Below are 56447 nucleotides of genomic sequence, written 5' to 3'. Positions count from 1 at the left end.
CTGAAGTAGGTAAATCCAAGATCTTCCATCGCTTGTGTGTCGTACAAGTTTCTGCCGTCAAAAATAATCTTAGACTTAAGCAGAGATTGAAGCTTATCAAACTCAGGCGTTCTGAAAACGGGCCATTCGGTCATAATAAACAGCGCATCAGCACCTTCAACTGCCGCATATTCGTCGTTACAGAATTCTATAGTGTCGCCAAAGAGTTCTTTCACGTTTTCCATGGCTTCCGGATCGTATACCTTTACTTTAGCACCCAGTGCAAGAAGCTCTTTAATGTTCTCTAAGGCTGGCGCTTCTCTAATGTCGTCGGTATATGGCTTAAATGCGAGACCCCAGATACCGAAAGTCTTGCCCTTTAGGCTTCCATTGTAAAAAGCTTTGGCTCGATGGATCAACTTGGTTTTCTGCTCCTGATTCACATCCATTACCGAGGTTAGAAGCTTAAAATCATATTTAACTTCCTGCGCCGACTTGGCAAGTGCCTGCACGTCCTTTGGAAAACAACTTCCACCGTATCCGATGCCGGCAAAAAGAAATCTTTTTCCGATCCTGGTGTCCGTACCAATCCCTTTTCTAACCATGTCAACATCTGCTCCCAGGAGCTCACACATGTTAGCAATCTCATTCATGAATGTGATTTTGGTGGCGAGGAAGGAGTTGGCTGCGTACTTGGTCAGCTCGGCCGATTTCTCATCCATAAAGATAACCGGGTTGCCCTGGCGTACGAATGGGGCATAAAGCTGATCCATTACCTTCTTGGCTTTTTCTGAGCTTGTGCCAATGACCACTCTGTCTGGCTTCATGAAATCATCTACTGCGACACCTTCTCTGAGGAATTCAGGATTTGAGACCACGTCAAAAGGCACTTTCGCATTTTTGGCTATTTGAGCATGTACCTTGTCGGCTGTGCCAACGGGCACTGTGCTCTTGTCAACAATCACTGTATACTCACTAAGAATTGGGCCCAAGTCGCTGGCCACTTTCAATATGTATTTAAGGTCAGCAGAGCCATCTTCGCCGGGAGGTGTGGGAAGGGCCAAAAAAATGATTTTGGCATCCTTGATACCTTCTTTAAGGTTGGTGGTGAAATCGAGTCTGCCTTGCTTAATGTTCCTTTCAAAGAGAACGTCCAAACCAGGCTCATAAATCGGCATGATCTGATTCTTAAGTTTTTCAACCTTCTTTTCGTCGATGTCAACGCACGTTACGTGGTTTCCCGTCTCGGCGAAGCAGGTACCTGTTACAAGTCCAACATAGCCAGTTCCAACTACAGCAATTTTCATATTGTTCGGATTTTCTTATTAGTCTTGTGCAAATCTATCAATCTGCAAAATAATTACACCAGTTCTTTCGGTAAATGAACGTTTTTTGGAGTTAATTAAACTCGGCGTTAAGACCAACTGTACGAGAATGCCGCTTGTCAGTTTAAACTAACGATGGATAATTACGTTTTTATTATATAGCCCGAATAAACAACATGGATACATTGACAAAAGAACGAAACGAGGAAGTCGAGTCGGAAAACCAAAGAATGATTGAGGAAATGGTGCGTGATTTTGCCGGCGTGGAAATCTCGCCAAACATCAAAAAATGGGATGAGTCCCAGCATTTTCCTAAAGAGCTATTTCATAAAATGGGTGAGCTTGGCCTTATGGGAGTGATGGTGCCGCACGAACTGGGAGGGTCAGGATTTGGCTATCTCGAATACATTACTGCTATCATAGAAATATCGAAAGTGGATCCTTCTATAGGGCTTTCGCTGGCTGCTCACAATTCCCTCTGCACAGGTCACCTGCTTCAATTTGGAAATGACGAGCAAAAAATGAAGTGGCTGCCAAAGCTAGCGTCGGGAGAATGGATTGGCGCCTGGGGGCTTACCGAACCTAACACCGGCTCGGACGCTGCCAATATGAAAACTACAGCAGTGAAAGATGGGAAGGAATGGGTGATCAATGGAGCCAAAAATTTTATCACCCATGGTATTTCTGGCGACATAGCTGTTTTGATAGCAAGAACTGGCAAAACGGGTGATTCTCATGGCATGTCGGCTTTCATAATTGAACGTGGTACGCCTGGCTTTGCCGGAGGAAGAAAGGAAGATAAGCTGGGCATGAGGGCGTCTGAAACAGCTGAAATGATCTTTGAGGACTGTAGAATTCCAGAAGAAAACCTCCTTGGAGAGGTTGGCGATGGCTTTATACAATCATTAAAAGTATTAGATGGAGGCCGGATATCAATAGCTGCGTTAAGCTGTGGCATTGCTGAAGGCGCTTTGCTGGCTGCTTTGGCCTACTCGCAGGAAAGACATCAATTCAACAAGCCTATTGCCTCATTTCAGGGAATTTCCTTTATGCTTGCTGAAATGGCAACCCAGTTGGAAGCAGCCAAACTGCTCACCTATCAGGCAGGTGCCATAAAAAATAGAAAGGGAAAAGTAACAAAGGAATCTGCCATAGCGAAGTACTATGCCTCCGAAGTAGCTGTTTCAGTGGCCAATAATGCGGTGCAGATTTTCGGTGGCTATGGGTTCACCAAGGACTATCCGGTGGAGAAATTTTACAGAGATGCCAAGCTCTGTACCATTGGCGAGGGAACCTCCGAAATCCAAAAGGTGGTTATCTCAAGAGAACTATTGAAATAAATTTGAGTTTTTGGAATTAAAAACTTTATCTTTGCAGCCCATAATTAATTAAGGAAATGATCGTAGTAAACATTAAGGAAAACGAGTCAATCGACAAGGCACTTAAGAGATTCAAGAAGAAATTCGAGAGAACAGGCGTTCTTAAGGAGCTTCGCAGCCGTACTTTCTTTGTTAAGCCTTCTGTTAAAAACAGAGAAGAAAAAATCAAAGCCGCCTACCGTCAGCAAATGATGGGTCAGGAAAATTTATAATAGCGGATATATTTCATAAGTTAGTGAATAAGGTGATTTCACTAACTTATGATTGATTCTTTTCTCAAATACCTCCAATTCGAAAAGAGGCTTAGCCCACACACTCTTACCTCATACAGGAGTGATCTAACTCAGGCTGAGTTATTTCTTTATACTGAATTTTCCTATGGTTTAAAGGATGCCAATTATCAGGCATTGAGAACCTGGCTTATCCACCTTGTTGAGCAAGGCCTGGAGAGCAAGTCAGTCAACAGGAAAATTGCATCCCTCAAATCATATTACAAGTTTCTTCTGCGCAGAGAGGAGATAGAAAAAAGCCCTGCCGACAAACTAAAGCCACTTAAAACTCCCAAAATGCTACCCTCCTTTGTGAGGGAAAGCGAAATGACCACACTTCTCGACCAGATTCCTTTTCCGGAGGGGTTTGTTGGTGTCAGAGATAAGCTCATTCTCGATTTTTTGTACGGCACAGGCATACGCCTTTCCGAATTAATTAATTTGAAGGATGAAGACATCAATTTCTATCAGGGTCACGTTAAGGTATTAGGCAAGCGAAACAAAGAAAGGGTGATCCCTATTCCAGTGCCGCTTGTTGAAGAAGTTAGAAAATATATTCTCCTTAAGAAGGAGCATTTGTCTGAAAATTTCTCTAACTTTTTGATAGTAACTGATGAGGGAGATAAAGCCTATCCTATGATGATTTACAGGACGGTAAAAGCGTATTTGAATATGGTTACTAGCTCGGAAAAGAAAAGCCCACACGTACTTAGACACACCTTCGCTACCCACTTGCTCAACAAGGGAGCTGATCTTAACGCTGTAAAAGATTTACTTGGTCATGCCAATTTAGCGGCTACTCAGGTGTACACACACAATACACTTGATAAGCTGAAGTCTGTTTATAAACAAGCCCATCCAAAGGCTTGATTGTTGTACCCTTAAATTTTAGTATTATGAAACTGCAGATGCATTCAATCCACTTCGACGCCGACATTAAATTGTTGGACTTCATTCAAAAGAAAACCGATAAGCTAAATACCTTTTATGACAGGATTATAGATGGTGAAGTATTTATGCGTCTCGAGAAGAATGATGTAGAAAACAAAGTAGTTGAAATAAAGCTGAATATTCCTGGCTCACAATTGTTTGCCAAAGAGCAGTCTAAATCTTTTGAAGCTGCAACCGATCTGGCAGTGGAAGCCTTGCGAAGGCAGCTGAAAAAATTTAAGGAAAAGCAAAAAGTAGCTTAAAAAGAAAGGCCCGTTTAGTAGCGGGCCTTTCTTTTTCAGGTATGAAAACATACATTTGCCTTATTTTTGAAAACCTTTGGGACGCCAGGTCAGGTAAAACTTGAAATGCTATGAGCCAAGACGAAAGAACCAGATACTCAGATGAAGAGCTTAAAGAATTTGAGGAAATAATCTCTCAAAAGCTCGATAAGGCACGAAGTGAGCTTAAATACATCAAGGAGTCGCTTAGCAGAAGCAACGATGAAGGCACGGATAATACTTCTGGAAACATAAAGGTGCTGGAAGACGGCGCCGACATGATGGAAAAGGAAAATCTGAGCCAGCTAGCCTCCAGGCAGCAAAAATTTATGGTGCAACTCGAAAATGCCATGGTGAGGATAAAAAATGGCACCTATGGCATTTGTGTAGATACCGGAAAGCTAATCTCTAAGGAGCGCTTAAAAGCTGTTCCTCATACTATGCATTCTATTGAAGCTAAATTGAAGCAGTCACGAAACTAAAGTAGTAGGGGTTTATAGCAGTTGGATTATCTTGTCAATCATATTGAAGCACTCATCTTTTGCTCACCCAAGCCAGTAAGGGATGAAGACTTGAAGAGTACGCTGGAGGAAATGTTCGGCACTGAAGTGCCTGGAGATGATATCTCCCTTGCGATTGAAAAGCTAAAAGAAAAATATAGTGCGGAAACCTTTGCCTTCGAGCCTGTAAAGTCTGGAGGAGGCTATCAGTTTCTTACCAAACCAGCGTATCAGGCCAGTATCGGTATTCTGTTAAAGCAGCAATCGAAAAGAAGACTTTCTACCTCCTCTTTGGAAACGCTCTCGATTATTGCTTATAAGCAACCCATGACCAAATCGGAGATCGAGCAAATTCGTGGTGTCAATTGCGACTACGCTGTACAAAAGCTGCTTGAAAAAGAGCTGGTCGAAATTAAGGGAAAGTCAGAAGGGGTAGGCAGACCTCTTTTGTACGGCACAAGCAGCAAATTCATGGACTACTTTGGCATTAACGACTTGAAAGAAATGCCGACACCCAAAGACTTTTTCAAAGAAGAAAATGAGATTGGGGAGACCAAATCGGAAGAATAACCCTTCTTTTTTATTACATTCCACTTATGAAGAAACCATTTAAAGGAGGAAAGAAATTCTCCGACGATAAGCCGTCTTTTGGTGCGGGCAAACGCAGCGAGCCAGGCAAGAGAAGCGATGACCCTAAAAGGTCAGGGCCTTCTGCGAGGCGCAAGGGGGCTGCTGATGGCTCAAGCCAGCCGTCGGAAGGCCGGGCTAGACGAGGTTCTTCAGAGGGCGCCAGCCGTCCTAAGAGGTCAGCAGGGAGCTTTGGTGAAAAGCCGACTGGTCGTGTGAAAAGAAGCTCACCTGACAATGCTTCGGAAGGAGCGTTCGAAAGAACTTCCCGCTTTGCCAGTAAGCCAAAAGGTAAAGGTGCACCAAAAGGCCCAAGAAAGGGTGGGGCAGCTGGAAAACCCTTCAAACAGAAATACGATGCGAAGCCCGTGTCTCCCAATGAGCCAGTGCGTTTGAATAAATACCTGGCTAATGCCGGCATCGCTTCACGCCGGGAGGCCGATAAGCTGATTGAAGAGGGAAAAGTGACCATCAATGGTAAGGTGGTAACCGAGCTTGGGCTTAAGGTAGGGCCAAAGGACGTTGTGAAGTTTGATGGAAGAGTGATGAAGGCTGAGAAGCTGGTTTATCTGCTGTTGAACAAGCCCAGGGATTTTATAACTACAGTTACCGATCCGCAGAACAGGAAGACTGTGATGAAACTAGTGGCCAATGCCTGTGAAGAGCGGATCTATCCCGTTGGCAGGCTCGACAGGAACACAAGTGGGCTGCTGCTTTTTACCAACGATGGTGAACTGGCTAAAAAACTAAGTCACCCATCTCACATGGTAAAGAAGATTTACTATGTTGAGCTAAATAAACCATTGAAGCCTGAGGATCTGGCTAAAATAAAGGCCGGACTGGAGTTACAGGACGGCCCCGTTCAGCCAGACGACATTCAGATTGTGTCGCCAGACTCGATAGGAATTGGCATCGAGATTCATGTCGGTAGAAACAGGATCGTTAGACGTATTTTTGAGTACCTGGGCTACGATGTAGTGAAGCTCGATAGGGTGATGTATGGAGGGCTTACCAAAAAAGACCTTACCAGGGGCACGTGGCGTATGCTTACTAAGTCGGAAATTAATATGCTGAAGAACTTTACCTAATTCAGCCTCACAGGCTTTAGAACCGCTGCTGCGTGGGAGCCATTCCGGTTCCTTGGTAACTTTTATGAATTGTTTTTCGGATTGCCGTAGACCTGGAGCGTCGCTGGTCAACTATTTAGTATGCATGCATACTATTTTTCATAAATCCTTTATATCTTCGAAATAATGAAAGCAAAGTCGGATGACTATCGCTACGTGAAGAAGTGGGATAGTGGGATGAGGAGGATAGAAAAAGAAAATGCCTTCGCTAGCGAAGGCATTTAAGTGATGTGGTGCTGAGTGGATTCGAACCACCGACTCACGGATTTTCAGTCCGATGCTCTACCAACTGAGCTACAGCACCCTCAGAAATGAGAATGCAAAAGTATGGATTAAATGATTTGATCCAAAAACAATTTGAAAAATAAAGGAAACTAGCGACAAACAACATGACCTACCTTCCGCAAATTGCGTTTTTAGCTATTCTGGCCGTTGCGGGCTTTATGCTTTTCGGTCGAATCCGGCAGATAAGAAAGAATATTTTACTGGGAAGGCCTCTTGATAGATCGGATCGTAAGAGTGAAAGATGGAAGACCATGCTGCTTGTGGCATTCGGACAGCAGAAGATGTTCAAGCGTTTTATTCCAGCCTTTTTTCATTTCTTCATTTATGCGGGCTTTCTCATCATTAATCTGGAGGTGCTGGAGTTTGTGCTCGACGGTATATTGGGAACGCACAGGTTATTTGCTCCTTTTATTGGCAGCTTTTATGGAGTGGCCATCAATTTTTTCGAATTTCTTGCGCTGGCCGTTTTAGTTGCCTGTGTTGTCTTCCTGTTAAGGAGAAACATTTTGAGGGTGCCGAGATTCGCAAAGCCTGAGATGAAAGGATGGCCTGCACTGGATGGTAACCTTATTTTGGTAATTGAAAGCGTCCTGATGCTGGCCATCCTGACTATGAATGCCACGGATCAGTTGTTGCAGACTCAATTGCCGGAGGCATATCATCAGACAGGCACTCTGTACATCAGCTCTGTGCTTATTCCGTTATTTGAAGGGCTTAGCACTGGCACATTGGTTGTTGTTGAGCGGATTGCCTGGTGGTTTCACATCATTGGCATTCTTGGCTTTGCTATTTATGTCACTTACTCAAAGCATCTACACATTTTCATGGCATTCCCGAACACGTGGTACTCCAACCTCAATGCGAAAGGGAAATTTGAGAACATGGAGACGGTGACCAATGAGGTGAAGATGATGCTGGGAATCCAATCGGACCAGGCCGCACCTCCGGCAGAGGTAGGAAGATTTGGTGCCAAAGACATAATGGACTTGAGCTGGAAGAACCTGATGGATGCCTATGCCTGCACAGAATGTGGTCGCTGCACCTCTGAGTGCCCGGCTAACATAACTGGCAAAAAACTTTCGCCCCGTAAAATTATGATGGATACGAGAGATCGGATGGAAGAGTACGGGAGCTTTCTTGCTAAAGGTGGCGAGCCTGGTGCAGATGGCAAGTCTCTTCTGGGTGACCATATCTCCAAAGAAGAGATTAACGCTTGCACCACATGCAATGCCTGCACGGAAGCCTGTCCGGTTAATATTGACCCTTTGAATATCATTGTGCAGATGCGACAGTATGTGGCCATGGAAGAATCGGGCTCGCCAGCCTCGTGGAACACCATGTTTTCGAATATCGAGAATAATTTTGCTCCCTGGAAGTTCCCACCCTCCGACCGGTTCAATTGGGCCAACGAACTGAAACAAGAACCTTCAAAAGACTAAACAATGGAGTATAAGATAGCAACGATGGCCGAAATGGCCGCCAAAGGAGAGTCGCCGGAAGTGTTGTTCTGGGTAGGCTGTGCCGGTTCTTTTGATGACCGTTACAAGAGAGTGACGACTGCCTTTGTTAAAATCCTAAACCACGCCGGGATAAAATTTGCAGTCTTGGGCCAGGAGGAGGCGTGCACCGGGGATCCTGCCAAGCGGGCCGGGAATGAGTTTTTGTTTCAAATGCAGGCCATGGCCAATATTCAAGTGCTCAATGGCTATGAAATAAAAAAGATAGTGACGGCTTGCCCTCACTGCTTCAACACCCTGAAGAATGAGTATCCCAGTCTTGGCGGCGACTACGACGTGATCCACCATTCTACCTACCTGCAACAACTTATCAATGAAGGCAGAGTGAAGGTGGCCGGAGGGGCCTTTAAGGGCAAAAAGATTACTTATCATGATAGCTGCTACCTCGGCAGGGCCAATCAGGTGTATGAAGCGCCAAGAGAGGTGATTTCCGCACTTGATGCTGATCTGGTGGAAATGAAGAGATGCAGAACTACTGGGCTTTGCTGCGGTGCCGGAGGAGCACAAATGTTTAAAGACGCTGAGAAAGGCAATAAGGAAATCAATATTGAACGCACCGAAGAGGCACTGTCAACCGGTGCGGAGGTGATAGCCGCCGCTTGTCCGTTCTGCATGACCATGTTGTCGGACGGGGTCAAGAACAAGGAAAAGGAGAGTCAGGTGAGGGTGCTTGACCTTGCAGAACTCATTTTGGCATCAAACTCTGACCTGTCAAATTCGTAGTTGATTGGAACTTTAGTTTTATTGTAATTATTAGTAATAGCGACGGCTCGATTAGTTCATGTAGCCCCGGGCTTTTATATTTACTAAAAATTATAAGGCATGTTTATTCCTTTTGATCAGATGGAGGACACCAGCAGGTTGTGGGTGTACCAATGCGATAGATTCCTTACCGACGAAGAGGTGGAGTGGCTTTCCGGTTCGCTTACTTCATTTCTTGATTCGTGGAAGGCCCATAACCAGCCGCTTACGAGTTCTTTTATTATAGAAAATAAGGTGTTTGTCATTATCGCAGTCGACGAAGCGTCTTATGGTGCTTCAGGTTGTAGTATTGATGCATCTGTTCACGAACTCCAAATACTTCAGGAAAAACTGAAAGTAGACTTTTTTACAAGAGACACAGTGATTTTTAAAAATGGGCAGTCTCTTGAGAGAGTTAAGCTGCAAGAAATAAAACCAAAAGTAGCAAGTGGTGTGCTAGGGGCCGATTCTCTGGCATTCAACACACTGATAAGTTCAAAGGAAGACCTGAAAGCAAATTGGCTGGTGGCGGCTGGAGACACCTGGTTGAAACGTTATTTTAAAACTGCGCATACCTTTCAATAGGGACATTCGTTAAATTGAGTGTTTGAAGGTTGTACCTCGTTTAATAGTAGTTGTTATGAGAAACACCTGTTTGGGACTAGTATTGGGATTGTTTTTTCTGGCTGGATGCAGTGTTTCCAAAAAAGCAGAAAAGTCATATGCCAATGCGGAATATGACGTTGCTATCGACCAGTATCAGACACTGGTGAAGAAAAATCCACGAGATCCTGACCTCAATTACCGGCTTGCGGAAGCTTACAAGAAGTCGAATAAAATTGGCCAGGGAGCGCCCTACTATCGTGCTGCTATTCAGAATGGTATTGATGACGAAATGGCCTGGTTTGAATATGCTCAAGCCCTCAAAGCAGTAGGGAAATATGACGACGCTAAAGATGCGCTGAATGACTACTTACTGAAAGCTTCAACGCCATCTATCAAGAAGCTCGCAGAAGATGATCTGGCGAGCCTTGAGAAGCTTGATCTTTTGAAAGACAGAGAGTCGTACTACAGGGTAAAAAACCTTGAAACGGTTAACACACCAGCTACGGAATATAGCCCTGTTTACAATAAGGGCGACCTGTATTTCACCTCAAACAGAGATGGTGGAAAAGTGTACAAGGCCACTGGTACGGGTTTTACAGATATTTACAGTGTGAAAACAAGAGGCGCCGTTGTCGACCTCACCTCGCTGAAAGCCCTGGATCCGGTTATTAATGACCCAGGAGTTAACGAAGGGTCTGTTGCCTTTTCTTCAGATGGCTTTACGATGATTTTTGCCAAAGGCAACACAGGAAAAAGCAGTGATGCCGAACAAATTAACTTGTTTTTTACCCGATATAGGAACGGGCGCTGGTCTACCCCAAGGCCCGTCAATGTCAATGAACCTTCGTCGTGGGACAGCAGCCCGGCTATGAGTCCTGATGGCACCACTTTGTACTGGGCGTCGGACAGACCAGGCGGACTGGGTGGCAGCGACATTTACTCGGCTACCCTAAACAACCGGGGCCGTTGGGTGGATATCAGAAACCTGGGGCCTGAAATCAACACAGCGGGCGACGAGGCGTTCCCTTACATGGCAGAGGATGGCTCGCTCTACTTCTCTTCCAACGGGCATCCGGGGCTCGGCAGCATGGATATTTTTGTGGCCAAGCGACAGGGCGGAGCGATGAGGGTAGACAACCTTGGGGCACCTGTCAACTCGGAAGGAGACGATTTTGGCTTGTTCCTTTTTAATCCTACGAGAGGCTTCTTTTCTTCCAACAGACCCGGTGGAAAGGGCGATGACGACATTTATACCTTTGTCAATGACGACCCTAATCTGAAAATCATCAATTTTCATCTGGCAGGGACTACTGTGACGCCCGATGCTACCGGAACTGACGAGATTTTAGGCAATACCAAAGTGAGACTTCTGGATGAAAAAGATGACAAGCTGATTAGCGAAACCTTCACCGGTGACGATGGCTCCTTCAATTTTCAGGTTTTTGGGGAAGAAAACTATTATCTGGTAGCCGAAAAGCCAGACTACTTCACCACCAGGATCGACTTTAGCACTGTAGGCAAAACGCCTGACAGAAGCACACTTACTGAGCTGATTACGAACATAACTTTTGAGACAAAAATCCGGCTCGACAAAATTATTATGCAAAAGCCGATTGTGTTGGAAAATATCTACTACGATCTGGACAAGGACGACATTAGGGCTGATGCTGCAGTGGAGCTTGACAAACTGGCACAGCTCATGAGAGACAACCCAGAGATTGAAATTGAACTTGCTTCTCACACAGATGATCGGGCTCCCGACGACTATAACCTTGACCTTTCAGATAGAAGGGCCAGATCAGCGGTTAGATACCTTGTTTCACAGGGAATAAACGCCTCCCGTATGGTGGCCCGAGGGTATGGAGAAACTCAGTTGATCATCAAAGAAGCACAAACTGAGGAGGAGCATCAGGTCAACCGTCGTACCGAATTTAAAGTGACAAAATACGACAAGTCTAAGTTCATCATCGAAGACGAAGATCAGCCCGGCTCGCTGGAAGACGATGAGTTTGATAAGTATTTTAAACGAGGAAACGGGGGAGAACAACAGTAATGGCGCTCGACACTGTAAAGGTCTTTTTGCTTCCCACGGAGCCGGTCTATTCTCATATCCAAAAACTCAAGCTTCAGCTTAAGGAGAAAATAGGCAACTTTTTCTATTGGGACTATGAGCCGCACATTTCCCTTATTTATCTGAAAGTTGAACAGGGTCACCTCGAGCCGCTTGTGCAGGCTGTTGAAAAAGTAGTGACAGGTGTTCTTCCTTTCGACATCTCATTGAATAAAATTATCGCACCCGGCAGGGGTTTGATTTTTGTGGATGTGGAGAAGTCACTCCCTCTAAGGGTATTAACCAATAGCCTTCACCAGGCCTTCAAAGATTACCTGACTGGAGAGAAACCTCAGCACGAAGATTTTGAAAAATACCTGAGGCACCACATCACCATTGGCAACTACATCAAGGGTGACAACTACGACAAGGCGATTAAGTTCCTTGCCAGTGCGTCTGTTCCCGATGCTTTCGAGTGCCGAAGGATTGTGATCTACAGGGAAGATCCCGAAACGAGGAAGAACATCCTTTTAAAGGAGTTTACTATCTAATCATAATCTACAGCCCAGTCGCTCGCATGTCTTCAATTAATTGACTAAAGAAGGCGAACAATTCTTGTGGGTCGCTTATTTTTGTCGGATGAACGAGCGCTACCTGCAAAGAGGTGTGTCGGCCGACAAGGAAGACGTGCACCAGGCAATTTCGAAACTTGACAAAGGTCTTTTCCCCAAAGCATTTTGCAAGATTGTGCCCGACATGCTGGGCAATGACGCTGAATGGTGCAATATTATGCATGCTGATGGTGCCGGCACCAAGTCATCGCTAGCCTACCTGTATTGGAAAGAAACGGGCGACTTAAGTGTTTGGAAGGGCATTGCCCAGGATGCAGTCATTATGAACACCGACGACCTGCTCTGCGTGGGGGCTACCGACAACATTCTTCTCTCCTCGACCATTGGGCGTAATAAGCATAAAGTGCCGGGAGAGGTCATCTCAGCAATTATTAACGGTACTGAGGAAGTCCTGCAGCTATTGAGAGACCACGGTGTGAATATAGCATTGACGGGCGGCGAGACTGCCGACGTCGGCGACCTGGTTAGAACGATTATAGTCGACAGCACAGTGATTGCCAGAATGAAGCGCTCGGACGTTATCACAACAGACAGAATAAAGCCGGGCAATGTGATTGTCGGACTGGCGTCCTATGGCCGGGCTACGTACGAAACCAGTTACAATGGAGGCATGGGTAGCAACGGACTAACTTCTGCACGTCATGATGTTTTTGAAAAGGCCTATGCGGGCAAATATCCTGAAAGTTATGATGCTGCGGTAGCAAGAGACCTGGTGTACTCAGGGAAATACAAGCTAACCGACAGGGTGGCCGGTGTTCCGTTAGATATGGGTAAGCTAGTGCTGTCTCCTACACGGACATACGCACCGGTAATGATGGAGATTTTTAAACACCACCGGGCAGCGATTGATGGAATCGTCCATTGCAGTGGCGGAGCACAAACCAAAGTACTCCACTTTATCACTGAGAACCATGTTGTAAAAAACAACATGTTTGACGTACCGCCTTTATTCAGGATCATTCAGGAAGAAAGTGGTACAGATTGGAAGGAGATGTACAAAGTCTTCAATATGGGTCATCGGATGGAAATATATACCGACGCTGATTCAGCTGAGAACATGATTCAAATTGCGAACAGTTTCGGAGTTGATGCGCAAATTATAGGTGAGGTGAAGGCCTCAGCTAGCCCGCTTGTCACGATTTCCAGTGCACATGGCACTTTTGAGTACAGCAAAGCTTAGCTTTTTATCTTCAGGGATAGAATCATAAAAACAACTAATCCCGTTCCCAGCCACCAACTACCAGAAAGGGCTACACTGGCGGTGAATACAATCAGGTAATATATTGGGAAGAAGACCATGCCCATTCCGAACTTTACAGCACCAAGAAACTTGGTGTCTTTGATTTTACTTTTCAAGAAACGGGAAAGGAGTGCTAGCACGGGCCAGTGTAAAGCACGGGCCAGTGGGTTAATTTTTCTTTTCTTTGGTTTGGGTGCAGGTCTTGAGTCGACGTCTATGTTTCTGAAAAATTCAGGCGACGTTAAATCTACCCCCGAAAGCCCAGCTTCTTCGAACCAAAAATTTTCATTGGCACTGCTGCCAATCTGGATGATCTCCTGCTCCATACCGTCACTCACCGCTTTGGTAAGCGACAGCAGTCCTTTTTGTTCGCTCTCTTCATAATCTTTCTTGAAATCGAGCACTTTGACCGGTTTGCCGAAACGCATCTGAAACGCCGTATTGAAATTCCAGTAGTGCTCGTAGTTCAGTCCCACCGGCACAATATAAATTTCCTTTTCAAAGTTAGACTCCTGTGCTGACTGGAATGCAATACGAGCCATTCCCTTCTTGAGCGGCCTAAGGTTGTGTGCGCAGATTTGGTCACCTTCCGGAAACAGTAGCAGACATCCATTATCCCTCAGTAGCTGACTACAGTTTTTAAACACTTCTTCATTTTTTCCAAGGGTATCCTTGCCGTCTCGCTGCCTATAGACAGGCCACATATGAAAACCAAAAAGAATTTTTTGTATCAGCCCTTTCTTGAACACGTCGGAGCGGGTGAGGAAATGAAGCGACCTGGGCTGAAAACAGGCGGGGAGAATGGCATCCAAAAATGAGTTCTGGTGATTAGGGGCAAGGATGACAGGGGCATTCCTTGGTAAATTTTCGAGACCGGAAACCTTGAAATGGCCGTAGAAAAACCATAGAGCGACCCTAACAATTGGCCGAAAAATGAAATAGATCATGTATAACGTTAAAGTTTAGTTGGAACGGGACCACAGGTAACTCACGGTCATCCCGGATACCATGTGCCAGATGCCCCACCAGGCGGCAATCAGCGCCATGCCTCCCAAGCCGTCAAAAAAAGTAAATATGAGCAAAAGTCCCAAGCCCGAGTTTTGAATTCCTGTTTCAATAGCAATCGTACGACGATCAGTGGATGTCAAACCGGAGAATCTGGCCAGGGCATAGCCTCCACCCAGGGCAAGCGCATTGTGGATCAATACTAGAATGACGACCAGGTAAATATGGTTGTAAAATATTTCGTAGTTGGCGGTAAGGGCTCCAACAACGAATAGCGCAAAGATGCCCAGGGAGACCTTGCGAAATACATTGCCATATTTCAGGCACCATTCCGGGGCTTTGTGCTTTGCTGTCATGCCTACGATAAGTGGCACGCCAAGTATGATGAATACGGCCGTAAAAACATCTAAAACGGAAAGATCCACTTTTGTAAGCAACCTGGCGGTAGGCTCATATTGGCTGGCCCAGAATGATAGATTGATAGGGGTGAAAAGAATAGCACCTACAGTTGAAAATGCGGTGAGGGTGACTGATAGTGCCACATTGCCTTTGGCCATGAAAGAGAAAAAATTCGAGACATTACCACCAGGGCAGGCCGCTACCATGATCATGCCCAGAGCAATACTTGGGGCCGGTTCCCACGCCAGTATGAGAAGAAAAGTCAGAAGAGGAAGGACGAGGAACTGTGAGATGATACCTACAACCGCCGCTTTCGGGTATTGGGCAATCTTTTTAAAATCTCCCACCGAAAGTTCAATGGCCACGCTGAACATGATGAAGGCCAGCAGCAAGTTTAGACCCCAGGCAGATCCCTGACTAAAATTAAGATGCACACTATCGATCGCTTCCATGTATTTTTAATGCAAGGCGAAAGATAGGAAGAAAAATGTTTGTTCGGCTGCTGAGTTAAATGCAGCTTCTTTTTCGACTGCCGGTTTATGCTAGTTTACACGCATAATAAAGGCTAGCACAAGGTAAGGTGGCCGGTTGTCGTATTGCTGACCTCCCCCGGTTGCGCCAGCAGATGCTCCTACACCGCTTGAGGAGACAGAGAAAGCGCCGGTAAACGAGGCCGAGCTTGTGGTGACCGAACTTGTGTTGCTTGGAGAGCCCCCCGGCCCCACCATGCTTTTATTTGTGTTTGGGATGATGGAACGGTATTCTGTGACAGAATAATTGTGATCATGAGTCAAGGTAGCCGCATGGGTATGACCAGGGTCGTTTACCCCATGCAAATGGTTCGGCAGCATGGCCTCGTTAATCATTATGTAGTCAGAGCCCCCACCCGGGCCCTTGGAAGGATAGTCAGAACCACCTGGGTTCAGACCAACAATAAACCTGCCTCTTAAATCTGGCGTGCCATTGCCACCATCGCAGAGATACCAGCCAGCCGGAAGTGCGTTTGGGTCGCCACTCCACATCACGATGCTTTTGACAGGGAAAGAAGCCAGAGAATTCCAAACGTCATTGGCTCCATTGTAAACACTCACGTTATTTCCAATAGAGTCGTAATACATCATTCCGTCTTCTTCCGCTAGCAGGTGCTTTCTGTGGTTGGTTCCGTCGTTCATTTCAGTAGCGTAGTTAGGCAATAGCACACCTTTGTTTTTTTCCTGGACATCAATGACAACGACGGCCTTTTCGTAAGGCGGGGTTGGCCCAGTGCCTATAAAAAGAAAGTCTGTTGGTACCTGTGCCTTTGAGGAGAAACTTATAAAAATGAAGGCAATGGCGGCTAGCCATCGATTAGGTTGAATTCTCTTTTTCATAGCTTCATGATAAACGCCAACACATAATATGGAGGTCTATTGTCGATGGCCTGACTTGAGCCGGTTTCTCCCACGGAAATTCCCGTCGCCGAACCGATAACGCTAACTGCCGTTCCCACCCTTGAGGTTGACTTAGGGTTGGCCACGGGGAGATAGTGAAACCCGGCAACAGGTGCAGTGCTTGCACCTGCGATAACGCCGGTGCTCTTTTCTGCGTCGCTCACTGAAAAATCATGGCTGTGAGCGTCTGGTGTAAAGCCCACACTGTGTGTGTGATCAGATGAAATACTGTGCGAATGTGACGGCATTTCAGCTACCGTGAGTGCGTGAAAGGCCCCGCCTGCTGGGACATCATCCAGGGTGGCATAGTCTCCGGTGCCAGAATAGCCAGCTATAAACTGCCCCCGAAGATCCGGCGTTGGGATGCCTCCGGATGCTGACACTCCTTCCAGGTTATAGACCCTGCCATCGCAAAGCACCCAACCATCCGGCAAGCTTGAGACATCTCCCCCCCACATGATAACGGTGCCGGAGGGCACAGGAGCGATATCTGTCCAAACGCCTCCTTGGGAATAAGCAAGGAATCCGGAGGATGTGTTATATATAAGCAGCCCATCGGTGGGGTCGATAATTGATGTAGTAGTTCGTGGTATGAGCACTCCCTTATTGATATTGGAAACCCTTTCTCCGACCTGAAAGGCCGCCGACGGCTCCGGGTTAGTTGTTCCTATGGCTGCGCCCTGTTGGGCGTGGGTGTAGTTTGCCAGGAGAAGGGCAAACACAAAAATCAGATTAATTTTAGCTGGAAACTTCATGGTTATAATTTCATGATGTAAACAAGAACATAAAAAGGTGGGCGATTGTCGAAGGCAGCACCCGACCCATTGTTTTGCAATGAAATGTTTGCACTAGCGGGACTCATCGATGCCGAAAAGGAACCGTTGCTTGTGGTGACGTCATAGTCAACGATAGTACCACCGTCTCTGTAAGCGACGGTAGAGAGATGATCGTCCGCCCGCCCGAAAGTTGGCCCAAAGCTACTGGAACTGTAGCTGATGCTGTGCGTATGACTTGTGTTTGCAGGCAGTGTGACGGCATGGTTGTGACCTGGGTCAGTAATGGTGTGGGCGTGGCTTGGCAAGTTATCTACCCCAAGGCCTACTGTTCCATATCCTCCAGGAGTGCCGTTGATAGTCGCATAGTCTCCTGACCCTGAGTAGCCAACCACGAATTTTTCTTTCAGGTTTGGCCTCTCATCTTGTCCGTCGCAAAGGGCCCAGCCCGCCATGTGCTTAACCCCCACGCCTCCGGGAAAGTAGGTAGAAATATCCCCATACCACATCGTAATCGTTCCCGCCGGTACTGGCTTCATTTCTTCCCAGCCACTCCTGCCATTGTAATAATAATACGAGTGTCGGGTAATATCATAAACAATTAATCCATTGGCAGGGCTTGGTATTGCTGCTCGCTGCCCGGAAGTAAGGCGGGGTAGTAAAATGCCTTTGTCTGCGCCGATATTCAAAAGCGCATTGTCAGAGCTCAAGGCGTTCCCTATAATAACTTCCTGCCCGTAGAGTGTTTGTGGAAAAAAATATGTAAATATTATAATACCTGATAAGAGGCCATTTTTTCTGGATAGCATGGGTTATTCCTGTTTGAGCAAGTGCTTAAAATAGGAATAATTTAGAAAATGGAAAAGCTGATAGTTTTATTATGATGAATAAGGATAAGTTTTTCCTATTTGTCGGTAGGAAAGAAAGTTTTTTGGGAATCTATTTTTGGTGAATTATGACTGACCTTCTGTAGCTCAAATGCATGGGGAGAAGTCATTTTTTGGCTGGGATTCAATCCACATAGCCAAATCTTTTCAACTTGAGCTTATTTTGGCGCCAGTCTTTTTCAACCCTCACATAGGTTTCAAGGTGAACTTGCTTGCCGAAGAAGGCTTCCATGTCCTTCCTCGCCTCTATGCCAACTTTTTTCAAGGCCAGCCCCCCATGCCCAATAATGATCGCCCTTTGCGTAGCTCGCTCAACAAAAATCTCCGCCATCACCCGGATAATCTTTTCTTCCTCTTTGAATGAAGCAATAATTACTTCACAGCTATAGGGCACTTCCTTTTTATAGTTCAGAAATATTTTCTCTCTGATGATTTCTGACGCAAAAAACCGCTCGGTTCGGTCTGTCATTTCATCGTCAGGGAAATAGGGTGGGTGAACAGGCAGCTTTTCTAATATCTGGTCAAACAGTGGCTCCAGATTGGTTTTGTCGAGGGCGGAGATGCAGAGAATAGGAATATCACCCGAAAACTCTTTGAAGTAGGTTACTTTGTCCTCTAGCTGGCTGCCTTTTGACTTGTCGATTTTGTTGATCACAAAAAGGGCCGGTACGCCGCTCTTCCTCAGGAGCTCCAGAATTTCGACGTTGTCCCCATCCATTTTGTCGCCCAGCTCGACAACGAAAAGAATCATATCTGCATCTTCCAGCGACTGGTACACAAAACGCATCATCGCCTCCTGCAATTCATACTGAGGCTTCATTACCCCTGGTGTGTCGGAGTACACAATCTGGAAATCTTTGCCTGTCAATATCCCAAAAATGCGGTGGCGGGTAGTTTGGGCCTTGGCTGTGATGATAGAGAGGCGCTCACCAATCAGGGCATTCATAAGCGTTGACTTACCCACGTTAGGCTTTCCGATGATTGACACAAATCCCGAGCGGAACTCTTTTTGCGGCTGGTCAGTAGATTTTTTTGACATTCTTTTGAATTATTCTGTAAAGGTACTTGTTTTTGCTTAAAAGCTGCCTTACATTTGTAGCCCTTTAACAAACATATCGCGGGGTGGAGCAGTTGGTAGCTCGTCGGGCTCATAACCCGAAGGCCACAGGTTCGAGTCCTGTCCCCGCTACAAAATAGCCCTGTAAGTCATTGATTTACAGGGCTTCTCATTTCTAGGGGGTACATTTGGGGGACAAATTGTAAAAAATGTTTGATTTTTTTAGTTCCCTTTTACAGATTTGAAACATCCGCTCAGCATTGAATCGCCTAGCAGTACAAAGGGATAAAAAACAACCAACATCAATTTATGAAAATATCAGTTTTTGTTCTTTTGATGCTTTTTGCCGGGGTGGCAGCCAAAGCACAGCAAACACAGATTGTAGAAATAGTTACTAGTAAGAAATTTAAAGTTTCTCATTTCTTCTCGAATGAGGCTTATTTTGTGGATGTTGCCCATTTAAAGGTTGGAAATGTCTCGAACCCTACTATCAAAGATTATAGCCTTACCGACTCAAAACATTACAGTCTTCTGAGCTTCAAATCTGTAAAGTCTGAAGTAGATGGAACCAACATAGGAGGAGCCGTTGGTTCGGCTAATTTGTTTGGGATGTCAATTAGCAGTACTGTCTCAAAGAATGAAGATGTTCTGCTCCTAGATGAAATACAGAGCGCTGAAATATCGGATGCCATTAATCAGCTTTTTGTAATATACCGTGCTCAAAAATTGAATGGTCTGAGAGATTTTAGTGTTAGAACGACCACCTCAGTAGGCTTGACCCTTTTTAATGATGGTACTTACCTAGGGTTTGAGTTTAATGATAGGGTTTTCATTATCCTTGAATCAGACTTAATAAGCCTATACAAGGTTATTGCAGAGGCGGTACAATGAGCAAATAGTTAAACACTTTTTTCCTGAATTGACAAGAGCAAAATTTGCCTTGTCAGCGGTTTCAACTCCTAAAGAATTAAGGGCTATCCCCCCTCCCTCACGTGCGTGCGTTGTGACTTCCAAAAAATCATTAGATGGCTACAAAGGCGCTTTTTATGGTGTCTAAAAATTTACTGTTCGTTCTCTCATATGGAGCGTGTAAGGACTAAAAGAACTCATCAATCAATCTTAAGATTCTTATACATAATGTCCCCAGTTTCCTTGTCCACAAAAACGTCACACGTGTATTTTGATCTTAGCATTGCACCAAAGCTGTTTTGAGAATCTACATACCCTGATACTTTATAACCTCCTCCTGCAATGGCTTCAATTTTTGTATCCTTTACACCTGAGAACTTAGCCGTGGAGGGGGCTTTTAACAGTTCCTTAACTTGTGTTTCGGCAACTACTTTGGCTTCATATTCAGTGACATACTGTTTTTTTTCTTTAGGCTTGTCAGGGTTATTGCCCAAGTAGTTAATGAAAATCGCTAAGATGATAATCCCAATAATTACCAGCCAAGCCTTGGCTTTGCTATCCATCAGAATTTTTGGTTGATGTTAATAGAAGGTAGATAGGATTGAGGTAAAAAGAAAGCTAATTGAATGTCAAGTTTTCTCAGGTTGGGTTACTCTTTTTTATAATGTCCAAAAAGTCAAGCCTGTAGCGTCGGCATAGCTTATAAAACTCTTTTGGGCAATGCTTGAATGTTAGCAATTGTTAGCAATCGGCTCTCCGTTTTTTCAATTGTGAGCCGGGGAATAATTCATTTTGAATGTTAAGTTTTGTTAGGTTCAGGCGATCCCTTTTTTATAATGTAGAAAAAGTCGATTAATGCAATTCAAATCATCGATTGATTTTGTATTGATTAATCAAACTGCCTCATTCCTTTTTATGGTTTCCGATAATTCTTGGAACCCCTTTTTATAGTGTTCAGTTTGTAAGGTTTTACCAATAGTGTGCTGCTTCTTTCACTTTCTCGTTGAGTTCATCAATCAACTCATTTGCCGTCTCCCCCTTTTTGTATTTTGTTAGGTCGGCTATGGTAGCCCTGAGGTCATACGCTTGTTTTTTGGTGATTTGAGAGGTTTTCAGCCACTCTTTTACCTTCACCTGGGCAACGTCGGGCCCGAGCTCTAATAAGGCCATAGAAGCAAGCATTTGCTCAAACTCTCTTTTGCTTCCGGTCGGTTTTATCGTGTCCATTTTTGATTTTGTTTTGGTGATTGCCAAGTATTCATCTTTCCACTTTCTGACAAGCTCGCTGTATATTCTTTCTTCATAGAGTTGGAACGCTAAGAACTCGGGGAGGTTCATTTCTTTGCATATCCGTTTTAATAGCCTCAACTCAATTCTTAAAACATTGGCGTTTGCATAAATGGCCGGGATAGGTTGCCCCGATTGCTTTTGCTCTTTTACTTTGCCATAAAGTACATAACTCCTCAGGCTGTTTTGATAGTACAAGCCGTTATTGGTTGGTAATCTATTCAAGTGTTGAGACTCTCCTAAATATGGATAATATAACCCTTCTGAATGTTTCAAAATAATGTTTCTGCCAAACTCCAATTTGGAGACTGTGGCCAATTCAAAAGGGAGGTGTAAGCTGTTGCTTATTTTCTCAATTGCTTTTTTTGTGTCTCCTTTTGTCAGGGTTTTGAAATTGTCCCCAAGGTAGAATTTACATAGACTGCTGTTATGGATTTTCACCCTATTTGGTGATATGGAAACTTTCAGGCTGTCCAAATGGCCAGAAATCATTGGCACACTGTGAAAAGTCCCCTCACTATTTACAGACGTCAAAAACTGTGGGATATCTGTGATAAAATCTGTGTTGGGAGAATTGTCACTGCTCAGGGTGAGATTGATAGAACAATACATGGGTTACTGAATTGGGGTACAGAATACACTTTAACATAGCAAAGAGGAGAGGAGGAAAAGCTCCTCCTCATATTGCCTCTCAATTGGTTACCGATTTGGTAACCGCTCCCAATTTCAGCTTTGCCATTTCGTCATCAAGTTCACCATCCTTAAGCAACTCCCATAGTGGCACGGTATCATTCCGGCAACCTCGGGCAATGAAGATGACAATTTCAACGATACCGATTTTTTGGAAGTCCTTATTGTACCCGATAAGGCAGCCATCATTTGTATTGGCGATATCTCCAAACCCAAAATGTGAAATAGGGTCAGGCCGTTTTACACTAGTGATATTAGACGTGCCTTTGGTGATCGCTTTGTTGGTTGCTTTTTGTTTCCACCGGTCGGGCCTGTCTACAAAGTTGAAGCTCAGCCCTCCCACATTAAACTTCCTCTTATTAATGAGGAGGCTTTCAAAAAGCTCATAGCCCTCGGTACATTCTACCACATCAAACCGGCATTTTGAATCAGTTAAAATGACTCCCTTGTAATAATCGGTAAGTATCATTTTTCACCCCCTCTTCCTTTTAGGGTTACAAATGTGCTGGCTTGCTGCTCAATCTCCTCTGTGGTGGCTCTCCTGTTCTGCAATAGCCATTGATCTAACTCAAGTCTACTGAAATAGACCATCTTTCCCTTTGGCTTATAGCAGGGGACACTTCCTGAGGAGGTCAATTTGTAGAGGTAGCTTTTTGAAAGCCCAGTATAGGCTGCACCCTCCTCAAAATTTAGAACTGTTTTTTGTGATAGAAGGAGGCTTTCGATACTGCATAGTCTCTCTTCAAAGTTTGTAAAATCCATCCCTTTAATGATTAAGATTAATGAAATGGATTAGGCCTAATCCTTTATATCAATTGATGATACAAACTTAGTTTTTGGATGGGTGACAAAGCTTGATAGCTTGATAGCAGTCAACTATTATCATTGTTTTTAATTTCAGATAGAATCAAATCTATCTCTTGTTGTCCGGGAACGTCTTTTGCTTTTGCCTCCTTTAAGGCTGATGATAGGTCGCTGCTTGTTATTAGTTTCCCTTTTTCATTCATGAATAGGTTTCCTTGGCCAATGGTTGCTTGCCAATTCCCGTTAAAGCATTTGTCTAGAAAATAGGCGATTAGTTTTACTTTAATGCACCATTTAATTGCAGGCATTTCAGGATCAATTGGTGCTCCTGAAAATGCATAAAGAAATACTTCCTCTTTGGTTTCATATTCAATACAGGAAACTCTAAGTTTTTGGTAGAGCACCTTTAGTTCTGAGTATTCGCCTTGCCAAATTAGTGTTCTTGCTTGCCTTATTTTCTGTGACATTGGAGTTTTGGCGAACTCTTTATAAACGTCTGACTTAAACGGCTCATAGTAGAAGCCAAGGTCACGGCAAATAGCATCAAAGTTGATACTAAATAACTCACAGGTTATTTGAATTTCCTCGATTAGACTTGAGATAATTTGATGTGATTTGATCAGGTAAAGGTCGAGGGCACTGTATTGATTTTCATCGGGAAGGTCTTCAACAAACCAAACATATTCACTGGCATACTCCAAGCTTAAAAGCGATTCACGACGCTCATAAAACTCATATTGAATGATCAGCAATTCAAAAATGTAGAGTTTTACAACATCATTTTTGTTTTTTGAAGCAACGACGTTGCTCCTGAGCTCTTGGCTAAATAATTCATAGTCACTTTCTTCATAAGTACTATCAAGCAATTGTGTTATTGCAGTTTTATCTCTATGGTTAAAGTAACCGAGCGGCCAAAAGAATTTCTTGAAGTAACTGAACTCCATGTCGATTATAGAGTTACTTCCGTTTCTGGTAGAGAATTGACTGCCTTTCTTTTCAACTCACTGACAACATGGAGGTACTTCTCAGTATGCTTTAATCCACTATGACCAAGGAGAGAGGAGGTAGTTTTAATGTCTGTACCGTTTGTTAAGATGTTTACTGCAAAACTATGTCGGCCACAATGCCAAGTAATGTGTTTGTCGATCCCTGCTTTCTTCACCCATGCGCTGAGACTCTTTAAGCCGCCCGTGTGGCTCGGTAGATCAAAGATGGAATTATCCTTTGCCTGAGGCTCTCCAATGAGCTTGAGAGCCGTCTTGTTAAGGTCAATGCTAAGTTGTGCGCTCTTCTTTCCTTTGACCTTTTGCTGGTCGATTTTTAGCCTTGAGGAGGCAAAATCAATATTCCCAAATTTCAAAGCTTTTAGGTCAACCCACCTAAGGCCAGTATTCAAGGAAAATAGAAAGGCTCTTTTTACTTCAGTATTTCCACAATAAGCATTTGCTAAGGTTTGTACCTCCTCAGTGTTGAGGATGTCTTTTTTTAGCCCTTCACTCTTTTCATTCTTGATTCCCTCGGTTGGGTTCTCGGTGATTAATTTGTCTTTAATCGCTTTCTTAATAACCTTTTTGAACTTAGTAAAATAGTTGTAGGGTGTTTCTCCATTTAATCCCTCCTCCATATACCGCTTGTAACCCACACAAAGCTCCTCAGTCAATTCTTTTGGGGTAATTGAGGTTACACCGAGCGAAGTCTGAAGAAAGTCCTTAAACCAACTTAGAGAGTACTTTACAATTCTCTTATCCTTGTTAGTGTAATCGTCAAGGAATTGCTCATAATAGGCAACAAAGTCAATGTTCCTTTTGAAAGCTGGGGTATAGTCATATTCATTTGCCTGCATCTCAAGGTTTCTCTTTGATGCTATGCTTTCTGCCAATAGTTTAATTTCCTTGTTCTTTTGCCGCTCTTCCACTGTGGAAGCTTTTGTCAGTTTTAGCCCTAAATACTCTTTAGTTCTTTTGCCATTGTAGACAATATCCAAGTAAAGTGACTTTGTGCCATTGGCTTTTATATTTTCTCTTACAGTGACCCCCATGCCTTATAAATGATAATGCTTTCCTTTTTTTTGACTTACTTTGCAAAATAGTTAATTATACTGTTTTGGGGGACAGTTTGGGGGACAAAGTTTCATCAAACTACCTCAAATCAAAAGAAAAGAGAAAAGCCCTCAAATCATTAAATAGCTGATAATCATTGCCTTTTGTTGCTGATGTTTATTCTTGTTAGTTGGGTTGGATTAATGTCCCCGCTACTAACAAGGCCTCAGCGCACGCTGAGGCCTTTTTGTTATGCGTTGTTATGGTAGCGAAAAAGCCGGAGGAGCTTTTCTGAATTATTATGACGAATTTTACCAATAATATTTGTTTTCAGCAGAGCCATCGTGGCTGATTTCCTCATTCATTATTACTAATCTTTTATTTTCCAGTGGCAAATATCGTAGCAATTGTAGGCAGGCCCAACGTGGGCAAATCCACTTTCTTCAACAGACTGATTGAGAAGAAAAAGGCCATTATGGACAACGAACCTGGGGTAACCAGGGATCGCCACTACGGTTATGCCGAGTGGATAGGGAAGTATTTCACAGTTATCGATACAGGCGGGTATGTTGTTGGCTCTGACGACATTTTCGAATCAGCCATCCGGGAACAGGTAGTGGAAGCGCTCGAAGAAGCATCGGTCATTCTATTTATGGTCGATTGTGGCGAGGGAGTTACGCCGTGGGACAGGGACTTTGCCAACGTGGTGAGGAGTGTGAACAAGCCCGTGCTGCTTGTGGCCAACAAAGCCGATAACACCGAACGAATATTTGCTGCGAATGAATTTTACGAGCTGGGACTGGGAGAACACATGTTTCCTATTTCTTCCAACAGCGGTTCTGGTACCGGCGAGTTGCTGGACGAAGTAGTAAAGCATTTTGAGGAAGATGGCGACGAAGACCCGGGCAAAGACATTCCCCGCATCGCTATTCTGGGAAGGCCCAATGTAGGTAAATCTTCTTTTCTGAATATGCTGGTTGGCAAGGATCGCACCATTGTGACTAATGTGGCCGGCACCACCCGTGATGCTATCGACACCCGCTATACCCTATTTAACAAGGACTTTATTTTGACCGACACTGCTGGTATTCGCAAGAAAGCCAAGGTGAAAGAAGACATTGAATTCTTCTCTGTGCTGCGATCCATTCAGGCCCTTCAGGACAGTGATGTGAGCATAGTGATGATCGACGCAACACTTGGCCTGGAAGCTCAGGACATGAGCATTATCAACCTGGCCCACAAGTACAAAAAGGGCATCATGATCATGGTGAACAAGTGGGACCTGGTGGAGAAGGACGAGAAAACCGCCGACAAGTTTACCAAAGCCATGATAGAAAAACTTGGCGACATGGCATATGTGCCCATCATATTCACGTCTGTAGTGACCAAAAAGAGGATTTTTCAGGCCATAGAGCTGGCCATGGAAATCCACGAGAACCGAATAAAAAAGGTTCCGACCTCCAAGCTGAATGATATTATGTTGAAGGAAATAGAAAAATTTCCTCCGCCGTCTGTCAAAAGTAAAATTATCAACATCAAATACATCACGCAGCTTCCGACAAAGACGCCCTCATTCGCCTTTTTCTGTAGCAACCCTCAGTACATCAAAGAATCCTATCAGCGGTATTTGATAAATAAACTGCGTGGTCACTTTGGCTTTACCGGTTCGCCCATCACGTTGTTTTTCAGACAGAAATAGGGTAGTTTTATCCTATGAAAAAGTTGTTAGCAATACTTTTTGTCGCTTTCATGATCAGCTCATGCAGCGACCGACGTGACGACAATAGGTTCAGCATAACCATTGATGTTGACGGAGACGAAATTGAGGACATCATCAACGAAGCCCTCGAAGACGTGGAGGAATCGCTCGACGATGCCATGGATGATGTGGAGGAGATCAGGATCGAACTGGAGGATGGGCTCGACGATATCGTGATCAAAGTAGACGTGTCCGACAGAGATGTGCGAAAAATAAGAGAGCAAATCAGGAAAGAGCTTCGCAACATCCATCGTGATTTAAAGGATGTGAAAATCACCATTGAAAGAGACGTAGAAGACTTACCTTAAGCCTGCTTGCAGTCACAGTTTGCAGTTTTCGAAAAATACCTGCCGCCAAAGGCTTCCCAGTATTGCTTTGACCTTTGGGTGAAGCATGGCTTCACACTAAAAGTGGTCAAAGGCCGCTCCACCAAGCTGGGCGACTTCCGGTTCAACAAAGGCAGGAAGCCTATCATTACGGTCAATCAAGACCTCAACCCATACGCATTCACAGTAACCTACCTGCACGAGGTAGCTCACCTACAGGCTTTTGAAAAATATGGCAGGCGAATAGCCCCCCACGGCTCGGAATGGAAAAACACTTTTAAGGAAGTGCTGTTTCCCATGGTGGAGGCGGGAGCTTTTCCCGATGAGCTGGGACTGAAGCTCCGTCGCCACCTGGCTAACCCCAAGGCCGCTTCCTGCTCCGATCCTGCCCTTATGATGGCCCTTTCCAAGTACGATGTGCACAAAAGCGGCATATTGCTGGCAGAGCTTGTCATTGGTGAGGAGTTTTTGCTGGAATCACGCCATTTCAAAAAAGAAGGCAAGAAGCGCACCCGCTCTATTTGCCTGGAGATGAAAACAGGAAGGAAGTATTTGATTTCGGAAGTGGCGAGGGTGGAAAGGATTAGCTAGATTGTTGGTGACTTCGATGGAAGGATATTCATTTTGTGAAGCCCTAATGAGGATTTTCATTAAAATAGTCTTTCAGTTTCCGTTAGATAGTGGGTGGCATAGCTGAGAAAATTTCCGGAATCGTATTTAAACAACATTATTTGAGGAGATATGTGGATAAAAAAAGTTGAAGTTGGTGTGGATGAGAGTTCAATTGATCCAAGGTTTCTATTCCGTGCGGAGTTTGAATATGTTGTCGATAAGGAAATTCCATTATTCATTTCTGGTTTTTTGAAAACGCCTGACGGAAGGAAGCTAGCGGCTATTGATTCGGAGCAAGAATTGAGTGGTTACGATAATATTGTGATACCAATTTCTGAGGGAAATTCGAGCTCGTCAGGGAATGAGAGAAGTGTTTATTCTAGAAAGTTTTCTGCGACGATTTCTAAAAAGGCAATTGATTTTTTAGAACACCAGAGACTTTCTAGATCGACGAAAAGTGTGCTTTTAAAAGTTGAGCTGGAAATTGCTACTCTTTACCTTGACACGTTTAGCGGGAAGGCGCTAAAAATTGAGAGACAACCGGGAAATATGGAGATAGAAATTGAACAAAGTTCTTGGCTTAGAAATTTTTCGGAAAAATTGGGATTGGGCGAATTTCTAATAATTGAGTTTTCGAAGCATCATATTCAACTTGGGGCCGATCTGAAGAGTATGTGGACTGAAAAGTTGGATCGAGCTCTTACAAGGTTAGGCGAGATGCACACCCTGCTGAATGAAGGAAAATGGGACAAGGTGTTTGAGACTTCGAGAAAAGTTTGGGATATTTTTAAACTATACAAAGAGGACCACGATAGCAAGGAAGAACTAAAAAAGTTATTTGAGAAGAACAATTATTCAGAACTAGGGTTTGAGGATTTGTTGAAATCTATTTGGCATCTCCATGAGTTTTCATCTAAGTTTATCCATGACAAAGGGAAAAAGGGTCAAGATTTAAATCCTATACCAGTTCCCCAAAAAGAGGACGCTTATTTTATGTATATGTGGACTATGGGGTTTGTTAACTTAATTAACGAAAAGGTAAAAGGGATAGTGGCTGAGTAGAGAACTTAATATCACGCAGCATCTTAACAAAATCTTTCTTTACCCCACAATCCTCCTCTGTATCTGCTGCTCCACCAATTGATAAAAGACTTTCGGCGTCAGCGTTCTCCAGTTGTCAATTTGGAGGGTGCCGCCGAAGTTGACGTAGGAATCGATATTGAAGTTTTTTCAAGGGTTAGTTTTTATGCCTCAGCAGACGATAGGCAAATGATTTCTGCAAGCATGTTAGGTCGAACTGGACGTTTGTCTAGTAAGCTGCGATATTGTCCTTTCCGAGAGTTATAAAATAATGACCGTCGTCGAGCAGAGATTTAATGTGGGTTAGATTTTTCCTGAAATAATTGAGCAACTCCCTGTTGGAAGAATTTCCGAGTTGGATAAATAATACTTTTGGAGGAGCGCCTTGCAGCAAGTAATTGTTTTTGAAGTCTTTGTCCTTGGTGACGACAACTCTATTTTCCTCTATTGCGGTATCCAGAATACTCATGTCGTTCATAAATTGACCATTTGGGAAGTCGGCAGCGGTGTGCTTTGAGTTGAAACCTCTTTCGTTCAGCAACTCAGACAATAGCGGGGGTAATTGCGTGTCGACAAGAAAACAATGCATGTCAATGCACTACTGGAATGATTGTTCTTGGGTCGGAAATCCTTACAGCATATTCAAGACATGCTTTTATATCATCTTCCTCCAAATAGGGATAGTCCTTAAGTATTTCTTCGTGGGTCATGCCTGAAGCCAACAGACTCAATAAGTCGGTAACGGAAAACCTCATGTTTCTGATGGTCGGTTTGCCGCCACAAACTTCTGGATTCAATGTAATTCTATGTAGAAGTGATTTCTCCATGCTACTAATAACAACAATAAATTTACAGAAAGTTCTGGATTTTGCATCATGAAGTAGCGTTGAGTACTAGTCACTACCCCCCAATCCTCCTCTGAATCTGCTGCTCCACCAATTGATAGAAGATTTTCGGTGTCAGCGTTCTCCAGTTGTCGATCTGTAGGGTGCCGCCGAAGTTGACGTAGGAATCGATATTGAAGTTTTTCATTTCATCGAGCACAAAATCCCGAAAACCGACCATGGCAATCCAGCCATCTTCCACTTCCTCAAACCATTCTTCGTAGTAGGAGTCGTCGGAACCATGGAAATTGAGCACATTCTCACCTATGAGGATGAATTTGTTGATGTCGTACCGCTCGAAGTGCTCAACAATGTTCCGCTTCAGGTGCATGATGTCGTTGTGGAGGGCATCGTTCCATTCGCCAATGAACTCGAAGACTACATAGCCTTCGTCGTAATCGGCATAGAGAATTTTCATGTACAGCGTTTCGGATCCCATATAATCCCAGCCTGGAGCGAGGTAGTAGCCGTACACAGTTTCGGAGTAAACGTCGTAGTTGTATTCTTTGCCTTCAAAAGGAGAGTTGGGATCCGTGGAAGGGTCGTAGTAGGTAAGCCACCGGTAAAAGGGCTCTAGCTCATGCATGCGTTGGATAATTGTCTACAGCACCTCGCACAGAGCCATATTTCTGTAATAGCTCGGCAGCCAGCTGTTCTTCTATTTTCAGCTCATCCATTACCATGCGCACTGCCCGTTGCACCAGTTTCTCATTGCTCAGTTGCATGTCCACCATTTTGTTGCCTTTCACGTGCCCTAGCTGTATCATCACCGTGGTACTGATCATATTGAGCACCAGCTTCTGCGCCGTTCCGGACTTCATGCGGGTGCTGCCAGTCACAAATTCTGGCCCTACTACCGCTTCGATGGGGTATTCTACCGCCTCTGCCAATTTGGTGCCTGAGTTGCACGTAATGCAACCTGTCAGCAATCCTTTTTTTCTCGCCTCAGACACACCACCAATTACATAAGGCGTTCTGCCAGATGCGGCAACTCCTATAAGTGTGTCGTTTGGTGTTGGCTTGTATGCCTCAAGGTCTTTCCACGCCTGATTCGGGTCATCTTCAGCATGCTCTACCGATTTTCTGATGGCTTTGTCGCCGCCGGCCATAATACCCACTACGACATTAGGCGAAACGCCATAGGTAGGCGGACATTCGGAGGCGTCCACAATCGCCAACCTGCCGCTGGTGCCGGCACCAATGTAAAACAGTCTGCCACCTTCTTTCATCCGTGGTACGATCTGTGAGATCAACGCCTCAATTTGTGGCAATGCTTTTTGTACCGCCAAAGGCACGGTTTGGTCTTCCTTGTTGATGTTGGTCAACAGCTCCAGAACAGACATTTGTTCCAGGTGATTATAATATGAACTGCTTTCGGTGGTGCTCATACTTTGCTTGTTCCAAAAGTTCTTTCCTGATGATACAGCGTGAGGCCAGCAATAGGGCCCTCAATGATGTTTTTGACAGTAATACCCTGATCGCTTGCTGCCTGGCGTAGGATATTGCCATAATAGAAGGCCACCGACCCAGTGAAGTGCACGGGAAGTTTGTCGTGGTCTTTGTAAGACATGACTATCTCCGTGAAGAATTCGGTGAACGAATCGTAGACCAGCTTGTAGACATACGGCTCCTTGATGTGGTGCATCAGGAACTTCATGAAGCTGGCCAGAAACCTGGATGGGTACTTCTTTTTGTACACGTTTTCAAGCAGGTCTTCTTCCGTTAATGCAAATCTTTTGTTGAATGCCTCCTGCAAAGTGGAAGGGAGCCTGTTTCTGATGGCTGCTATGAGTAACTTTTTGCCCATGTTTGCACCGCTGCCCTCATCGCCCAGCACATAACCCAGTGAAGGTACTTGTGCAGTGATCTTCTCACCGTTGTAATAGCAGGAGTTGGATCCTGTGCCCAAAATGCAGGCAATGCCTGGGTCGTTACCACATAGTGCCCGTGCGGCGGCTAAAAGATCGTTGTTAACTTCAATGGCGGCGTCAGGGAAGAAAGGCCTCAGTACTTCCGCTACCTTTTTGTTTTTTTCCACGCTTCCGCAGCCAGCACCATAAAACGCCAGCTCGGTTATTTTGTGCGCTCCCACCACTTGAAGCACGTGCTCCTGCACTCCTTTTCGAAGGTCTTCATCTTCCTGAACGTAGGGGTTGTACCCCTCAGAGCTGGCTTGCTTGATTTGGCCATCTTCCGTTATCAAACGCCATTCTATTTTTGTTGCCCCACTGTCTGCAATTAGAATCATTGTGTTTGGGTGTTTTCATGCCCGGACAAGCGCCCAATGCATTTGAATTTATCAAAAACTGAATCAGTATGTGGCGCATCGGGTAATTCACCGGTAAGATCCTGCCCTGCCCAGTGTTCGTAGTGTAGTCCGGTTCGCCAAAGCCTGGAAAGGCTCACATCGTAAATGAACCCCTTATAGGCAATCCAAACCTCTTCCCTGTCCTGTCCGTTGCGAAGCGCCAGCTGATTGGCTGTAAATATCGGCAATAAATTTGAATTATCCATATTGTGTGCGCACACAATTCAATTTTAGGCTGTTTTTGATTTTTTCAATCTTATGGCCCAACTACAGATTTAGACGTAAGGCACCACTTGCAGGCAAGTTAATTAATTCGAAGTGCCACATTCACTTCGGTTTAAATTTTATACTATTATTAATCATTTTCTCATTTTGTTAGATGAAACAGCGAATTAAGTGCTGTTTTATTTCGTTCTCCACAACAAACTGTTGGTTTCTTTGTCATTTGCACTTAATTTCATGGCTCAACTAAACCCAAAACAATGAAAAAACTAGTCTACTGCCTTTTAATTGCTGTATTAGCGGCCTGCAGTACTCCAAAGGAAGAGAAGAAAGATGTTTCAACTATGTCGGACGACGAGCTGAGGGCATACGCAGACACACTTGCTCATAAATATATACTGACTGATGGCCACGTTGATTTGCCCTATCGAATGAAGGTGGCGGGTTTTATCCTAAAAAAGGAAGTTATGGACGTGTCTGTTCGCACGCCGGAAGGCAACTTTGACTATGTGCGGGCAAAGGAAGGCGGCCTGGATGCGCCTATGATGTCGATTTACATTCCATCGAGCTACGGTGTAACACAGGAAGCCAAAGACCTGGCCGATTCGCTCATAGGTATGGTGGAGAAGCTGACTACTACCTATCCTGACAAATTTGCGTTGGCCAAGACGCCAGCGGCAATTGAAGAGAACTTTAAAGCTGGTTTGATCTCGCTGCCGATGGGAATGGAAAACGGAGCTCCCTTGATGGAGGACCTGGCCAACGTGGCGTACTTCGCTGAAAGAGGGATCAATTATATCACGCTTACCCACGGCAAAGACAACCAGATTTGCGACTCCAGCTACGATACCACTTACACCTGGAATGGTCTGAGCCCATTTGGTGAGGAGGTTGTGAATGAAATGAACAAGCAAGGTGTCATGGTGGATATTTCGCATGTGTCGGACAGCACGTTTTATGATGTGATGGCGCTGACTGACGTGCCTGCTATCGCATCTCACTCATCTTGCCGGTATTTCACACCAGGTTTTGAGCGCAATATGTCGGATGAAATGATCAAAATGCTGGGTGAGAATGGTGGCGTGATCCAAATCAACTTCGGGTCGAGCTTTCTTTCCGGTGAAGTGAGAGAACAAAGCGAAAAAGTAAGGGAGCACATGACCAACTGGTTGGCTGAAAATGGATTGAGCTACAGAGATTCTACTGCGCAGGCTTATATGAAACAATACGTGGCAGATTCTGCCATCAACCTGTTTGCCACTGTAGGCGTGGTGGCCGATCATATTGACCATGTGGTAGAAATAGCTGGTATTGACCACGTCGGTTTGGGCTCCGACTACGACGGCGTGGGTGACTCGCTGCCAACTGGCCTTAAAGACGTTTCTGAGTTTCCTAACCTGATTTACGAACTTTTGAAGCGGGGCTACACTGAAGAGGACATTGCCAAGATTTGTTACCAGAACGTGTTCAGGGTTTGGAACACAGTGCTTGATAAATCTAAAGAACTGAAGGGTGCCTGACCCTCACAAAAAATTACAGGATGACCTGGCAAGCAGCAATGATGGCCAGGTCATTTTTATTTTGGAGGTAAATAATTACGGAACTGTCTTCGGTGTCAAATTCTTTTGGCAGGTAAAGTGAAACTTCTCCAGCCGTCTGTGCTGCTACTGCATGAAACTCCACAACTACATTTTTGTGGGTCAGCGTTCGTCCTTTGTTCTCTCCCCTCGGCACATGGTTTTCTGCCTCCTTTTTCACCAGGGCGAAATTGATCAATGTCTGGTTAGGTGCTTTGTCCAGGGCATATTTCACCAGGAGCTCTTCGCCGTTGTCAACAACTGAAACTTTTAGCGAATAACTGGCCGGTTCGGACAAAGCAGTTTTGATGGCGCTATCCGCTTCCTTCCGGGAAGAACCCACAAATTCAACTTTTCCATTTACCACCATTTGGGGGGTGTAGGCATTGCCAGCCTTTAGTTTGTTGACATAGTTGCCTTGTCGAACGTTGTACTTGGAGCTGGCGTACGGGTCTTTCCAGCCAAGGTAGTCCCAGTAACTTACGTGAAAAGACAAACCGAAGACGGGCTCGCCCTTAGCGGAGGCTTCCTCGATAATTGAGTTAAGAAGCTGATCCGCAGCCGAACAACTCGAGCAGCCTTGCGAGGTGAACAGCTCAATGACGGCAAAACCTCCACTGCCGGAGGTGAACAATGGGGTGTCTTTTTCAACGAAAGGCTTCGAGCTTAGAAAAGCTGTAAGTCCCACTACTAGCACAACGCCTATAGCAATTGCCCACTTTTTCATGATGTAAAGGTACAGAGCAGAGGCCTCGCATGCTGTAAGGTGGCTGACAATCAGCAAAAGAAGTCTTATAACCTCTTCAATTAGGAATTTAATATGATAACCTCTACATTTCGGAAAAATATAAATCATGAAGAAAACACAGCTGGGGGAGTTTGAGGAAATTGTGCTGCTGACTATTGCTGTATTGCATAATGACGCTTATGGTGTGTCAATAAAAAACGAGCTGGAGAGCAGGCTGGGTTATGGCACCAGCGTAGGTGCGCTGCAAACAGCGCTAAAGAGGCTGGAAGAGAAAGGCTATCTCGACTCAGCATGGGGCGAAACCTCCAACGTGCGTGGAGGCAAGCGGAAGAAGTATTACAAAATTACGGCCTCTGCCCAAAGAGCTTTACAGGAGATCAAAGACATCCGTGCCCAGCTGTGGTCTGACATACCATCGATGGTTTTAAAATATATGTAGCCCATGAGATCCCCTCAATTTGTTCCACCTCGCCTGCCGATGCGATTTTTCAGGGCAATCTGTAAAGCAGATTTTCTAGAAGAGATTGAAGGGGACTTGTTGGAAATATACGAGCAAAAGGCACAGGAGAATTCTCCTTCGAAACTCAGGTGGCTCTTTATTTGGGAGATCACCCGACTCATCCGACCGAAACTTTTAAAGTCAGTTATTCCGTCATCAGTAAATCCATTTTTTATGTTTCAGGATCATTTCAAGGTAAGCTACCGCAATCTGCGTCGGCAAAAGGGCTACACGCTGATCAACCTTCTGGGCCTTTCACTCGGAATTGCCTCTGCCATTCTGCTATTCCTTGTTGTCAGCTACGAAAAATCGTTCGATGGTTTCCATCCCAACAGTGCCCGCATTTACAAAATCGGTGAGATGGAAAACGGCGGGGAGCCTGATTACCTCACCAAAACGCCCCTGGCCCCCAAACTCAAGGCCGACCTGCCCGAGGTGGTGGCCGCAACCCGGTTTGCAGGGTGGGACAGTCCGTGGCTCGAAGCTGAGCATGGGCGAATTCAGGAGACAATCAAGTTTGTGGACGAAGATTTTGCCGATATGTTTGGCTTCGCAGTGCTGGAGGGTGACCTGAAGCAAACGCTGGCGACCAAAGGCCAGATGGTCATTACAGAAAAAAAGGCCAGGGAGCTCTTCGGCGATGACAGGGCGGTGGGAAAACAGGTGAAAGAAGTACTTGGCGACAAAACATGGATAGTGGGCGCCGTATTGCAAGACATCCCAACTCATTCGACCATCCAGTTCAGCATCCTGTCGGGTTGGAGCAATATTCCCGACTACCTCGCCGACCCCGAGCTGGCCAACTGGTACAACACCTTTATGACCGCATATGTGATGTTGGACGAGTATGCGACTCCACAGCAGCTTGCCGATAAGCTTGATCAGATCGTTGCCGACAATTTTTTGCCAGCTGGCAATGCTGCCAGCATTCATTTGCTCCCACTAAAAAGCTCCAGGGCAGTGGAGGCCAACAACGATATGGTCATCAACCTGCTGGGCATAGTTGCAATCATCATTCTTGCCATTGCATCGGTGAACTACGTGAACCTGGCCTCTGCACAAGCGCTTGTGAGAATCAAGGAAGTAACGATACGGAAGGTGCTTGGCTCTTCCAAAAGGCAGCTTGTTTCTCAGTTTTTGGCAGAAGCTTTCATAGTGAACTTTCTGGCTACCCTGGCAGCCTGGTTGATGCTGTTTTTTGCCATTCCTTACATGGAAGAAATATTCTCTATTGCCTTTACCTATACGTCGGGCGGCTGGGCAGTCATGGTTGGCGCAACGCTCTTTTTTTCCATGCTTCTTGGTATGGCAAGTGGGCTTTTTCCAGCTCTGCTGATCACCTCCATCAAAGCGACAGATGGGCTCAAGGGAAAGAGTAGCAACAAAGGCACCAATCCTGTTTTCAGGAAATGGCTCCTGACATTTCAGTTCGCTGCTTCCATCTTAATGATCGTAGGCACGGTGGTGATTTGGAAGCAGATCACCTTTATGAAAAACCAGAACCTGAACTTCGACGATAGTCAGGTGTTGGTAGTGCCCCTGTCGGAGCAAGACTTTCCCGATATTGAAAAAGCCATGCAGCGTGTTAAAGTGATGCAAGAAGCGCTTGCGACCGAACCTGGTGTAGAAGTGGTGACAAGGGCTCAAAATGTCCCTGGGCGCTATTGGCAAAACTACAACCGATTCAGCGACAAAGCCGACCCCACGGTGGTGCACAGCTTGCGACAGTCGTATGTTGGTGCTGACTATTTCCCTGCCCTGGGCGTCAGCTTCGTCGAAGGCCGCAACTTCGATGCAACCCGTGCCGGTGACACCGCCGCAGTCATTATCAACAAAAAGGCTATGCAGGCATTTGGTTGGCAGAATATTGAGGACAAAACACTCTGCGAGGGTGGACAAAACGGATGCACACTCTACAAAGTGATTGGCGTAACGGAAGACTTCCACTATCAATCCCTGGCGGGTGAAGTTCAGCCTCTCATTCACTTTTTGGATAATGTGTATGGCAGCCTGATCGTGGTCCGGTTCCAGCCTGGCAAAACATCCTCAGTGCTGGCCCGGGTGGAAAAGGAGTGGAATGGGCTGGAGTCGCTGAGTAGTTTCGATTACTTTTTTCTCGATCAGGAGTTTGCCGGCATGTACAGAGAGCAGGAAAGGATCGGCATCTCAGCAGCCTTCTTTTCTATTCTCGCCATCGTCATTGCTTCGCTGGGCTTGTTCAGTGTGGCGTCGTTTCTTATTCGTCGCAAGCGCAAGGAGATAGGCATAAGGAAGGTGATGGGGGCATCTTTGTCCGAATTGTCTGTGTCGCTGATGAAAGGCTATTTGCTTTTGGTTTTGGTTGCCTTCACCATCGCTACCCCAGCTTCATATTACCTGATGAGCGAATTTTTGCAGGGCTTTGCCTATCACATAGCTTTGGATCCAACAATATTCGTGATTGCAGGCGGGCTCGTTTTGTTGTTTGCCATGATCAGCGTTGGGCTCATTGTTTTAAGGGCGGCGAAAGAGAATCCGGTGCTAGCGCTGAGGGATGAGTAAACTATGCTGAATTGAATGGTAGAAGGTGATCTCCTGGCGTGGCCGACTACTGATTGATGACATAGCCATAGAAGATGAGTATGGCGAGGATCGATAGCACGAGGCCGCCGATGCTTGCACCAAACACGGCCATGCCGTAACCACTCTGATTCTTTTTTCTTATGCGTTGAATAGCGATCAGCCCGGTGGTTAGGGCGGAGGCAGCTGCTGCTAAGAACAAAAAGGAGCCAAGAGCGGGGTACGAAAGAGGTAAAAGAAAGAGTGCAATAGTGGCCAATGCTGAGAAGAAACTGATTTGCGCCAAACTGCTGGTTTTTTGAATGGTGCTATTTCTGGGAGATAGTTGGGAGGTGTCCCTTTTGAGGATTTCCGGGTCGATCGGTACAATGGATGAATCAGAGGGACTTCCCGCAAGACCCAGATTTAAATTTTTGGCTTTGAACTCCGGAGAGTATAGCGCTTCTTTTTCTTGCTCTTTTTCGAAATACGTCAGCGTATCAAAAAAAGGATCTTCTTCCTCTGCACCTGGCACAAATTTATTTGAATGGATTTTTTCGGACTTTTTTGAAAAGGGCAAGTGAAATTGATACGGTTTATGGGCTTTACATTGGATCAAAATCACTAAGAAAAGCAAACCAGCTACTACTTGCCTCATTGAGCATATTTATTTTGCAGCCAAAATAATAAATAGTCCGTCACTTTTAACGCAGCACGCAACTCGATTTTTGAAATTTACCTCTTCCTATTGCCAGTGTGCTCAAATACTATAGTAATCAATTTGGGCGAGATTGATTAACGTATATCAAGGCCAAAATTGCCAGAGCAAATGCCAGCGCCCCAATACATATTCCAAAAATGGCTAAATGTTTACCCATCTCGTGATATTTTTTGATCTGGGGAAGGGCAATTATGCCAGTTGCTATGGCAATAACGGGAAGTGAGAGAGCCAATATGACGCCGATGGGTGATGAAAATGATAAAAACACGTATAAAAGTATGAGCCCAATAGCAGAAAAAAAGCTCACGTGTGCAAGCGCATTGGGTTTCGGGTCGCCCTCATCAGGTACAGTGGCGGAGTTGTTACTAGCATCATTTTTTGGTTGTTTTTTGTGTGGGGGCCTAACAGAGGGAGGTTTTTTAGAAGCGGTGCGAGCCTTTTTTTGGCTGCCTGGTCTTTCATCATGTGAGTAAAGATTGACACTATCTTGTCCGCTGTTAAAGTTTCCGGGTGTAGTGGCGTTGGGCATGAGAGAATCGACCGCTGCATTCTGGTAGCCTATATGGTTTGATGCGGAAGCGTAGAGTGATGCGTTAGTGCTTGTGGGTGGAGGTGAGAAAATGTAATAGCTTCTGGTCTTGCAGTGAGTGAACAAAAGCCCAAAAAGTAGAAATGGAATAATCTGCCTCATTTGGCAGGCAAAATACAGTCGAAAAGGAGAAATAGGTGCCTTGGGGTTACTTTATTTCTTTTTCATACTTCTTGGGCGCATACAAAAAACCAAAAGCTCTTGCTCCTTCTTTCGTATGCACTTCGTGGTGCACGTGGTGGGCATGCATGATCCGCTTCATGTATTTGCTTTTGGCTTTGTACTTGATCTTGATGCGTCGATGCACAATCACATCATGGAAAATAAAGTAAAACAGGCCGTACGCCAGAATACCAAAGCCCACGAACATCAGCCAGCGAATTTCGGGAAATTCGGATCCAAAGACTATACAAGCGATGGACGGGATACTGAAAACCAAAGCAAACAGGTCGTTGCGTTCCAGCGTGTGGTTGTGCAGCCTGTGGTGCGACCTATGCCACGTCCATAAAACCCCATGCATAATGTATTTATGAGTAAACCAGGCCACAGCTTCCATAAAGAAGAAAGTGCCTATGACAAGAAAGGTGTAAAACAACCAGATCATTCGAAGAAATTCTTAACAAAGATAATCAATAAGTCAGCAACTCATCTCTTACTGACTCCATTAGCCACATGGGCGTGGAGGTGGCTCCGCAAATGCCGACAGTATCGCCAAGCTTAAACCATTGTTTCTCCAACTCAGCAGCATTGCTGATAAAGTGCGTGTCGGGGTTGGTGTTTTTACATACCTGATAAAGCACCTTGCCGTTCGACGACTTTGTGCCTGAAACAAACACAATCTTGTCAAAGTGTCGGGCAAAGTCTCTCAGTTCCTTATCTCTGTTCGACACTTGTCGGCAAATGGTGTCATTGGGATTCACTCTTATGCCGGCTTCGGTAAGCAAGCGGGTGATTTCATAGAACTTATCCGTGCTTTTAGTGGTCTGACTATATAGTGTCAGCTCCCTTGGCAGCGACGGGATGTCTAATTCGGCGATGTCCTGAAAAACCACTGCCTGATTGTTAGTTTGGCCAAGTAGCCCGACTACTTCGGCGTGACCAGGCTTGCCGTAGATGTAGATCGTTTCCTTTTTATCGAAAGAGTTCTTGATTCTGTTTTGAAGCTTGAGTACCACGGGGCACGAAGCATCTATCAGCTCCAGGTTGTTGTCAACCGCCAAAGAATAGGTCGATGGCGGCTCGCCATGTGCCCTGATCAACACTTTGGCGTCCCTGATATCGCCTAACTCGTCGTGATTGATGATCTTCAGGCCTTTCTTTTCAAGCCGCTTCACTTCCTCGTCGTTGTGTACAATATCACCTAAGCAAAACAGCCTACCTTCTTCCTCCAGAATGTCTTCAGCCATTTCAATGGCATATACCACTCCAAAGCAAAAGCCAGAATGAGGGTCGATATTTACACGTAGGTTCAACATACTTTAATAAACCAGCAAACGTCAATTATGTTTGAGACCAAATCTCGATTTAAAGAATTCGTAATATGTGATATTCATGAGCAGCAGCAGTAGTGCATACACTGTGTCTTCCATAGGTATCGTCCAAATTCTTAACCCCAGATTTTCTGCGTTGTTGTACCAAACAATTGGCTCTTCAGTCACGCCACCCGTAAGGATACCGTTGACCAGAAGAAAAGGGATGAGATGGATGAGGTAGGCGATAAAGAAATGCCCTAGGTAGGCCGATTTTAACCATAAGCCATGTATAACCAGCAAGAGTCCGGCGAACAGAAAATTGTAGAAAGTGTAGTCTTTTCCATAGGATGCCAAAGCCAGAATGATTAGCAATGCCCCAAGTAAAGTCGCCAGCCAGTTGAGCTTTATGTTTACCTTATTTCCTTTGTCAAAATAAACAACACAGTCATAAATAAACACAGATGCGAATGGGACGGTGAAAAAGAAGAGCCACTCTTCAACGGGAAGCTGAAATAAATACAGCCCGGTGAGGTAGTCAGCGTTGAAGCCCCAAACGCCATCTTTTGTAAAGATGACATCCCAAACGATAAAGAAAGCGGCTGTGAGTAAGATGCCCGGAAACAGTGCCCTCCATCTGGAGGCATAGGCAATTCTCGGTTCGAATGACCTCAGTAAGGGAAACGAGACTGTGGCAATATGTAGCCAAAGATAGAGTGACATCAGAAGCCGTTTAAACTGTGCTTTAGGTAGGTTTGGAACAGCAAAATGATCTTCTTCGAATCAGGTATCCTGATCCTTTCAGTCATAATTCTTGCAACCGGTAGTCTTTTAATTTTGCTGAACAGTGTCAGGTAGTATACGTAGGCCAGGTACACACCAAGCCGGGCTCCCTTGTGCAGCCTTTTGATGCCTTCGTAGGCAGCGTCGAAGTCCTGCTGAATGTCTGATTCAATCTGCGCCTTGCTGATTTGTGAGAAATTATTGAAGTCTACACCTGGGAAATAGGTGCGCCCTCTGTCTTTAAAATCGCTTTTGATGTCTCTTAGAAAATTCACCTTTTGAAAGGCAGCACCCAGCCTTCGGGCGGGTGCTTTCAACGATTGGAATTCTTTGTCATCCCCTTCGCAAAACACTCTCAGGCACATGAGCCCAACTACCTCGGCCGAGCCGTAGATATATTCCTGGTAGCCGCTTTCATTGTACTCATTCTGGAGAATGTCCATTTCCATGCTGTGCAGAAAGGCGTCGATGAGTTCGTTCTCTATTTTGTATTGATTGACGACGGACTGAAACGAGTGAAGTATAGGGTTAAAGCTTAGCTTCTCGTCAATAGCATCGTAGGTGTCTTTTCTAAATCTTTCCAGCAGCACTTTTTTATTGTGGTCGTGAAACGTATCTACGATTTCGTCGGCATACCTGACAAACCCATAAATGGCAAACACAGGATCTCTAAATTTTTTGTGCAGCGTTTTAATCCCAAGAGTAAAGGACGTACTGTAGCGCTCTGTCACCAGCTGGCTGACTTTTAATGCGGTGCTGTCAAAAAGATCTATGTGGTTCATAGTGTTACTATTATCTGACAAAGTCTTTTTTTATTTCATTGGCTACCACCTGGCCCGAAATAAGAGTAGGAGGCACGCCTGGGCCGGGTACTGTTAATTGCCCGGTATAATATAAATTTTTTAGATGGCGATTTTTTAGGGATGGCTTCAAAATAGCCGTTTGCTTCAGCGTATTTGCCAGGCCGTAGGCATTTCCTCTGAAAGCGTGGTAATCCTTTATGAAATCGTTGTGAGCGTAGCTTTGTTTAAAAATCACATGGTTTTTCACTTCCTGCCCTATCAAAACCTCTAATCGATCTATGATGATGTTGTAATATTTTTCCCTCGTTGCTTCATCATCTTTCAGTCCTGGTGCTACTGGGATGAGCAGAATAAGGTTTTCACAGCCCTTAGGGGCGACCGTGTAGTCAGTTACCGAAGTAGCAGAGAGGTAAAACAAAGGCTTGCTGGGCCAGCCAGGCGTCTCATAAATCTCTTTCGCATGGGGCCCGAAGTCCTCATCGAAGAACAACATGTGGTGGGTGATATTTTCCAGTTTTTTGTTCAGTCCGATGTAGAACAAAAGGCTGGAAGGAGCCATGGTTCTTTTCTCCCAATATTTTGGGCTATAATTTCTGTGCTCATAGTCGAGCAGGTGCTGGTCTACATGGTGGTAATCGGCACCGGCCACCACCACATCAGCTTTGAAGGCACCTTTGGCGGTAAGCACACTTTCAGCTTTCCCATTTTTTGCCACTATTTTCTCTACTTCATGGTCAGTCAGGATCTTCACACCTTTCTCCTCTGCCAGGCTAACCATTGCCTCAATCACTTTATACATGCCACCCTCCGGGTACCACGTGCCCAGCGACATGTCGGCATAGTTCATCAGGCTGTACAACGCCGGTGTGTTTTCCGGTATGGCGCCAAGAAAGAGGACGGGGAACTCCATCAGTCGGATGAGTTTGTCATTGGTGAAGAATTTTCGAACGTGACTATGCATGCTTTGGAACACATCCATTTTCACCAGACCTTTTAAGAGCCGGGGATCAATAAACTCGAACAGTGAGCGGCTTGGTTTGTACACAAGGTCATTGATGCCAACTTCATACTTGTATTCTGCCTGGGAAAGAAAGGCCTGCAATTTTTTTCCCGCACCCTTTTCAAGTGATTCAAAAAGAGCCTCCAGTTCGCTCATTTTGGCAGGCACCTTCATGTGGTCGTCTTTATCAAACACGACGGTGTAAGACGGGTCGAGCCTTTTCAAATGATAGTAGTCGGAGGGCTTCTTACCGAAAAGTGCAAAATACCGATCAAAAACATCAGGCATCCAATACCAGGAGGGGCCCATGTCAAACATGAAGCCGTCTGCTTCAAGTTTCCTTGCTCTGCCTCCAATCGTTTTATTTTTTTCTAGTAAAGTGACATTATGGCCCTGATCAGCCAGGCAAGTGGCTGCTGATAACCCCGCAAAGCCTGAGCCGATAACGCAAATATCCAGTGCTGGCATAAATTAGAAGCTGTGAGCGTAATGAGTCAATTTAGCTTTTAATTCCTTGCGGGCAATGTGAATTCGGTTTTTAACGGTACCAATCGGTATTTGTAGCTTCTCGGCAATTTCGTGGTATTTGAATCCCCGGAAATACATCATGAACGGGCTTTTATATACATCATCCACGTTGTCGAGTGCTGCTTCGATGTCCTCCCTTGTAAAGCTGGAGTAGACGTCGTTTTGAACACTGCTTCCTGATGAGTTGATATAGTGCAGGTTGTCGGTGGTGTCGATAAAGGTGTTCCTTCTTACCATTCTTTGGTAGTTGGTAATAAAGGTGTTCTTCATGATTGTGTACAACCAAGCCTTAATATTGGTGCCAGTGGCAAATTTGTCACGGTTTTTGAATGCCTTCAGCATTGTTTCCTGAATGAGGTCATTCGCATCTTCCATGTCCCTGGTTAGCTTCAGTGCGAATGGTTTCAATGATCCTGACATTTCTTTAAGAGTGTAATTGAATTCTAAAGCCGTCATATCGGTCAGTTATTTTGTTTAATCAAAATTACAAACATTTAAACAAACTGCAATGTTTTGTTTAGTTTATTTTTTGTTTTGTTAAACAAAATGAAGTTAGCACTGGTCTACGACTCCTGGTACGGCAGAAGCAATGCAGACGGTTTCGTATCTGCGGATGCTTGTGGATACAGGTTTTATAAGAAAAGGGGGAAACTTAGGGCTTTGAGACTACTGCACTTCGGCGTTGTGCTCTTCAACAAAACTTGTGATCTGCTCTGACCGGGTAAAAATGATCACATTGTCGGGGGTTTGAATATCCTGCCCTATTACCTGATAACCGGAGAGAAGAATGGTCGATTCAGGAAAGAGACCTGAAAGCTTGTTGACATAGCCCTGCACCTGATCAATGCCAGGAACGGATGTGAGGATAGAAAGGATAAATTTCGGTTTGTGCAGGTTGTAGACAGAAACCAGATCCTGGAGAGGCAACGACTGGCCGAGGTAAATGCTCTTATTGTGCCTTGACCTAATCACGTAGTCGGCAAAAAGGAGGCTCAGCTCATGAAGCTCGCCCTCTGGGAGGTAAAGGAGGTACTTTTTTGCATTTGTATACTCTGATGAATACTGCCCATCGATCGCTACAATTAGCTTTTGACGGATCAGGTTAGAAATGAAATGCTCTTGCGCCGGGGTGATGCTTCCTGTTTGCCAAAGGACGCCGATTTTAGATAGAAATGGATAGACGATATTAAGCATCGTCTTTTCGAACCCGAGCTTTAAAATGTTAGACGACATGATCTTTTCGAACCTGTCTTCATCCATATCAATCATCGCCAAAGTGAGTGCATGAATTTGCTCTGGAAAACGCAGGTGTTTCTCAGTCAGCAATAGCACTTCCTCGGCTATTTCCTGAGAACTCATGTCGGCAATGTGAGAAATCTTGAATCCGTTGTCTTTCAACAACGAAACATTGAGGATAAGCTTCAAATCGAGATCGTCGTAGCTCCTTATATTAGTCTCGGAACGGCTGGGTTTGATAAAATTGTACCGTTGCTCCCAAATCCGGATAGTGTGGGCTTTGATGCCAGATAAATGCTCGAGGTCTTTGATTGAATAGTTGCTCACTTACTTAAACGTTATCGCACTCTAATTTAAATGTGATCTTATAATCGGTTTATGATGAGACAAACTTAATGCTCAACTAAAATGTTTGAAAAACTTTGTTAGCCCAGGTAGCCAACGAGCGCAAAGAAAGATGCCTGAGACAAAATAACGTATTTGTCTAACTCATTTTTGTTTTCAAAATCAAAATTGTGGAGTACGATATGGAGAATAAAGGCAAGTGCTCCCCAGCTAATATAGTTCTGAATTGGAATGCCCGACCCTTGCCAGCTCCAGTAGTCCGACATGATAGCTACCGGCTCCAGCAATATATCCAATCCCACCATTAGCAATGCACCAGCCAGTGATGCGAGCCACTTGTTGTTGATGGAGCGTGTAAGAGAAGCTGTACATACTACCAGTATCAGCCAGTTGGTGCCGATAAGCAAAGGCACGCCGAAGAGCTTGGGCCCTAAAGTGGCTCCGTATTCGTAACTTCCGAATGGCCAGCCGGTTTGTACGCCAACTACCTCACTAAAAAAGGCGATCAGAAAACACAGAAATGCATAGGCGTAGAAGGAAGGGGTTTTGTTTTGCTGAAAAATGATCACAAGCGCTGCCACTATCAAAAGGTTGAGAGGTGTCAGTTGCCTCATCAAAGGTGCCCACTCTGGTAACAGCATGCCAATAGTGCCAACCAAATGAAGTACCACAATTACCAGTGCCGCCTTGTTTTTACTGCTCATTATTCAAAGTTAGAAAGGTAAACTTGCCGCTGCTTGTTTGGTTTGAAAATAGTGCAGAATTTGCCAACTTGTTTAACAGTCTACCCCAGCCAAAGGGCTGAATTTATGGTATTATACAACGTAACGGTTAATATAGAATCAGTAGTTGAAGACGAATGGCTGCATTGGATAAAGTCAAATCACATTCCAAAAGTAATGGCTACAGGTAAGTTTGTGGAGAGCAAAATATTCAAGCTATTGCACGACGAAGGGGATGGGAGTGCCACATACAGCGTGCAGTTTTTTGCAGCCTCTGTAAAGCAGGTAAACGAATATCTTGAAACTTACGCACCAGCGCTGGTACAAGCTCATATGGAAAGGTATAAAAACAAACACGTAGCTTTTCGAACGCTTATGGAGGAGGTGTAGTAATTGCTGTTCTGCCCATGCACCATCCCATTGCTAATCATAGGAAGTAGTGCTAGATTTATTGGGTAAATCCACTCAATGCCACTTCCGTTATGATCAAACAGTTCAACATGAAGGCCCTTTATGGGGCATACCTATTTTTTCTTTTCCTTGCTGCCTGCGAAAAGCCTGTAGAGGAAAAAATCATTGACCTTCCACGAGGCGTTCCGGAAGCGGAGGGTGTACCCTCCTCCAGCATTCAGGCCTTTCTTGAATCGGCCGATACCAGCAAGCACGAATTCCACAGTTTCATGTTTCTCCGCCATGGGAAAGTGATCGCAGAGAGCTGGTGGAGCCCTTATGGGCCAGAGCTGCCGCACACCATGTACTCTACAAGCAAAAGCTTTACCTCAACGGCCATTGGTTTTGCGGTCACGGAAAAGCTGTTGACTGTCAATGACTCGGTTATTTCGTTTTTCCCAGAATATGTTACAGATAGCGTGAGCGACTTCATGGCAGCCCTCACTGTCAAAGACCTGCTTACCATGTCTGTAGGGCAGGATCCAGACCCGTCGGCCACCATACCTGGCGACAGCCTCTGGGTAAAGTCATTCCTTTACACGCCCATCATCAACAAGCCGGGAACAAAATTTCTCTACAATTCGATGGCTACTTATATGCTGTCGGCTATTGTCACTAAAGTAACAGGGCAAAAAGTCATCGACTATTTGAAACCAAGGCTGTTCGATCCTTTGCATATACAAGGAATCGACTGGGAGACTGATCTGGTGGGGAACAACACCGGAGGCTGGGGGCTCAGGCTGAAGACGGAGGACATGGCTAAATTTGGGCAGCTTTTGCTCCAAAAAGGTAAGTGGAACGGCGAGCAAATTCTTTCGGAAGAGTGGATAGCAGAAGCAACCTCTTTCAAAATACAGCAGTCGCCTGAGTTACCAGCAGAGACAAGAGCAAAAAGTGATTGGTTGCAGGGATATTGCTACCAGTTTTGGCGGTGCCGGAACAATGCGTTTCGGGGCGACGGTGCTTTTGGTCAATACATCATCGTGATGCCAGATCAGGACGCAGTCATTGCTATTACCTCGGAGACGTCTGATATGCAGGGAATCTTAAACATGGTTTGGGATCAGTTGCTGCCAGCGATGTCCGACGATGAGCTGCCCGTTGATGCGGCGGCCGTTGCATCGCTTGAAAGAAAGGTTGCCTCACTAGCGCTGTCGATTCCTGCTGCCAGCCTTGCTTCCACTTTGGAGGGAGCTATTTCCGAAAAAGTTTTTGAGCTGGACTCAAACGGAAGGAACATTGAAAGTATTCAATTCCAGTTTGGAGCGACAGGTAGTAACGTGGTGATGAAATACAAGGACACCACCTACGCTATACCGATTGGATGGGGGGAGTGGAAATTTTCACAGACACAAAGACCAGGCCCATATTTGGTAGCGAGAGCGAAAAATGCATTGAAAGGATTGCCACCATTCAAAGTAGCAGCAGCCTATTCCTGGACTGAGGAGAACGTGCTGGAACTAACACTGCGGTACATTGAGAGTCCACACACCGAGACGATTATTTGCACCTTTGAAGGAGAAGATGTCATGCTTGATTTCAAATGGAGCTTTGCGCCAACTATGAAGGCACCGGTGATAGAAGGAGAACTGGTGGAGGCACAGTAAGCTGGTTAAAAGTCCAGGTGGCAATTGAGCCATCCGTTGTCAAACCTTGTGCCGTATTTCTTGTAGAAATTGATGGCAGGTTCATTCCAATCAAGAACCTGCCACATCATACCTGTGCAGTTTGTATCTTTTCCTTTTTGAATGGTGGCGTCAAATAGCTGTTTGCCAATTCCGCTTCCCCTTTCCGATTGGGTGACCACTATGTCTTCAAGGTAAATCCTCTTGCCTTTCCAGGTTGAGTAACGGTAATAGTACAAGGCAATGCCTACGATCGTTGCGCCTTTCTCCGCCACAAAAAAGCCGAAGACCGGATGCTCGCCAAAACCATCGGCTGCCATTTGTTCAATGCTGTTATCGACTTGATCTAATGCCTTTTCGTATTCTGCCAGCTCCTTCACCAGCTCCAGTGCTTGGGCCAGGTCTTCAATTTGACCTTCACGTATTTTTATTTCCATGCCTGATAAAAAGGGTAGGTATTACCTCAAATGTATAGACATCCCAGCCTGAATGAAATAAAAATTAGTATTACTAAACCAGCGTTGAAACGTGAAGCCTCCAAAACCTCCAAAATTGAATGGGCCGGTAGTGGCCAATAGCTTTTCCTGTTTTATACTGAACTCCCTCCGGGGTGTAGCTCCGTTTTCCGGATCATGCGACACCCGATATTCCAGCAAAGTGTTCAGGCTTCTCTCTTGAAAGTGAATTCCCGAATTGATGGTAAATTCGGGGTAGGCCTGATTAAACTCGGTATCAACGGAGATGCCAACCCCGGCCCGCAATGAAAAATGAGCACTGGTAGCAAAATTGACCTGCAAGATTTGCCAGTCGACTGTTTGGAAGTTGCCAGTTCGATCCCAAATTCGGTTAATACGTGCGTTGGTAGCAAAAAGACCCCACTTGCCCGTGATTTCCGGTGCAATGAATTTAGTGTGATGAGGAAAGTGGTAACCGATGGGCATACTTGCATCCAGCGAAACAATCCATGGCTGGTCGAATCGGCGGTCGAGCATCTTATGATGGGCAAGCCCAATGCCACGGAAACTTATTCTGAATGCGTCGATGAATAGCCTTCCCATAAATGCGCTGCTTTCTCCAGAATGCCTGTCGCCATTGTTGTTGGACTTCGTGCTCTCCTTGTTTGCCCGGGCGTCTTTTCTTACCTCGCCTACCTGCCCCTCGGCGGTGCCGAAAGCCAACATTAGCCCCAGTAGCGGGCACAGTATTTTGGCTCGTTTCATAAAATTGTCCTTAGTTGAAAAAATGAACCTGCCGAAGTGTAAACAAAAAAGGGGCCAAAATGCCCCTTTCAGTTGATACATCAAGCCAACTGCTATTTACATTGCCTTTTTGGCCACTTCTGGCACAATACCCATGTTGTACCAGGTAAATGAATATATATCAGCTGCCTCTTCAATTATTTTGGAGGTAGGCTTTCCGGCGCCATGACCTGCTCTGGTTTCAATTCGAATCAACACCGGATTGTCGCCAGCCTGCTTGGCTTGTAGCTGAGCGGCAAACTTAAATGAATGAGCAGGCACCACCCTGTCGTCATGGTCGGCGGTGGTAACTAAAGTCGCAGGGTATTTCACACCTGCTTTCACATTATGAACAGGAGAATAACCCAGAATATACTTGAACATCTCTTCTGAGTCCTCTGAAGTGCCGTAGTCGTAAGCCCAGCCAGCACCCGCCGTGAAAGTGTGATAGCGAAGTATGTCCATTACGCCTACTGCGGGGAGTGCCACCTTAAATAGCTCAGGCCGTTGTGTCATGGTAGCACCCACCAGAAGCCCGCCGTTAGAGCCACCGGCAATAGCCAGGTAGTCGCTGCTGGTATAACCTTCTTTGATCAGGTATTCTGCTGCACCTATGAAATCGTCAAACACATTTTGCTTCCTCATTTTTGTGCCAGCCAGGTGCCATTCTTCGCCGTACTCTCCACCACCACGGATGCTGGGTTGCGCATAGATGCCGCCGTTTTCCAACCATACAATCCTGGAAACACTGAAGCCAGGTGTCATGCTGATATTAAACCCGCCATAGCTGTAAAGGTAGGTGGGGTTCTTTCCATTTTTTTCAACCCCTTTCTTATAGGTGATAAACATGGGGATTTTGGTGCCGTCCTTGCTGCTATAGAAAACCTGCTCGGTAGTGTAGTCTTCAGGGTTGAAGTCGACCTTCGGTTGCTGATACAGGCTGGATTTCCCTGAGGCAATATTATAAGAGAAGATAGAGCTAGGATAGGTGAATGAGGTAAACGTGTAATAGATATCGGTGTCACTTTCTTCGCCTCCAAAGCCATAAATGCTTCCAATGCCAGGCAGCTCCACGTCTCTTTCCAGCTCACCCTTTCGGTTGTATTGTTTGATTTCAGACTTGGCATCTACCAGGTACTCTGCAAAAATCTTCTTCCCGGCAGTGCTGGCGCTGAGCACGTTTTTGGTTTCAGGAATCACATCTGCCCATGTGGCTGGTGTCGGATCAGCAAACGAGGTCTTCACAATCCTGTTGTTGGGTGCGTCCAGATTAGTGAAGATAAATAGGATCTCCCCGTCGTTGTCGATTACATAATGGTCTTTGTCTACGTTGTCAACAATTGGCTTTATTGGGCTGTTTGGAACTGTTAAATCCTGAATGTAAAGTTCATTGCCGGTTGTGCTAACAGAAGCAGAGATAACCAGGAAGCGCTCATCTTCCGTCAGGTTGGCTCCTACGTAGCGTCTGGGAAATTCGGCCCCACCCAGGATCAGCTTGTCGCTTGCCTGAGGTTCGCCGAGCTTGTGGAAGTACAGTTTGTGGTGTTGGGTCTTACCCGATAGCACGCTCCCATCTTTAGGTTTGTCGTAGCTGCTGTAATAGACACCTTCGTTGCCTTTCCATGAAAAGCCTGTGAACTTTAAGTCTCTCAAAGTGTCTCCAACAAGCTCTTTCGTGCTGGTATTAAAAAGCACACCCTTTCTCCAATCTGAGCCGCCGTCAGACAGCAACATGCCGGCAAGCGAGCCGTCTTTAGAAAAGCTCAAGCCTGCAAGAGAGACAGTTCCGTCGGCAGAGAACGTATTAGGGTTCAAAAACTCTTCCGGTTCATCACCAAGATTTTTCACCCGGTAAAGGACGTTCTGATTTTGAAGCCCGTCATTCTTATAAAAGTAGTAGTAATCTCCACGCTTGAACGGGGCGTACACTTTTTCATAGTCCCAAAGCTTCGTAAGCCTTTCTTTCACTGCGTCTTTGAAGTCGATATTGTTCAGGTAGCCAAAGGTTACTTTGTTTTCTGCTTCTACCCATTGCGCAGTTGCGGCCGAGGTGTCATTTTCGAGCCACCGGTAGGGGTCTTCCACCTTAGTGCCGAAGTATTCATCGACATGGGCCACGGTGTCCGTTTTCGGATAGGCAACAGGCTCTTCTTTTGGTGGCTGAGAGCAATAGCTGACAAAGCCGGCTAAGACGATAAGAATGAATAATTTTCTCATGGTTGAATGGGTTAAAGGGATAAAAAAAGCCTGAAAGATTGGTTTCAGGCTTATGCGTTAAATTATTTCTTGATCATATTGAATCCTGTGTACGGAACCAGCACCTTCGGAATCTTGATGCCATCAGGCGTTTGGTTGTTTTCCAACATAGCTGCCAGTATCCTTGGCAGGGCCAGTGCACTTCCGTTGAGGGTGTGAAGCAGTTCAGTCTTTTTGCCCACCTTACGTCTCAGCTTGAGCCTGTTAGCCTGGTAAGTCTCAAAGTTAGATACAGAGCTTACCTCCAACCATTTTTTCTGCGCTGCAGAGTATACTTCGAAGTCGAAGGTAAGTGCAGACGTGAAGCCCATATCGCCTCCACACAGCTTCAGAATGCGGTAAGGGAGCTCAAGATTTTTGATAAGCCGCTCAACATGGTTCTTCATTCCTTCCAGTGCTTTGTACGACTCCTCAGGCGTGGTCACCTGTACTATCTCCACCTTATCAAACTGGTGGAGCCTGTTAAGCCCACGCACATGCGCTCCCCAGCTTCCAGCTTCTCTCCTGAAGCAGGGCGTATAAGCCACATTCTTTACAGGTAGCTCGTCATCAGCCAGAATTACATCCCGGTAAAGGTTGGTAATGGGCACTTCTGCTGTAGGGATAAGATACAAGTCGTCGGCGGTGGCATGATACATTTGCCCCTCTTTGTCAGGCAACTGGCCCGTTCCGTAGCCCGATTCTTTATTAACCACGATTGGTGGTCTCATTTCGAGGTAGCCTGCATCCAATGCCTGATCAAGAAAGTAGTTGATCATTGCCCGCACAATTCTGGCCCCTTGTTTCTTGTAAACAGGGAAGCCAGCTCCGGTTATTTTTATGCCAAGGTCAAAATCGATGATGTCATACTCCTTAATGATGTCCCAATGTGGCTTGGCGCTTTCTGGAAGCTTTGGTAAAGTGCCTACCTGAAACACTACTTCATTATCTTCGGCTGTTCGTCCTTCCGGCACGCTTTCATGCGGCACGTTGGGAAGCTCATAGAGTTTATTTGTAAGCAGCTCTTCAGTAGATTCCAGCTCACCAGCTAATTTCTTAGAAGTTTCCTTGAGATCTGATGTCTGTGATTTGATCTTCTCAGCTTCCTCTTTTTGGCCGCTTTGCATTAACTGCCCAATTTGTTTGGCTAGTTGGTTCGCTTCTGCCAGAGCCACATCCATCTCTGTTTTCAGAGATTTCCGCTTGTCGTCCAGGGCCAGCACCTCGTCAATTTTTTCCTCTACCTCTTTCAGACCTCTTTTTCGGAGCCCGATTAGAACCTTTTCTTTATTAGCACGTATTTCAGAAACTTGTAACATTATGCCTAATTAGTTAAGTTTGCAAAAGTAAGAGATTTACAAAGAAATATTCAGGCTGGGTTCCGCTTAAATTCTCTTGTGTCTCCAGCGGTCTTTTTTCAGCAATTGCTTGTTATTAATGAATGCTTAGCATATAATTGCGGCGTCATTTTCCGACAAACCTCAGGCCGTTTCTCATTATCAATTTTGTTTTAACGGAATAGAATCTCGACCTTTTTTTTGTAACCACTTCATTTAGAATATTACTATCTCAATTCATAGTTTATGTACAGCATTGACGACCTTAATGTCCGTCTTCTTTCAGAATTAAAAGACATCGCAGAAAAACTTGGAGTTCCCAACTACAAAAAAGCTGCAAAACAAGAATTAGTCTACAAAATCCTCGATCACCAGGCCGTCATGCCAGAAGAGGAAGTATCTAAAATAAAGAAATCAGATAAGGCTGCGACTCCTGTAGCCGCAGCTCCGGCCCCGGAGGACAAACCCAAGCCCGCCCGTCCGCCAAGGGAGGACGATAGAAGACCTAACAACAAACCGAAGATTCGCAGGGAGAATGTGGTAGCAAAGGACGCAGCAAAGCCTGCTGAAGGCAAATCGGACGACCGTCCGAAGAAGAGAGAGGTAAGCAGTGCCGATGAGCTCCTTCAGTCTTTCAATCTGGAAACTGATGACGATGACAACAGCAGTGACTCCTCAGCAAAAGAAGTGGTAGAAGAAGGTAAGAAGGTTGAAAAAGAAATATCTAACGACTCGAGAGGAGAGCTTAGAGAAGACACGAGAAATCGTGAGGATAGAGGAGACCAACCTGGCAGAGAAGACAAGGGTGATCAAAAAGAACAACGTGCTCCATTCAAGCCAAAAAGGAATTATAACACCAATATCAAAGAGTTCGACGGCATTATAGTCAACGAAGGCGTGCTGGAAATCATGCAGGATGGCTATGGCTTCCTTCGCTCTCCTGACTATAACTACCTGGCTAGTCCTGACGATATTTATGTTTCACCTTCGCAGATTAAGCTGTTTGGCTTAAAAACTGGGGATTCTGTAAAGGGTCAAATCAGGCCTCCAAAAGAAGGAGAAAAGTATTTCGCCTTGCTAAGAGTTGAAACCGTTAACGGTAAAACAACTGAGGAAATACGTGACAGGGTTTCTTTTGAATACCTGACGCCGCTATTCCCTGAAGAAAAAATTAGACTTAGCTCGCCTAAGAGACCCGATCACTACTCAGCCAGAATTCTCGACTTGTTTGCTCCAATTGGAAAAGGACAGCGTGGAATGATTGTGGCACAGCCAAAAACTGGTAAAACGGTGCTTCTAAAGCAAATTGCCAACGCCATTACAGAGAACCATCCTGAGATTTACCTGATCATTCTTCTCATTGACGAACGTCCTGAAGAAGTAACCGATATGGCTCGCAGCGTGCATGCTGAGGTTATTTCATCAACTTTCGATGAGCAGGCCGACCGTCACGTGAAAGTGGCGAGCATAGTGCTTGAGAAAGCCAAGAGAATGGTGGAATGTGGACACGACGTTGTTATTCTTCTTGACTCGATCACTCGTTTGGCCAGGGCTTACAACACAGTAGTTCCTTCGTCAGGCAAAATACTTTCCGGTGGTGTTGATGCTAATGCGCTGCACAAGCCTAAGAGATTCTTTGGTGCTGCCAGAAATGTGGAGCATGGAGGTTCGTTGACCATTATTGCCACCGCATTGATTGAAACAGGCTCGAAAATGGACGAGGTTATCTTCGAAGAATTCAAAGGTACTGGTAACATGGAATTGCAACTGGATCGCAAGCTGTCCAACAAGCGTGTGTACCCTGCTATTGATGTACCAGCATCCGGAACTCGTCGTGAAGACCTGCTCATGGAAAAAGACGAGCTATCAAAGGTTTGGATACTCAGAAAATACATGTCCGACATGACTTCTCAGGAGGCTATGGAGTTCCTTCTCGATAAGATGAAGGGAACGCAGAACAATGCCGAGTTCCTGATCTCCATGAACGGATAAGAAATAAACACTTGTAAACTGAAAGAGCGGCCTAAAACCGCTCTTTTTTTGTGCCCTGCTAAATCTAAATCTGACCGACTACCTTGCTTCAACCCACTCTTTTAGGTATTGGTAGCGGCTTGTTAGTTTTCCGTCATCGGTTATTGTGGCGTCTTGAATTATTCTGAACTCATCATTTGTGAACAGGTGAGGCAGTACATTACTGACCAGCATATTCCCAAAATCATTCGACGCATCTCTCGGCAACTCGCATGGCAAATTATCGACTGCCATCATCGATATGTTACCCTCCTCGCTGAATGCGGGCATTATCTCGTCTTGCGTAGGGTCATAGTCGTAAACCGGGTCATCTATTGTCGACGGCTTTTTTGTTGACGGGATCGATCCTTCAATGTCGCAGGTAACGTCGGCGATCACATGCAGACAAAAGTCGTTTTTTGTGGCATCCGCCCGTTCAAAGAGTGTGGGTGCCTTTGGCTCCCAGAAGGCTGCTGCAATTAGAATCTCAGCCACTTTGGCATATCTAAGAAAGTCAGAATGAAAGTTTTCAGCATGGGAATAGAATTCACCACGGTTGAATTCTTTGCCTTCATTGTGCGTGTTGTAGTCTCTTGAATTAAGCTGAGCAAATACAGGAAAGTCGAAGGACTGTGTTAGCAGGGCAGCTGGTGTCACTTTTCTGATGTTCATACCCACCAGTACTTCCATTGCTCCTTTGGCTACCCGGCCGCCACCCGTCACTACCATTTTAATTGGGGGCAGTTTTACCTTAGAAAACTCGGTTTTCAAGTCTTCAAGGTCAAAGCATTCATGCGCCCGCCTTAAATGGTAAAGATTGTATCTTTTTCCGTAGGTCCAAATAGCGTTGTAGGCACCCACTATCCCTGCCCACCGACCAAAGGCGATCACCCGCTGACCGTTTTCGTCAGTAAGGGTCTCGTAGTCCACCATTTTGATTTTCTTTTCCAGCAGTGCTTTTAGCAATGGCTTGTTGTATTCCTGCTTTTTGATAGTGTGGGAAAAAAAGAAGTAGGTTTTGCCCGGGATGAGCTGTGCGACAGGGACTTCTTTTACCCCAAAAATAACGTCGCACATGTCCATGGAATCGACCATTTTGAGCCCTTTCTCCTCATAAGCAGCATCGGGAAAGCATCGAACATCGCTCCTTTGCACCAGCACTTCCACGCCTGGGAACTTGGTTTGTATTTCAACCGCCTGTTCGGGCGTAATGGGGACTCTTTTGTCGACAGGAACTTTTCCCTCCTTGATTATGCCTACCTTTATCTTCATCATTGAATTGGGAGTTGTATTCTTGCCCCAATATTACTAAGATGCAAAGACAAGCATAATCATATGGAAGGATTAATTTTGGTAAGCCTATTTTGGGTGCTTTACTTTTCCCTCCATAGCTTTCTGGCAGCGGATTTTGTAAAACACAGGTTTAACAGGCAATGGTTTCGCCTGTTTTACAACACTGTGGCCCTGCTGTTGCTGTTGGCCATCGTGCTTTATATGGCTACTGTCGACTCTCCATTTGTATTTGGCAAGACACCCGTTACTGACTTTTTCGCTTTTTCCCTGGCGGCATATGGTGTCATTATCATCAGACTTTCTTTTCGTCAATTTTCTCTTGGGGCCTTTCTCGGTCTGAAAAAGGAAGTGGAGGACGTTGAGTTTAAATCAGGAGGTATTCTTGAAAGGGTCAGGCACCCGATTTACTCAGGTACAATACTGCTCTGTTTGGGCTTTCTGCTTTACATCCCCAAAATGATCAATTTGGTAACTGTCGTGTGGGTTTTCGCCTACCTGCCAATTGGGATTTGGCTGGAGGAGAAGAAGTTGATAAAAAAATATGGCAGAGACTATGAAGAGTATCGTTCCAGAGTCCCTGCCGTGTTTCCTAAGTTATTCTAGGGCTCCCTTGAAAATTGATTAAATGAGGGCAAAAAGTGGAAATGGGAAGATCTATTTGAGCCTTCCTATTTCGATTTTGTAGTGTATCGTATCATCTTTGGCCTTGGAAGAGTACAATTGGGCTATAAATCTGAGATGA

The 56447-nt window shown here is 45.2% G+C and carries 60 protein-coding genes and 2 tRNA genes (1 of these 62 running past the window's edge); 26 read left to right on the top strand and 36 right to left on the bottom strand.

Annotated features, from left to right (window positions below):
- Window positions 1-1286 carry the 5' portion of a UDP-glucose dehydrogenase family protein gene (locus RIG68_RS03175; RefSeq protein ID WP_350118485.1) on the bottom strand. The gene continues 31 nt to the left of window position 1, outside the view, so 1286 of the gene's 1317 nt are visible here — the first part of the coding sequence; its start codon is at window positions 1284-1286; its stop codon lies beyond the left edge, outside the window.
- Between the two features lie 194 nt (window positions 1287-1480).
- Here RIG68_RS03175 and RIG68_RS03170 point away from each other — a divergent pair, with 194 nt between their 5' ends.
- The 7 genes from RIG68_RS03170 to RIG68_RS03140 all read left to right on the top strand — a co-directional run bounded on the left by RIG68_RS03170 (window position 1481) and on the right by RIG68_RS03140 (window position 6378).
- Window positions 1481-2644 carry an acyl-CoA dehydrogenase family protein gene (locus tag RIG68_RS03170; RefSeq protein ID WP_350118483.1) on the top strand — a complete coding sequence of 388 codons (1164 nt, stop codon included), beginning with the start codon at window positions 1481-1483 and terminating at the stop codon, window positions 2642-2644.
- A gap of 56 nt (window positions 2645-2700) precedes the next feature.
- Window positions 2701-2895 carry a 30S ribosomal protein S21 gene (gene rpsU, locus RIG68_RS03165; protein ID WP_151996200.1) on the top strand — a complete coding sequence of 65 codons (195 nt, stop codon included), beginning with the start codon at window positions 2701-2703 and terminating at the stop codon, window positions 2893-2895.
- A gap of 48 nt (window positions 2896-2943) precedes the next feature.
- Entirely contained in the window at window positions 2944-3822 is an 879-nt protein-coding gene (locus RIG68_RS03160) for a tyrosine-type recombinase/integrase (RefSeq protein ID WP_350118481.1), read from the top strand.
- 26 nt (window positions 3823-3848) lie between these two features.
- Window positions 3849-4145 (top strand): ribosome hibernation-promoting factor, HPF/YfiA family, encoded by a 297-nt coding sequence (hpf, locus tag RIG68_RS03155; RefSeq protein WP_151996202.1) that lies wholly within the window; start codon window positions 3849-3851, stop codon window positions 4143-4145.
- Between the two features lie 110 nt (window positions 4146-4255).
- Window positions 4256-4645, top strand: a complete 390-nt coding sequence (locus tag RIG68_RS03150; RefSeq protein ID WP_317489381.1) for a TraR/DksA family transcriptional regulator — start codon at window positions 4256-4258, stop codon at window positions 4643-4645.
- Between the two features lie 21 nt (window positions 4646-4666).
- Window positions 4667-5233 carry an SMC-Scp complex subunit ScpB gene (gene scpB / locus RIG68_RS03145; RefSeq protein WP_350118479.1) on the top strand — a complete coding sequence of 189 codons (567 nt, stop codon included), beginning with the start codon at window positions 4667-4669 and terminating at the stop codon, window positions 5231-5233.
- 26 nt (window positions 5234-5259) lie between these two features.
- Entirely contained in the window at window positions 5260-6378 is a 1119-nt protein-coding gene (locus RIG68_RS03140; protein ID WP_350118477.1) for a pseudouridine synthase, read from the top strand.
- A 270-nt stretch (window positions 6379-6648) separates the two neighbouring features.
- On the opposite strand, the gene RIG68_RS03135 is transcribed toward RIG68_RS03140, so the two are convergent.
- A tRNA-Phe gene (locus RIG68_RS03135) sits at window positions 6649-6721 on the bottom strand.
- Window positions 6722-6806: 85 nt separating this feature from the next.
- On the opposite strand from RIG68_RS03135, the gene RIG68_RS03130 reads away from it, so the two are divergent.
- From RIG68_RS03130 to RIG68_RS03105, 6 genes are all read left to right on the top strand, one after another.
- On the top strand, window positions 6807-8141 hold the full coding sequence (locus RIG68_RS03130) for a 4Fe-4S dicluster domain-containing protein (RefSeq protein WP_350118475.1): 1335 nt from the start codon (window positions 6807-6809) through the stop codon (window positions 8139-8141).
- Between the two features lie 3 nt (window positions 8142-8144).
- Window positions 8145-8942, top strand: a complete 798-nt coding sequence (locus RIG68_RS03125) for a (Fe-S)-binding protein (RefSeq protein WP_350073302.1) — start codon at window positions 8145-8147, stop codon at window positions 8940-8942.
- Window positions 8943-9041: 99 nt separating this feature from the next.
- Complete coding sequence (locus tag RIG68_RS03120; RefSeq protein WP_350118473.1) at window positions 9042-9545, top strand: hypothetical protein; 504 nt, start codon at window positions 9042-9044, stop codon at window positions 9543-9545.
- Between the two features lie 55 nt (window positions 9546-9600).
- Window positions 9601-11619: a CHU_0125 family OmpA-like outer membrane integrity protein gene (locus tag RIG68_RS03115; protein ID WP_350118471.1), complete on the top strand. Its 2019-nt coding sequence runs from the start codon at window positions 9601-9603 to the stop codon at window positions 11617-11619.
- The gene (locus RIG68_RS03110) at window positions 11619-12167 is read left to right on the top strand and encodes a 2'-5' RNA ligase family protein (protein WP_350118469.1); all 549 of its coding nucleotides are present in this window, start codon (window positions 11619-11621) and stop codon (window positions 12165-12167) included. The genes RIG68_RS03115 and RIG68_RS03110 overlap by 1 nt, the downstream gene beginning before the upstream one ends.
- An 88-nt stretch (window positions 12168-12255) precedes the next feature.
- A complete protein-coding gene (locus RIG68_RS03105) occupies window positions 12256-13428 on the top strand; it encodes an AIR synthase related protein (RefSeq protein WP_350118468.1) in 1173 nt (390 codons plus the stop codon).
- Here the strand turns inward: RIG68_RS03105 and RIG68_RS03100 are convergent.
- The 6 genes from RIG68_RS03100 to era all read right to left on the bottom strand — a co-directional run bounded on the left by RIG68_RS03100 (window position 13425) and on the right by era (window position 19021).
- Entirely contained in the window at window positions 13425-14435 is a 1011-nt protein-coding gene (locus RIG68_RS03100) for a 1-acyl-sn-glycerol-3-phosphate acyltransferase (protein WP_350118467.1), read from the bottom strand. The two genes, RIG68_RS03105 and RIG68_RS03100, sit on opposite strands and share 4 nt — an antisense overlap.
- A 15-nt stretch (window positions 14436-14450) precedes the next feature.
- Entirely contained in the window at window positions 14451-15344 is an 894-nt protein-coding gene (locus RIG68_RS03095) for a bile acid:sodium symporter family protein (RefSeq protein ID WP_151996213.1), read from the bottom strand.
- Window positions 15345-15434: 90 nt separating this feature from the next.
- Complete coding sequence (locus RIG68_RS03090; protein WP_350118465.1) at window positions 15435-16262, bottom strand: phage tail-like protein; 828 nt, start codon at window positions 16260-16262, stop codon at window positions 15435-15437.
- The gene (locus RIG68_RS03085) at window positions 16259-17077 is read right to left on the bottom strand and encodes a phage tail-like protein (RefSeq protein WP_350118463.1); all 819 of its coding nucleotides are present in this window, start codon (window positions 17075-17077) and stop codon (window positions 16259-16261) included. The genes RIG68_RS03090 and RIG68_RS03085 overlap by 4 nt, the downstream gene beginning before the upstream one ends.
- A gap of 2 nt (window positions 17078-17079) precedes the next feature.
- Window positions 17080-17904 carry a phage tail-like protein gene (locus RIG68_RS03080; RefSeq protein WP_350118462.1) on the bottom strand — a complete coding sequence of 275 codons (825 nt, stop codon included), beginning with the start codon at window positions 17902-17904 and terminating at the stop codon, window positions 17080-17082.
- A 202-nt stretch (window positions 17905-18106) separates the two neighbouring features.
- On the bottom strand, window positions 18107-19021 hold the full coding sequence (gene era / locus RIG68_RS03075; RefSeq protein ID WP_350118460.1) for a GTPase Era: 915 nt from the start codon (window positions 19019-19021) through the stop codon (window positions 18107-18109).
- A 77-nt stretch (window positions 19022-19098) separates the two neighbouring features.
- On the opposite strand from era, the gene RIG68_RS03070 reads away from it, so the two are divergent.
- Window positions 19099-19171: transfer RNA gene (locus RIG68_RS03070), tRNA-Met, on the top strand.
- Window positions 19172-19348: 177 nt separating this feature from the next.
- A complete protein-coding gene (locus RIG68_RS03065; RefSeq protein WP_350118458.1) occupies window positions 19349-19930 on the top strand; it encodes a hypothetical protein in 582 nt (193 codons plus the stop codon).
- A gap of 218 nt (window positions 19931-20148) precedes the next feature.
- On the opposite strand, the gene RIG68_RS03060 is transcribed toward RIG68_RS03065, so the two are convergent.
- The 6 genes from RIG68_RS03060 to RIG68_RS03035 all read right to left on the bottom strand — a co-directional run bounded on the left by RIG68_RS03060 (window position 20149) and on the right by RIG68_RS03035 (window position 24767).
- Complete coding sequence (locus tag RIG68_RS03060; protein WP_350118456.1) at window positions 20149-20511, bottom strand: hypothetical protein; 363 nt, start codon at window positions 20509-20511, stop codon at window positions 20149-20151.
- 406 nt (window positions 20512-20917) lie between these two features.
- Complete coding sequence (locus tag RIG68_RS03055) at window positions 20918-21727, bottom strand: phage/plasmid replication domain-containing protein (protein ID WP_350118714.1); 810 nt, start codon at window positions 21725-21727, stop codon at window positions 20918-20920.
- A 199-nt stretch (window positions 21728-21926) separates the two neighbouring features.
- The gene (locus tag RIG68_RS03050) at window positions 21927-22394 is read right to left on the bottom strand and encodes a hypothetical protein (protein ID WP_350118454.1); all 468 of its coding nucleotides are present in this window, start codon (window positions 22392-22394) and stop codon (window positions 21927-21929) included.
- A complete protein-coding gene (locus tag RIG68_RS03045; RefSeq protein ID WP_350118452.1) occupies window positions 22391-22687 on the bottom strand; it encodes a helix-turn-helix transcriptional regulator in 297 nt (98 codons plus the stop codon). Before RIG68_RS03045 ends, RIG68_RS03050 begins: the two co-directional genes overlap by 4 nt.
- 110 nt (window positions 22688-22797) lie before the next feature.
- On the bottom strand, window positions 22798-23673 hold the full coding sequence (locus tag RIG68_RS03040) for a hypothetical protein (RefSeq protein WP_350118450.1): 876 nt from the start codon (window positions 23671-23673) through the stop codon (window positions 22798-22800).
- 5 nt (window positions 23674-23678) lie between these two features.
- Entirely contained in the window at window positions 23679-24767 is a 1089-nt protein-coding gene (locus RIG68_RS03035; protein ID WP_350118449.1) for a tyrosine-type recombinase/integrase, read from the bottom strand.
- 389 nt (window positions 24768-25156) lie between these two features.
- Between RIG68_RS03035 and der the strand changes: the two genes are divergently transcribed.
- The 4 genes from der to RIG68_RS03015 all read left to right on the top strand — a co-directional run bounded on the left by der (window position 25157) and on the right by RIG68_RS03015 (window position 28527).
- On the top strand, window positions 25157-26467 hold the full coding sequence (der, locus tag RIG68_RS03030) for a ribosome biogenesis GTPase Der (RefSeq protein WP_151996218.1): 1311 nt from the start codon (window positions 25157-25159) through the stop codon (window positions 26465-26467).
- Between the two features lie 14 nt (window positions 26468-26481).
- Entirely contained in the window at window positions 26482-26835 is a 354-nt protein-coding gene (locus RIG68_RS03025; RefSeq protein ID WP_350073325.1) for a hypothetical protein, read from the top strand.
- Window positions 26836-26841: 6 nt separating this feature from the next.
- On the top strand, window positions 26842-27444 hold the full coding sequence (locus RIG68_RS03020; protein ID WP_350118447.1) for a transcription elongation protein SprT: 603 nt from the start codon (window positions 26842-26844) through the stop codon (window positions 27442-27444).
- 150 nt (window positions 27445-27594) lie between these two features.
- Window positions 27595-28527: a hypothetical protein gene (locus RIG68_RS03015; RefSeq protein WP_350118445.1), complete on the top strand. Its 933-nt coding sequence runs from the start codon at window positions 27595-27597 to the stop codon at window positions 28525-28527.
- 247 nt (window positions 28528-28774) lie between these two features.
- Here RIG68_RS03015 and RIG68_RS03010 read toward each other — a convergent pair whose 3' ends face one another.
- The 6 genes from RIG68_RS03010 to RIG68_RS02985 all read right to left on the bottom strand — a co-directional run bounded on the left by RIG68_RS03010 (window position 28775) and on the right by RIG68_RS02985 (window position 31943).
- Window positions 28775-29134: a DUF5615 family PIN-like protein gene (locus tag RIG68_RS03010; RefSeq protein WP_350118443.1), complete on the bottom strand. Its 360-nt coding sequence runs from the start codon at window positions 29132-29134 to the stop codon at window positions 28775-28777.
- A 1-nt stretch (window position 29135) separates the two neighbouring features.
- Window positions 29136-29342 (bottom strand): DUF433 domain-containing protein, encoded by a 207-nt coding sequence (locus tag RIG68_RS03005; RefSeq protein WP_350118441.1) that lies wholly within the window; start codon window positions 29340-29342, stop codon window positions 29136-29138.
- 103 nt (window positions 29343-29445) lie between these two features.
- Entirely contained in the window at window positions 29446-30015 is a 570-nt protein-coding gene (locus RIG68_RS03000) for a hypothetical protein (RefSeq protein WP_350118439.1), read from the bottom strand.
- Window positions 30008-30817 (bottom strand): N-acetylmuramic acid 6-phosphate etherase, encoded by an 810-nt coding sequence (gene murQ, locus RIG68_RS02995; protein WP_350118437.1) that lies wholly within the window; start codon window positions 30815-30817, stop codon window positions 30008-30010. Before murQ ends, RIG68_RS03000 begins: the two co-directional genes overlap by 8 nt.
- Window positions 30814-31677 carry an N-acetylglucosamine kinase gene (locus RIG68_RS02990; protein WP_350118435.1) on the bottom strand — a complete coding sequence of 288 codons (864 nt, stop codon included), beginning with the start codon at window positions 31675-31677 and terminating at the stop codon, window positions 30814-30816. The genes murQ and RIG68_RS02990 overlap by 4 nt, the downstream gene beginning before the upstream one ends.
- Window positions 31674-31943: a cytochrome b5 domain-containing protein gene (locus tag RIG68_RS02985; RefSeq protein WP_151996227.1), complete on the bottom strand. Its 270-nt coding sequence runs from the start codon at window positions 31941-31943 to the stop codon at window positions 31674-31676. The genes RIG68_RS02990 and RIG68_RS02985 overlap by 4 nt, the downstream gene beginning before the upstream one ends.
- A 276-nt stretch (window positions 31944-32219) precedes the next feature.
- Between RIG68_RS02985 and RIG68_RS02980 the strand changes: the two genes are divergently transcribed.
- Entirely contained in the window at window positions 32220-33479 is a 1260-nt protein-coding gene (locus RIG68_RS02980; protein ID WP_350118434.1) for a dipeptidase, read from the top strand.
- A gap of 13 nt (window positions 33480-33492) precedes the next feature.
- On the opposite strand, the gene RIG68_RS02975 is transcribed toward RIG68_RS02980, so the two are convergent.
- Window positions 33493-34263: a DUF1223 domain-containing protein gene (locus RIG68_RS02975; protein ID WP_350118432.1), complete on the bottom strand. Its 771-nt coding sequence runs from the start codon at window positions 34261-34263 to the stop codon at window positions 33493-33495.
- A gap of 127 nt (window positions 34264-34390) precedes the next feature.
- Here RIG68_RS02975 and RIG68_RS02970 point away from each other — a divergent pair, with 127 nt between their 5' ends.
- Together RIG68_RS02970 and RIG68_RS02965 are read left to right on the top strand one after the other, a co-directional pair.
- On the top strand, window positions 34391-34723 hold the full coding sequence (locus tag RIG68_RS02970) for a PadR family transcriptional regulator (RefSeq protein ID WP_151996230.1): 333 nt from the start codon (window positions 34391-34393) through the stop codon (window positions 34721-34723).
- A gap of 3 nt (window positions 34724-34726) precedes the next feature.
- Entirely contained in the window at window positions 34727-37324 is a 2598-nt protein-coding gene (locus RIG68_RS02965; protein ID WP_350118431.1) for an ABC transporter permease, read from the top strand.
- Between the two features lie 46 nt (window positions 37325-37370).
- On the opposite strand, the gene RIG68_RS02960 is transcribed toward RIG68_RS02965, so the two are convergent.
- The 10 genes from RIG68_RS02960 to RIG68_RS02915 all read right to left on the bottom strand — a co-directional run bounded on the left by RIG68_RS02960 (window position 37371) and on the right by RIG68_RS02915 (window position 45499).
- Window positions 37371-37901: a DUF4190 domain-containing protein gene (locus RIG68_RS02960; protein WP_350118429.1), complete on the bottom strand. Its 531-nt coding sequence runs from the start codon at window positions 37899-37901 to the stop codon at window positions 37371-37373.
- 196 nt (window positions 37902-38097) lie between these two features.
- The gene (locus tag RIG68_RS02955; RefSeq protein WP_350118427.1) at window positions 38098-38571 is read right to left on the bottom strand and encodes a DUF4190 domain-containing protein; all 474 of its coding nucleotides are present in this window, start codon (window positions 38569-38571) and stop codon (window positions 38098-38100) included.
- 208 nt (window positions 38572-38779) lie between these two features.
- The gene (locus RIG68_RS02950; RefSeq protein ID WP_350118426.1) at window positions 38780-39235 is read right to left on the bottom strand and encodes a sterol desaturase family protein; all 456 of its coding nucleotides are present in this window, start codon (window positions 39233-39235) and stop codon (window positions 38780-38782) included.
- A 25-nt stretch (window positions 39236-39260) separates the two neighbouring features.
- Window positions 39261-40106, bottom strand: coding sequence for a 4-hydroxy-3-methylbut-2-enyl diphosphate reductase (locus RIG68_RS02945; protein ID WP_350118424.1), 846 nt, complete (start codon window positions 40104-40106; stop codon window positions 39261-39263).
- Between the two features lie 21 nt (window positions 40107-40127).
- Entirely contained in the window at window positions 40128-40823 is a 696-nt protein-coding gene (locus RIG68_RS02940; RefSeq protein WP_350118422.1) for a lycopene cyclase domain-containing protein, read from the bottom strand.
- The gene (locus RIG68_RS02935) at window positions 40823-41665 is read right to left on the bottom strand and encodes a phytoene/squalene synthase family protein (protein WP_350118420.1); all 843 of its coding nucleotides are present in this window, start codon (window positions 41663-41665) and stop codon (window positions 40823-40825) included. The genes RIG68_RS02940 and RIG68_RS02935 overlap by 1 nt, the downstream gene beginning before the upstream one ends.
- 10 nt (window positions 41666-41675) lie before the next feature.
- Complete coding sequence (gene crtID / locus RIG68_RS02930; RefSeq protein WP_350118418.1) at window positions 41676-43154, bottom strand: bifunctional phytoene desaturase/3,4-desaturase; 1479 nt, start codon at window positions 43152-43154, stop codon at window positions 41676-41678.
- Window positions 43155-43157: 3 nt separating this feature from the next.
- On the bottom strand, window positions 43158-43670 hold the full coding sequence (locus RIG68_RS02925; protein ID WP_350073356.1) for an RNA polymerase sigma factor: 513 nt from the start codon (window positions 43668-43670) through the stop codon (window positions 43158-43160).
- Between the two features lie 210 nt (window positions 43671-43880).
- Window positions 43881-44777 carry a MerR family transcriptional regulator gene (locus RIG68_RS02920; protein ID WP_350073358.1) on the bottom strand — a complete coding sequence of 299 codons (897 nt, stop codon included), beginning with the start codon at window positions 44775-44777 and terminating at the stop codon, window positions 43881-43883.
- Window positions 44778-44875: 98 nt separating this feature from the next.
- On the bottom strand, window positions 44876-45499 hold the full coding sequence (locus RIG68_RS02915; protein WP_350118416.1) for a carotenoid biosynthesis protein: 624 nt from the start codon (window positions 45497-45499) through the stop codon (window positions 44876-44878).
- Between the two features lie 105 nt (window positions 45500-45604).
- On the opposite strand from RIG68_RS02915, the gene RIG68_RS02910 reads away from it, so the two are divergent.
- Together RIG68_RS02910 and RIG68_RS02905 are read left to right on the top strand one after the other, a co-directional pair.
- On the top strand, window positions 45605-45907 hold the full coding sequence (locus RIG68_RS02910; protein ID WP_350118414.1) for a DUF4286 family protein: 303 nt from the start codon (window positions 45605-45607) through the stop codon (window positions 45905-45907).
- Between the two features lie 110 nt (window positions 45908-46017).
- The gene (locus RIG68_RS02905; RefSeq protein WP_350118412.1) at window positions 46018-47574 is read left to right on the top strand and encodes a serine hydrolase domain-containing protein; all 1557 of its coding nucleotides are present in this window, start codon (window positions 46018-46020) and stop codon (window positions 47572-47574) included.
- Between the two features lie 5 nt (window positions 47575-47579).
- Here RIG68_RS02905 and RIG68_RS02900 read toward each other — a convergent pair whose 3' ends face one another.
- From RIG68_RS02900 to serS, 4 genes are all read right to left on the bottom strand, one after another.
- Window positions 47580-48029: a GNAT family N-acetyltransferase gene (locus RIG68_RS02900; protein WP_350118410.1), complete on the bottom strand. Its 450-nt coding sequence runs from the start codon at window positions 48027-48029 to the stop codon at window positions 47580-47582.
- A gap of 21 nt (window positions 48030-48050) precedes the next feature.
- Complete coding sequence (locus RIG68_RS02895; protein WP_350118408.1) at window positions 48051-48812, bottom strand: hypothetical protein; 762 nt, start codon at window positions 48810-48812, stop codon at window positions 48051-48053.
- Window positions 48813-48908: 96 nt separating this feature from the next.
- Window positions 48909-51047, bottom strand: coding sequence for a prolyl oligopeptidase family serine peptidase (locus RIG68_RS02890; RefSeq protein ID WP_350118406.1), 2139 nt, complete (start codon window positions 51045-51047; stop codon window positions 48909-48911).
- A gap of 62 nt (window positions 51048-51109) precedes the next feature.
- A complete protein-coding gene (serS, locus tag RIG68_RS02885) occupies window positions 51110-52384 on the bottom strand; it encodes a serine--tRNA ligase (RefSeq protein WP_350118404.1) in 1275 nt (424 codons plus the stop codon).
- Between the two features lie 264 nt (window positions 52385-52648).
- Between serS and rho the strand changes: the two genes are divergently transcribed.
- Window positions 52649-54394, top strand: a complete 1746-nt coding sequence (gene rho, locus RIG68_RS02880) for a transcription termination factor Rho (protein ID WP_350118402.1) — start codon at window positions 52649-52651, stop codon at window positions 54392-54394.
- Window positions 54395-54472: 78 nt separating this feature from the next.
- Here the strand turns inward: rho and RIG68_RS02875 are convergent, their stop codons facing one another.
- Window positions 54473-55687 carry an NAD(P)-dependent oxidoreductase gene (locus RIG68_RS02875; protein WP_350118400.1) on the bottom strand — a complete coding sequence of 405 codons (1215 nt, stop codon included), beginning with the start codon at window positions 55685-55687 and terminating at the stop codon, window positions 54473-54475.
- Between the two features lie 60 nt (window positions 55688-55747).
- Between RIG68_RS02875 and RIG68_RS02870 the strand changes: the two genes are divergently transcribed.
- Window positions 55748-56308: a methyltransferase family protein gene (locus RIG68_RS02870; RefSeq protein WP_350118398.1), complete on the top strand. Its 561-nt coding sequence runs from the start codon at window positions 55748-55750 to the stop codon at window positions 56306-56308.
- Window positions 56309-56447: the final 139 nt, after the last annotated feature.

The sequence above is a fragment of the Imperialibacter sp. genome (assembly GCF_040222385.1).
In the GTDB taxonomy this organism is placed as follows: Bacteria; Bacteroidota; Bacteroidia; order Cytophagales; family Cyclobacteriaceae; genus Imperialibacter.
The sequence above is the reverse complement of the archived record's forward strand: the minus strand, read 5'-3'. Positions and strand labels throughout refer to the sequence as shown.

Coding starts and splice junctions, on each gene's coding strand:
- RIG68_RS03170 (WP_350118483.1), top strand. CDS start 1,481: ATGGATACATTGACAAAAGAACGAAACGAGGAAGTCGAGTCGGAAAAC.
- rpsU (WP_151996200.1), top strand. CDS start 2,701: ATGATCGTAGTAAACATTAAGGAAAACGAGTCAATCGACAAGGCACTT.
- RIG68_RS03160 (WP_350118481.1), top strand. CDS start 2,944: ATGATTGATTCTTTTCTCAAATACCTCCAATTCGAAAAGAGGCTTAGC.
- hpf (WP_151996202.1), top strand. CDS start 3,849: ATGAAACTGCAGATGCATTCAATCCACTTCGACGCCGACATTAAATTG.
- RIG68_RS03150 (WP_317489381.1), top strand. CDS start 4,256: ATGAGCCAAGACGAAAGAACCAGATACTCAGATGAAGAGCTTAAAGAA.
- RIG68_RS03140 (WP_350118477.1), top strand. CDS start 5,260: ATGAAGAAACCATTTAAAGGAGGAAAGAAATTCTCCGACGATAAGCCG.
- RIG68_RS03130 (WP_350118475.1), top strand. CDS start 6,807: ATGACCTACCTTCCGCAAATTGCGTTTTTAGCTATTCTGGCCGTTGCG.
- RIG68_RS03125 (WP_350073302.1), top strand. CDS start 8,145: ATGGAGTATAAGATAGCAACGATGGCCGAAATGGCCGCCAAAGGAGAG.
- RIG68_RS03120 (WP_350118473.1), top strand. CDS start 9,042: ATGTTTATTCCTTTTGATCAGATGGAGGACACCAGCAGGTTGTGGGTG.
- RIG68_RS03115 (WP_350118471.1), top strand. CDS start 9,601: ATGAGAAACACCTGTTTGGGACTAGTATTGGGATTGTTTTTTCTGGCT.
- RIG68_RS03110 (WP_350118469.1), top strand. CDS start 11,619: ATGGCGCTCGACACTGTAAAGGTCTTTTTGCTTCCCACGGAGCCGGTC.
- RIG68_RS03105 (WP_350118468.1), top strand. CDS start 12,256: ATGAACGAGCGCTACCTGCAAAGAGGTGTGTCGGCCGACAAGGAAGAC.
- RIG68_RS03100 (WP_350118467.1), bottom strand. CDS start 14,435: ATGATCTATTTCATTTTTCGGCCAATTGTTAGGGTCGCTCTATGGTTT.
- RIG68_RS03095 (WP_151996213.1), bottom strand. CDS start 15,344: ATGGAAGCGATCGATAGTGTGCATCTTAATTTTAGTCAGGGATCTGCC.
- RIG68_RS03090 (WP_350118465.1), bottom strand. CDS start 16,262: ATGAAAAAGAGAATTCAACCTAATCGATGGCTAGCCGCCATTGCCTTC.
- RIG68_RS03085 (WP_350118463.1), bottom strand. CDS start 17,077: ATGAAGTTTCCAGCTAAAATTAATCTGATTTTTGTGTTTGCCCTTCTC.
- RIG68_RS03080 (WP_350118462.1), bottom strand. CDS start 17,904: ATGCTATCCAGAAAAAATGGCCTCTTATCAGGTATTATAATATTTACA.
- era (WP_350118460.1), bottom strand. CDS start 19,021: ATGTCAAAAAAATCTACTGACCAGCCGCAAAAAGAGTTCCGCTCGGGA.
- RIG68_RS03065 (WP_350118458.1), top strand. CDS start 19,349: ATGAAAATATCAGTTTTTGTTCTTTTGATGCTTTTTGCCGGGGTGGCA.
- RIG68_RS03060 (WP_350118456.1), bottom strand. CDS start 20,511: ATGGATAGCAAAGCCAAGGCTTGGCTGGTAATTATTGGGATTATCATC.
- RIG68_RS03055 (WP_350118714.1), bottom strand. CDS start 21,727: ATGATTTCTGGCCATTTGGACAGCCTGAAAGTTTCCATATCACCAAAT.
- RIG68_RS03050 (WP_350118454.1), bottom strand. CDS start 22,394: ATGATACTTACCGATTATTACAAGGGAGTCATTTTAACTGATTCAAAA.
- RIG68_RS03045 (WP_350118452.1), bottom strand. CDS start 22,687: ATGGATTTTACAAACTTTGAAGAGAGACTATGCAGTATCGAAAGCCTC.
- RIG68_RS03040 (WP_350118450.1), bottom strand. CDS start 23,673: ATGGAGTTCAGTTACTTCAAGAAATTCTTTTGGCCGCTCGGTTACTTT.
- RIG68_RS03035 (WP_350118449.1), bottom strand. CDS start 24,767: ATGGGGGTCACTGTAAGAGAAAATATAAAAGCCAATGGCACAAAGTCA.
- RIG68_RS03025 (WP_350073325.1), top strand. CDS start 26,482: ATGAAAAAGTTGTTAGCAATACTTTTTGTCGCTTTCATGATCAGCTCA.
- RIG68_RS03015 (WP_350118445.1), top strand. CDS start 27,595: ATGTGGATAAAAAAAGTTGAAGTTGGTGTGGATGAGAGTTCAATTGAT.
- RIG68_RS03010 (WP_350118443.1), bottom strand. CDS start 29,134: ATGCATTGTTTTCTTGTCGACACGCAATTACCCCCGCTATTGTCTGAG.
- RIG68_RS03000 (WP_350118439.1), bottom strand. CDS start 30,015: ATGCATGAGCTAGAGCCCTTTTACCGGTGGCTTACCTACTACGACCCT.
- murQ (WP_350118437.1), bottom strand. CDS start 30,817: ATGAGCACCACCGAAAGCAGTTCATATTATAATCACCTGGAACAAATG.
- RIG68_RS02990 (WP_350118435.1), bottom strand. CDS start 31,677: ATGATTCTAATTGCAGACAGTGGGGCAACAAAAATAGAATGGCGTTTG.
- RIG68_RS02985 (WP_151996227.1), bottom strand. CDS start 31,943: ATGGATAATTCAAATTTATTGCCGATATTTACAGCCAATCAGCTGGCG.
- RIG68_RS02980 (WP_350118434.1), top strand. CDS start 32,220: ATGAAAAAACTAGTCTACTGCCTTTTAATTGCTGTATTAGCGGCCTGC.
- RIG68_RS02975 (WP_350118432.1), bottom strand. CDS start 34,263: ATGAAAAAGTGGGCAATTGCTATAGGCGTTGTGCTAGTAGTGGGACTT.
- RIG68_RS02970 (WP_151996230.1), top strand. CDS start 34,391: ATGAAGAAAACACAGCTGGGGGAGTTTGAGGAAATTGTGCTGCTGACT.
- RIG68_RS02965 (WP_350118431.1), top strand. CDS start 34,727: ATGAGATCCCCTCAATTTGTTCCACCTCGCCTGCCGATGCGATTTTTC.
- RIG68_RS02955 (WP_350118427.1), bottom strand. CDS start 38,571: ATGCCCAACGCCACTACACCCGGAAACTTTAACAGCGGACAAGATAGT.
- RIG68_RS02950 (WP_350118426.1), bottom strand. CDS start 39,235: ATGATCTGGTTGTTTTACACCTTTCTTGTCATAGGCACTTTCTTCTTT.
- RIG68_RS02945 (WP_350118424.1), bottom strand. CDS start 40,106: ATGTTGAACCTACGTGTAAATATCGACCCTCATTCTGGCTTTTGCTTT.
- RIG68_RS02940 (WP_350118422.1), bottom strand. CDS start 40,823: ATGTCACTCTATCTTTGGCTACATATTGCCACAGTCTCGTTTCCCTTA.
- RIG68_RS02935 (WP_350118420.1), bottom strand. CDS start 41,665: ATGAACCACATAGATCTTTTTGACAGCACCGCATTAAAAGTCAGCCAG.
- crtID (WP_350118418.1), bottom strand. CDS start 43,154: ATGCCAGCACTGGATATTTGCGTTATCGGCTCAGGCTTTGCGGGGTTA.
- RIG68_RS02925 (WP_350073356.1), bottom strand. CDS start 43,670: ATGACGGCTTTAGAATTCAATTACACTCTTAAAGAAATGTCAGGATCA.
- RIG68_RS02915 (WP_350118416.1), bottom strand. CDS start 45,499: ATGAGCAGTAAAAACAAGGCGGCACTGGTAATTGTGGTACTTCATTTG.
- RIG68_RS02910 (WP_350118414.1), top strand. CDS start 45,605: ATGGTATTATACAACGTAACGGTTAATATAGAATCAGTAGTTGAAGAC.
- RIG68_RS02905 (WP_350118412.1), top strand. CDS start 46,018: ATGAAGGCCCTTTATGGGGCATACCTATTTTTTCTTTTCCTTGCTGCC.
- RIG68_RS02900 (WP_350118410.1), bottom strand. CDS start 48,029: ATGGAAATAAAAATACGTGAAGGTCAAATTGAAGACCTGGCCCAAGCA.
- RIG68_RS02895 (WP_350118408.1), bottom strand. CDS start 48,812: ATGAAACGAGCCAAAATACTGTGCCCGCTACTGGGGCTAATGTTGGCT.
- RIG68_RS02890 (WP_350118406.1), bottom strand. CDS start 51,047: ATGAGAAAATTATTCATTCTTATCGTCTTAGCCGGCTTTGTCAGCTAT.
- serS (WP_350118404.1), bottom strand. CDS start 52,384: ATGTTACAAGTTTCTGAAATACGTGCTAATAAAGAAAAGGTTCTAATC.
- rho (WP_350118402.1), top strand. CDS start 52,649: ATGTACAGCATTGACGACCTTAATGTCCGTCTTCTTTCAGAATTAAAA.
- RIG68_RS02875 (WP_350118400.1), bottom strand. CDS start 55,687: ATGATGAAGATAAAGGTAGGCATAATCAAGGAGGGAAAAGTTCCTGTC.
- RIG68_RS02870 (WP_350118398.1), top strand. CDS start 55,748: ATGGAAGGATTAATTTTGGTAAGCCTATTTTGGGTGCTTTACTTTTCC.